Annotated in this window: 44 protein-coding genes (2 of these 44 only partly in view); 27 read left to right on the top strand and 17 right to left on the bottom strand. The window is 45.2% G+C overall.

Annotated features, from left to right (window positions below):
• The 4 genes from KO533_RS07215 to KO533_RS07200 form a co-directional block, all read right to left on the bottom strand.
• Positions 1-1,183, bottom strand: the 5' portion of a protein-coding gene (locus KO533_RS07215; RefSeq protein WP_219253457.1) for a GGDEF domain-containing protein. 557 nt of this gene lie to the left of the window's left edge; only the first 1,183 of its 1,740 coding nucleotides appear in the window; the start codon lies at positions 1,181-1,183; the stop codon falls past the left edge of the window.
• The gene (locus KO533_RS07210) at positions 1,170-2,573 is read right to left on the bottom strand and encodes an extracellular solute-binding protein (RefSeq protein ID WP_219253486.1); all 1,404 of its coding nucleotides are present in this window, start codon (positions 2,571-2,573) and stop codon (positions 1,170-1,172) included. Before KO533_RS07210 ends, KO533_RS07215 begins: the two co-directional genes overlap by 14 nt.
• Positions 2,574-2,822: 249 nt before the next feature.
• Complete coding sequence (locus tag KO533_RS07205; protein WP_219253456.1) at positions 2,823-3,284, bottom strand: CopG family transcriptional regulator; 462 nt, start codon at positions 3,282-3,284, stop codon at positions 2,823-2,825.
• Positions 3,244-4,050, bottom strand: coding sequence for an AAA family ATPase (locus tag KO533_RS07200; protein WP_219233950.1), 807 nt, complete (start codon positions 4,048-4,050; stop codon positions 3,244-3,246). The genes KO533_RS07205 and KO533_RS07200 overlap by 41 nt, the downstream gene beginning before the upstream one ends.
• 527 nt (positions 4,051-4,577) lie before the next feature.
• On the opposite strand from KO533_RS07200, the gene KO533_RS07195 reads away from it, so the two are divergent.
• The 5 genes from KO533_RS07195 to KO533_RS07175 all read left to right on the top strand — a co-directional run bounded on the left by KO533_RS07195 (position 4,578) and on the right by KO533_RS07175 (position 7,236).
• Complete coding sequence (locus KO533_RS07195; RefSeq protein WP_105251887.1) at positions 4,578-5,048, top strand: GNAT family N-acetyltransferase; 471 nt, start codon at positions 4,578-4,580, stop codon at positions 5,046-5,048.
• A gap of 151 nt (positions 5,049-5,199) precedes the next feature.
• Positions 5,200-5,409, top strand: a complete 210-nt coding sequence (locus tag KO533_RS07190) for a DUF3820 family protein (protein WP_006082494.1) — start codon at positions 5,200-5,202, stop codon at positions 5,407-5,409.
• 125 nt (positions 5,410-5,534) lie between these two features.
• A complete protein-coding gene (locus tag KO533_RS07185) occupies positions 5,535-5,837 on the top strand; it encodes a hypothetical protein (RefSeq protein WP_006082493.1) in 303 nt (100 codons plus the stop codon).
• 189 nt (positions 5,838-6,026) lie between these two features.
• Positions 6,027-6,545, top strand: coding sequence for a GNAT family N-acetyltransferase (locus KO533_RS07180; RefSeq protein ID WP_219253454.1), 519 nt, complete (start codon positions 6,027-6,029; stop codon positions 6,543-6,545).
• A 166-nt stretch (positions 6,546-6,711) separates the two neighbouring features.
• Positions 6,712-7,236 (top strand): GNAT family N-acetyltransferase, encoded by a 525-nt coding sequence (locus KO533_RS07175; RefSeq protein ID WP_198572655.1) that lies wholly within the window; start codon positions 6,712-6,714, stop codon positions 7,234-7,236.
• Between the two features lie 243 nt (positions 7,237-7,479).
• Here the strand turns inward: KO533_RS07175 and KO533_RS07170 are convergent, their stop codons facing one another.
• Positions 7,480-8,190, bottom strand: a complete 711-nt coding sequence (locus KO533_RS07170; protein WP_219253452.1) for a pirin family protein — start codon at positions 8,188-8,190, stop codon at positions 7,480-7,482.
• Between the two features lie 13 nt (positions 8,191-8,203).
• On the bottom strand, positions 8,204-8,647 hold the full coding sequence (locus tag KO533_RS07165; RefSeq protein WP_028761260.1) for a DoxX family protein: 444 nt from the start codon (positions 8,645-8,647) through the stop codon (positions 8,204-8,206).
• Positions 8,648-8,830: 183 nt separating this feature from the next.
• Here KO533_RS07165 and KO533_RS07160 point away from each other — a divergent pair, with 183 nt between their 5' ends.
• Positions 8,831-9,724 (top strand): LysR substrate-binding domain-containing protein, encoded by an 894-nt coding sequence (locus KO533_RS07160; RefSeq protein ID WP_168824535.1) that lies wholly within the window; start codon positions 8,831-8,833, stop codon positions 9,722-9,724.
• Between the two features lie 84 nt (positions 9,725-9,808).
• Here the strand turns inward: KO533_RS07160 and KO533_RS07155 are convergent, their stop codons facing one another.
• Both KO533_RS07155 and KO533_RS07150 read right to left on the bottom strand, forming a co-directional pair.
• Entirely contained in the window at positions 9,809-11,554 is a 1,746-nt protein-coding gene (locus tag KO533_RS07155) for a bifunctional metallophosphatase/5'-nucleotidase (RefSeq protein ID WP_173243688.1), read from the bottom strand.
• A 144-nt stretch (positions 11,555-11,698) separates the two neighbouring features.
• Positions 11,699-12,790, bottom strand: coding sequence for a hemolysin family protein (locus KO533_RS07150; protein ID WP_028761257.1), 1,092 nt, complete (start codon positions 12,788-12,790; stop codon positions 11,699-11,701).
• Positions 12,791-12,941: 151 nt separating this feature from the next.
• Here KO533_RS07150 and KO533_RS07145 point away from each other — a divergent pair, with 151 nt between their 5' ends.
• From KO533_RS07145 to der, 8 genes are all read left to right on the top strand, one after another.
• Positions 12,942-14,063 (top strand): bifunctional tRNA (adenosine(37)-C2)-methyltransferase TrmG/ribosomal RNA large subunit methyltransferase RlmN, encoded by a 1,122-nt coding sequence (locus KO533_RS07145; RefSeq protein ID WP_028761256.1) that lies wholly within the window; start codon positions 12,942-12,944, stop codon positions 14,061-14,063.
• A 32-nt stretch (positions 14,064-14,095) separates the two neighbouring features.
• Positions 14,096-14,884: a type IV pilus biogenesis/stability protein PilW gene (gene pilW / locus KO533_RS07140; protein WP_028761255.1), complete on the top strand. Its 789-nt coding sequence runs from the start codon at positions 14,096-14,098 to the stop codon at positions 14,882-14,884.
• Complete coding sequence (locus tag KO533_RS07135; RefSeq protein ID WP_219253450.1) at positions 14,881-15,951, top strand: RodZ domain-containing protein; 1,071 nt, start codon at positions 14,881-14,883, stop codon at positions 15,949-15,951. The genes pilW and KO533_RS07135 overlap by 4 nt, the downstream gene beginning before the upstream one ends.
• A gap of 48 nt (positions 15,952-15,999) precedes the next feature.
• Positions 16,000-17,115 carry a flavodoxin-dependent (E)-4-hydroxy-3-methylbut-2-enyl-diphosphate synthase gene (gene ispG / locus KO533_RS07130; protein ID WP_105251894.1) on the top strand — a complete coding sequence of 372 codons (1,116 nt, stop codon included), beginning with the start codon at positions 16,000-16,002 and terminating at the stop codon, positions 17,113-17,115.
• 144 nt (positions 17,116-17,259) lie between these two features.
• The gene (gene hisS, locus KO533_RS07125; RefSeq protein ID WP_028761252.1) at positions 17,260-18,537 is read left to right on the top strand and encodes a histidine--tRNA ligase; all 1,278 of its coding nucleotides are present in this window, start codon (positions 17,260-17,262) and stop codon (positions 18,535-18,537) included.
• 13 nt (positions 18,538-18,550) lie between these two features.
• Entirely contained in the window at positions 18,551-19,171 is a 621-nt protein-coding gene (locus KO533_RS07120; RefSeq protein ID WP_028761251.1) for a tetratricopeptide repeat protein, read from the top strand.
• Positions 19,172-19,182: 11 nt separating this feature from the next.
• Positions 19,183-20,370: an outer membrane protein assembly factor BamB gene (bamB, locus tag KO533_RS07115; protein ID WP_219253449.1), complete on the top strand. Its 1,188-nt coding sequence runs from the start codon at positions 19,183-19,185 to the stop codon at positions 20,368-20,370.
• Between the two features lie 79 nt (positions 20,371-20,449).
• Complete coding sequence (gene der, locus KO533_RS07110; RefSeq protein WP_105251897.1) at positions 20,450-21,916, top strand: ribosome biogenesis GTPase Der; 1,467 nt, start codon at positions 20,450-20,452, stop codon at positions 21,914-21,916.
• 82 nt (positions 21,917-21,998) lie between these two features.
• On the opposite strand, the gene xseA is transcribed toward der, so the two are convergent.
• Complete coding sequence (gene xseA / locus KO533_RS07105) at positions 21,999-23,345, bottom strand: exodeoxyribonuclease VII large subunit (protein ID WP_219253447.1); 1,347 nt, start codon at positions 23,343-23,345, stop codon at positions 21,999-22,001.
• A gap of 120 nt (positions 23,346-23,465) precedes the next feature.
• Here xseA and guaB point away from each other — a divergent pair, with 120 nt between their 5' ends.
• The 4 genes from guaB (at position 23,466) to tadA (ending at position 31,526) form a co-directional block, all read left to right on the top strand.
• Positions 23,466-24,932: an IMP dehydrogenase gene (guaB, locus tag KO533_RS07100; protein WP_006085677.1), complete on the top strand. Its 1,467-nt coding sequence runs from the start codon at positions 23,466-23,468 to the stop codon at positions 24,930-24,932.
• 118 nt (positions 24,933-25,050) lie between these two features.
• A complete protein-coding gene (gene guaA / locus KO533_RS07095) occupies positions 25,051-26,628 on the top strand; it encodes a glutamine-hydrolyzing GMP synthase (protein WP_028761248.1) in 1,578 nt (525 codons plus the stop codon).
• 373 nt (positions 26,629-27,001) lie between these two features.
• The gene (locus KO533_RS07090; protein WP_219253445.1) at positions 27,002-30,844 is read left to right on the top strand and encodes a hypothetical protein; all 3,843 of its coding nucleotides are present in this window, start codon (positions 27,002-27,004) and stop codon (positions 30,842-30,844) included.
• 181 nt (positions 30,845-31,025) lie between these two features.
• Entirely contained in the window at positions 31,026-31,526 is a 501-nt protein-coding gene (gene tadA / locus KO533_RS07085) for a tRNA adenosine(34) deaminase TadA (RefSeq protein WP_251073371.1), read from the top strand.
• Positions 31,527-31,995: 469 nt separating this feature from the next.
• On the opposite strand, the gene mltF is transcribed toward tadA, so the two are convergent.
• Entirely contained in the window at positions 31,996-33,426 is a 1,431-nt protein-coding gene (mltF, locus tag KO533_RS07080) for a membrane-bound lytic murein transglycosylase MltF (protein ID WP_028761246.1), read from the bottom strand.
• Positions 33,427-33,705: 279 nt separating this feature from the next.
• Between mltF and purL the strand changes: the two genes are divergently transcribed.
• The 4 genes from purL (at position 33,706) to cydX (ending at position 41,706) form a co-directional block, all read left to right on the top strand.
• The gene (purL, locus tag KO533_RS07075) at positions 33,706-37,587 is read left to right on the top strand and encodes a phosphoribosylformylglycinamidine synthase (RefSeq protein ID WP_219253482.1); all 3,882 of its coding nucleotides are present in this window, start codon (positions 33,706-33,708) and stop codon (positions 37,585-37,587) included.
• Positions 37,588-38,858: 1,271 nt separating this feature from the next.
• Positions 38,859-40,415, top strand: coding sequence for a cytochrome ubiquinol oxidase subunit I (locus tag KO533_RS07070; RefSeq protein WP_028761244.1), 1,557 nt, complete (start codon positions 38,859-38,861; stop codon positions 40,413-40,415).
• A gap of 15 nt (positions 40,416-40,430) precedes the next feature.
• Entirely contained in the window at positions 40,431-41,570 is a 1,140-nt protein-coding gene (gene cydB, locus KO533_RS07065) for a cytochrome d ubiquinol oxidase subunit II (RefSeq protein ID WP_028761243.1), read from the top strand.
• A gap of 19 nt (positions 41,571-41,589) precedes the next feature.
• A complete protein-coding gene (cydX, locus tag KO533_RS07060) occupies positions 41,590-41,706 on the top strand; it encodes a cytochrome bd-I oxidase subunit CydX (protein ID WP_011788717.1) in 117 nt (38 codons plus the stop codon).
• A 625-nt stretch (positions 41,707-42,331) separates the two neighbouring features.
• Here the strand turns inward: cydX and KO533_RS07055 are convergent.
• Complete coding sequence (locus tag KO533_RS07055) at positions 42,332-44,335, bottom strand: methyl-accepting chemotaxis protein (protein WP_219253443.1); 2,004 nt, start codon at positions 44,333-44,335, stop codon at positions 42,332-42,334.
• Between the two features lie 260 nt (positions 44,336-44,595).
• Between KO533_RS07055 and KO533_RS07050 the strand changes: the two genes are divergently transcribed.
• A complete protein-coding gene (locus KO533_RS07050; protein ID WP_105251903.1) occupies positions 44,596-44,841 on the top strand; it encodes a DUF465 domain-containing protein in 246 nt (81 codons plus the stop codon).
• On the opposite strand, the gene KO533_RS07045 is transcribed toward KO533_RS07050, so the two are convergent.
• Both KO533_RS07045 and KO533_RS07040 read right to left on the bottom strand, forming a co-directional pair.
• On the bottom strand, positions 44,826-47,906 hold the full coding sequence (locus tag KO533_RS07045) for an efflux RND transporter permease subunit (RefSeq protein ID WP_219253440.1): 3,081 nt from the start codon (positions 47,904-47,906) through the stop codon (positions 44,826-44,828). The genes KO533_RS07050 and KO533_RS07045 overlap by 16 nt on opposite strands.
• Positions 47,907-47,908: 2 nt before the next feature.
• Positions 47,909-49,015 carry an efflux RND transporter periplasmic adaptor subunit gene (locus KO533_RS07040; protein WP_219253438.1) on the bottom strand — a complete coding sequence of 369 codons (1,107 nt, stop codon included), beginning with the start codon at positions 49,013-49,015 and terminating at the stop codon, positions 47,909-47,911.
• A gap of 139 nt (positions 49,016-49,154) precedes the next feature.
• Here KO533_RS07040 and KO533_RS07035 point away from each other — a divergent pair, with 139 nt between their 5' ends.
• Together KO533_RS07035 and KO533_RS07030 are read left to right on the top strand one after the other, a co-directional pair.
• Positions 49,155-49,784 (top strand): TetR/AcrR family transcriptional regulator, encoded by a 630-nt coding sequence (locus tag KO533_RS07035; protein ID WP_131523683.1) that lies wholly within the window; start codon positions 49,155-49,157, stop codon positions 49,782-49,784.
• A gap of 120 nt (positions 49,785-49,904) precedes the next feature.
• Positions 49,905-50,849: a DUF6268 family outer membrane beta-barrel protein gene (locus KO533_RS07030; RefSeq protein ID WP_131523684.1), complete on the top strand. Its 945-nt coding sequence runs from the start codon at positions 49,905-49,907 to the stop codon at positions 50,847-50,849.
• A gap of 12 nt (positions 50,850-50,861) precedes the next feature.
• On the opposite strand, the gene KO533_RS07025 is transcribed toward KO533_RS07030, so the two are convergent.
• The 3 genes from KO533_RS07025 to KO533_RS07015 all read right to left on the bottom strand — a co-directional run bounded on the left by KO533_RS07025 (position 50,862) and on the right by KO533_RS07015 (position 54,782).
• A complete protein-coding gene (locus KO533_RS07025; RefSeq protein WP_219253436.1) occupies positions 50,862-51,422 on the bottom strand; it encodes a chalcone isomerase family protein in 561 nt (186 codons plus the stop codon).
• Between the two features lie 302 nt (positions 51,423-51,724).
• Entirely contained in the window at positions 51,725-52,204 is a 480-nt protein-coding gene (locus tag KO533_RS07020) for a DUF2947 domain-containing protein (RefSeq protein ID WP_028761235.1), read from the bottom strand.
• A 118-nt stretch (positions 52,205-52,322) separates the two neighbouring features.
• A complete protein-coding gene (locus KO533_RS07015; RefSeq protein ID WP_219253433.1) occupies positions 52,323-54,782 on the bottom strand; it encodes a 6-hydroxymethylpterin diphosphokinase MptE-like protein in 2,460 nt (819 codons plus the stop codon).
• A 406-nt stretch (positions 54,783-55,188) separates the two neighbouring features.
• Here KO533_RS07015 and pseB point away from each other — a divergent pair, with 406 nt between their 5' ends.
• Together pseB and pseC are read left to right on the top strand one after the other, a co-directional pair.
• Positions 55,189-56,190: a UDP-N-acetylglucosamine 4,6-dehydratase (inverting) gene (gene pseB / locus KO533_RS07010; protein ID WP_219253431.1), complete on the top strand. Its 1,002-nt coding sequence runs from the start codon at positions 55,189-55,191 to the stop codon at positions 56,188-56,190.
• Positions 56,187-57,332 carry a UDP-4-amino-4,6-dideoxy-N-acetyl-beta-L-altrosamine transaminase gene (gene pseC, locus KO533_RS07005; RefSeq protein WP_219253429.1) on the top strand — a complete coding sequence of 382 codons (1,146 nt, stop codon included), beginning with the start codon at positions 56,187-56,189 and terminating at the stop codon, positions 57,330-57,332. Before pseB ends, pseC begins: the two co-directional genes overlap by 4 nt.
• A 6-nt stretch (positions 57,333-57,338) precedes the next feature.
• Here pseC and KO533_RS07000 read toward each other — a convergent pair whose 3' ends face one another.
• Positions 57,339-57,671, bottom strand: the 3' portion of a protein-coding gene (locus KO533_RS07000; protein ID WP_105251913.1) for a class I SAM-dependent methyltransferase. It continues 258 nt past the right edge of the window; 333 of the gene's 591 nt are visible here — the last part of the coding sequence; its start codon lies beyond the right edge, outside the window; it ends in the stop codon at positions 57,339-57,341.

Below are 57,671 nucleotides of genomic sequence, written 5' to 3'. Positions count from 1 at the left end.
ATGTCTCTAAGGAGCTCACCATTTGCTGGAGCTCTAAGTTATCAGTGACAGGCATTCTGGCGTCGAGTTTTTCATTGGCAATAGCATTCATTGCATCTCGAGTCGCCATGACAGGCTTGATGATTCCCTTAGTGATAAAGTGCCAACTGGTGAGCCAGATGAAGAAGCAATATAAGATGCCACTGCAGAAAATCAATACGATAAATGCGGTGCTATCGTTTTTAAGTTCGCGGCCTGTTTGCTGAATTTCATTTTCAACTTGGTTAACGAGATCCTGCGTATAGGTCGCAACGATTTGTGCGGCATCAGCTTGGTATTCTAAATGCGCATTGGCGATATGAGTGCTTCTAATCGCTTTGCGAGAAAGTTCAAAGAGGTTGTCTTCACCGACCATGGTCTGTTTTATTTGTGATAACAAATTCAAATATAAGTTTTTATCGCCACCGATACTATCAAGCATAGCCTCCATGCTTAACAGCAGTCGCATAGCATCTCTTTGGGTTTGGTTTAGTTCAACTAGATTGTCGATGATATTCACTTGAGTTAACTGGGTAAATAAGTGTTCTCCTAGATGACTAAATAAAGATAGCTGCTGATTGGTATTGATATTTAAAGCAATCTGGTCAACGTTTCTCAGCTTAAGCTGACGTTCAGAGTCCGTATTAATATGCTGAAATTGGGTTTGCATTTCATCGCTAAATCCCGACGCCATTGACGTTAAGTTGGCTTGAATATTGGCTGCCTGTGAATTGGCTTGTAAGGCAGTATCGGTTAACGTGTTGAGTAATGGCAGTTGTTGTAAGTAATACAGTTGAGTATCTAAGGCGTGATTTAATTCTTGCTTATTGACAGTAGAAGTTTCTATTGAGGCCAGTAGTCGTGAGTCATTGATAAGTAATTCCCATTGTGTAGAAAGTTCACCTAACAGGCTAGTTCTTTGTTTTTCATCATAATAGTTATTCAAGCGTGCAGTAATGATTTGTAGTTTTTCACTGTTTTTTGCCAGTTGCAGCGCAGTGGTGACTTTTACCACATCTACCCCGACTAAGTGTTCAATTTCTGATTTGAGTTGCTGTGACAGTAATATGGCGACAACACCATTTAATAGCGCCATGCCCACTATGATATAGAAGGCTGAGGTTATTTTTTGTTTCAAACTTTTCAGTGGTTTAGTGCTTGGCATTATTTTCTTTGTCAATAGCAGGTACCTCTCCATAGGTATTTTGGAGGTGTTTTATCTCTGCACTTAATTTAATGAAAATATCTTCACTGTTAGCGGGTCTGCGGCTTGCGCTAAAACAGGCGTGGCTGAGTTCAGGGTAAATTTGTCCCATGGCAGTACTGGTGAAATGCCCAAAGGATAAGACCTTAGTAGACCAAAACATATTGGCTATGTGGCTTGCCTCAAATGCGCCTGCTATGCCTCTTAAAGATTCATCTTTAAATTCTGGGGCTGTTACTACATCCATACGACAGGGATTACCACCCCCCATAGCATAGGCATGTTGTGCCTCATAGGTGCCCATATATTTGAGCAGCCAATAGGCAGCTTGAGGGTTTTTGCTGTCGTAGCTAACGGCAAAGGCATAAGCGCCATTGTAGGGATAACCGCCAGGCACTTGGCTTACGGCTAGACGCGCGCCGAGAATGTTCTGTTCAACTTTAAAGGATTTATACCACAGATTATTGTAGGCAAAAGGCCACATTGCCGCTTGACCTGTTGCAATAGCATTAGCTGCTTCATTGAAAGCAAACTGCTCGTTAGCGGGAACGGCATAGGGCATTAATTTGCGATATTGCTTGGCCGCTTCAATGGCTTCATGGTTGATGGTGGGCACTTCAAAATGGGAGATCTGTTTCTGGCTGTTATAGACGGGCTGCATCCAAGTGCCACCTAAGCTCCAAATCATGCTAGAGAATTCATCGTTAATATGGGGTTTATCACCCGACATTAGCGCTAGTCCGTAAAAGTCATGAGTCAGTATTTTATCCGCCAATGTAGTGCCTGCTTTACGAGTGAAGAACTGAGCTTGATCTCGTAACTCTGTTAAGGTTTTTGCTGGTGCGAGTGGATAGCCAAACTGACGCAGAAACTGAGCTTTTTCAGTTTTATTATCAAAGAGATCTGCTCGATAATGATTTCCCATAACATAATTGTTATAGGGAATAGCATGGATTTCACCTTGATAGGACAAGATGTTAAGTAGCGATGGGTAATAGGGTTCTAGGTATTTCTCCATGGCCTTTTCGCCATCGGGATCGTACAGTTTAGCGAGTTCAATTAAGGGCACTGTATAACCATTGGCAGCCCATTCTTTAGCCCAGCCCGCTTCCATTGTGAGTAAATCGTATTTGCCTGAACCTTGAAGTAAATTCTGGGTCTGTAAGTTAAACATATCCTCTAATTCAGTACTGACCACCTGCACTTTTACGCCGGTTTTTGCGGTGAATTTAGGTAACATTTCTTGGGTTAAATAGTCGGTCCAAAATCCTTTTTCAGCGACCAAAGTGATGGGGGTTTTGTTTGTTAGCGGCGGGATTTGTGCCAATGAAAATTCTGCGTAACAGGGCATCATTATCGCTGCGGTTAAACAAAGAAAAATAAATCCGATCTGTTTTAACAAAAATAACACCTTAATGTTACGTATTGACTCTGAGTTAATATCATTAATTCAGCATTATGTATATTTAAGGATAGGTGGGATCAGAACTTATGCCGCGATTTTATGATGGTTTTTATTGTGTTTTTTACTTTTTGAGTAAAAAGCCGGTAACTCGATCTTAGCTAAGTTACCGGAAAAGGGTGGGAGTAGTGCGAATCGTTAACGGTTTTGGCGTTGTTCTCGTAATTGCCTCAAGGCAATAGGTAGGTCGAAGTGTTGTTCAATCAAGAGTCGAAGCAGTTTTGATTTGGATATAGTGCTTTCTTCTGCCAGTGTAGCAAGATGGGTTATAGCCGCTTCACTGAGGGAAAATGTTGCTTTGCGATAGTGTGTTTTAGTTTCTACTTTTGCCGGAAATAATACGTCTGTTTCTAGGCTTTGGTTGTGCAAGCTCAACACATTGGAATGGCTCTGGGCCATGTGAGTTGTGATGTGATTTGCCTGTGAGCCTGTGTTTTTTGTGACAGTTGCATCTGCTTTATGATCTAGATTGCTTTTTATCTTATTCAGACTTTGTCCCATTGCGTACAAGTTTGCCGCCTCAATAAACTCATCTAACGAAAGCGAGTGCTGTAAGCTGCTAGATGACATAGCGTTTTTCTTGAGATCGCTGAGTCCCATTTTGCCCCCTTCGTTGAGTGGTCGTGTGAGTGGATTGAGTTTGATGGGTCAAATGATGATGCATTTGACTCACCCCCTGAGCGTGTATCGCGGGATGTAGGAGATTGGCTAAGCTGGCAGCACAATCGACTTGGAATAGTTCGCAGGCGATAGTGCGAATTTCTTCGGCTGCTTTTCCTGTGGGCTCGATTTCAATTACCGATAATCCTGATTCTTCACTGTCATCATAAACATTGCGACAGTAAGTTATCGCGTCAAGGACATGGATATCATAGGTTTTACAGACTTCTTTGGCCTCTAAAATTCGGTTAGCTTGATTGGGTAGACTTGGACATTGGGTGATCACAAAAGAAGCCCGTAACTTGGGATTAATCATCTTACACGTCGCGACGATATCGTCCATGTGACATACGGTTTTTAAATCGCGGCGCTTAGGTCTTAAGGGCATTAAAATGTAAGAGGCGACTGACATGGTTGCTCGTAGCGCTAGGTTATCTTGCCCACCGCAGTCGACTATGACTACATCATAGTGTTGCTCAAGACTGAGTAAGTCATTACGGATCTTACCGTAAAGTTGCACGCAATTGATGCTGGCAAGTTGCGGATTGTTGTTTCTTGCATGGATCCAATCAGAGGTAGTGCGCTGGGGATCGCAGTCCACCATAATGACCGAGGCGCTACATTCTGTAGTTAGAAATACAGCTATATTTTGGGCCAAGCAACTTTTACCGCTGCCGCCTTTTTCTCCACCGATTAAGACTATCATGACGCATTCCTTAATTCTTTTGATGACCCTTGTGCAGCGAGTTGATGTGTTTGGAGCTATCCGCATTGATGTCCGAAATCGAATGTAAACCTAATGTTAATCTCGGTCAATTGGCTGATTTTTTGACGTTTTTTAATTAAATTGTCGTAGGCGTTTTTCTGTCAGTATCTGGTCATATGCCGTTAATTTGACAAAAAAGATGAGACGAGGGATTTATAAAAATGTTTTTTTATCTTATTGGTTTTACATTGTTTTATGTGTTATCCGTCAGCTAAAAGGTTTGTTTGTGGTGATCGGTAACTGTGCATAGGACTTAGGGTGTAGTTTTTTATTTCTTCCTTGGTACAAATGTTAATTTTATATTTCTAAATGTTATTAACTGATCTGAGTAAATTATCAGCTTCTCAGTCGAAAGTGGTCTTGTTTGGTGAGGCACTTGTCATCAAACTGCCAAATGCTGGCTTTATCATCTCTATAGACTGACGTCTAAATCGCTTGAAATTTCAACCATGGAGAAGGGATGCCAAATGGATATCAAAACTATTATGCCTATTAAGTTTGAACTCGTTGAAACTGCACCGTTATTTCATGAACTACTTAATCTGCGGGCCACAGTTGGCCTCCCTTCTATTGGCGTTGAACTTGCGGATGTACAGGCATTGTTCTGGGTCTCTATTCGATTAAGTGACAAGACTGAATTGGAACATGCAGGCGCTGGGGCCGCTAAGTCTAATCTATTGGCAACGGCGTGTGTTTATGGCAACAAGCCCGGGCATTTGATGATTGAAGATTTTATTGTCTTACCCGAATACCAATCCTACGGGCTAGCAAAGATAATACTTGAGCGGGTGATGGCCTTTGTTGATGACCATGCGAGTGCGGGAACTTGTGTCAGTATGACCGCCCATGGTGAGCATGAGCGCTTATGTAGTGAATATGGTTTTCAGTATGCACCCTGCGCTAATTTAGGGCCTAATTTGTTAAAAATTATCGCTTAATATTCATGTGAGAATGCCTTTTAGGTGTTCGCTAGCGCGTATTTAAGCCCTTGGGTATATAGTTACTTTTACGTAGTTAACGGCGACATTCGTTCGCTTATGTTGTAGCATCCGTAGGATTATCGTGACGTTCTGTATGAGATAACAACCTATGGATCAGCAACTCCTTATTGATGCTGTTAATCAAAAAATGCCCTTTGGTAAGTACGCTGGACGTAAGTTGCTCGAACTACCCGAACCTTATTTGGTGTGGTTCCATAAGCAAGGTTTTCCTCAGGGGAAACTTGGTGAGCAATTAGCGCTAATGTACGAAATCAAACTTAATGGCTTAGAAGGCATGCTAAAACCTCTGTTGAAATGAGTTCCCTTCTTTTAAGAAAAATACTGCTTTTGCGATAAGTGTTGTATTTCGTGATAGAGATTAGCGATTTATTGTTTTTAGCGTGCTTTAATGCAGCATATTAGCAAAACAAAAGGAACGCAGGCATGATGGCAAAATGGGTAAAATTAGCGGCAGTAGCGACTTTAGCGTTAGGCATGTCAAGTGCTTGGGCTCAGGGTGTCACCCACGAAGGTACTGTTGTTGATACTATGAACGGTGGTGGTTACACCTACGTACAGATTAAAGAAGCTGATACCACTTTTTGGGCCGCGGGTCCTCAAACTGAAGTGAGCAAAGGCGATAAAGTGGCTGTGGTTGAGCAAATGTGGATGAACGAATTCACCAGCAAAACCTTGAACCGCACCTTTGATAAACTGTTATTTGTTGGCCAAATCGATAAGAAATAGTCAGCAGTATCGAGTGCGCTAACCTGAGCGCCTCTGTAATTCAACGGCTTCGATACTTTCGAGGCCGTTTTTGTTTTTAGCGTTCAATGCCGCTAAATCTGAGTTTGTGACTATCTCGATGGGGACAAAGGCGGCAAAATAGCGGCTATTTTTCTAGCCGTTATTACTCAGCAGGGGATCACTCAAGTTATGGCGTTTGAACAGTTCGAGATCCAGCCTTATCAGTCATGTTATGCACGTGAAGTGAGTGAGTTATTTCACCTTTGCGTGCACAGCATTACCCATGTTCGTTATGCGCAGGCGCAGCTTATGGCTTGGTCTGCGGCGCCAAGATCGGCTAAACATTGGGATTTACGGTTACGTCGCTCGAAGGCGTGGGTGGTTTTAGCCATAGATGAAGCGACTGCTTCTTCAGTTTGTTGCGGTTTTATCAATGTCGAAACCCATTTCCCCCGTCAAGGTTACTTAGATAGCTTATATATACATCCAGATTATCAAGGTAAGGGATTAGGTGAGCGCGCTTATCTTGTTTTAGAAGCTTGGGCTAAGGCACAAGGCTATGTGCGCTTGAGCTTGGACGCATCTTATCTCTCTAAAGGGTTGTTTACTCGGATGGGATTTATTCAAATACAGCGCAGTTATCAGCAAAAACTTGGGCAAGTGATCCCAGGTTTCTATATGGAAAAGAATATAGGAAAGAATATTTAACGTGCGTTTACTATGGTTTCAGCTAGAAAGTGATGTAAGGTATTCCACAGTAAAACATTAGCTTAACGCCGTTTAGTGACACTATTTAACTAAATCAGCACTGTTTAGCTTAAATTAGAATTCGGTTAATCTAAGTCAATTAATGATTCAAGATGGAGGGCTGAGAATGAAGATTCGACTATTTACGCCATCGGATGTCTCGCAGCTGGCGGCAATCTTTGAGGCGAGTGTAATGCAAGGTTCTGGCGAGTTTTACTCGTTTGCCGAGCGCTCTGCTTGGGCTTATATCGAAGGTGAGATCCGCAGTGAGAACTATTGGCTTGAACGCTTACAGGGAACCACTATTTGGGTTGCCGAAACCGATAATATGCTGGTGGGTTTTATCAATCTTAAGATAGGCGCCGACAGCGATGTTGAAGCCGCTGCTGAAGTGGAATGTTTGTTTGTTCATCCAGAATATGCCCGTTCTGGGGTGGCTACCTCTTTGTATTTTGCGTTGTTTGAAGAAGTTAAAATCTTAGCGCTGAAACGATTAACAGTTGAAGCATCCTATCTCGCGCGACCTTTTTTTGAGAAACAGGGATTTCGCAGTATTCGTCGTAATGAACATAAGCGTTTTTTGAATGCGACGGATAAAGCACAGGGCCAAGCTCAAGTGTTGGTTAACTTCAGCATGACGCTCGCCCTCTAACTCAGCTTATCAAGGGCTGTTCTGGTAGCTAAACGAGGCCGTTAGCACGGCTTTATCACATCGCCATAGAAGCGCCAATAAAAAACACTGCCAAAGATGACTTGTGGCAGTGCTTCTCGGTGAGTGCTTATCAAGCTGGCATCTAATCACTTACTCAATTGTTTGCTTGGTAGTTTGCTAATAACTAATAACTAATAACCAATAACCAATAACTAGTGAAGCTGAATTATTTAATCGCTTGTATTACGCATTAGGCGATAAATCGAACACTAATGCGGTAACTGGGCCGCCTGTTGCAGTAAAGTCGACACTTGCGAGTTGTGTCAGATGTGCGCCGTCCCCAGCCATGAGTGTTGTGCCATTGATATCCAACGTACCTTCAATCAATTGAACAAACAGATGACGATTTGCTTGAGCGGCGTTTCTGTCCATCGTCATTTTTTCGCCTTCACTCAACACTAAACGATATAGGGTCGCATCTTGTTGCACTTTGAGCGTGCCATTTTCACCGTTTGGTGTCACTACAGCCGTCAGTGGCGAGCTTTGCTCAAATGCTTTTTGCTGATAGCCCGCATCTATGCCTAAAGTATCTGGGCGGATCCAAATCTGTAAAAAGTGCAGCGGCTCGGTTTTAGAGGCATTAAACTCGCTGTGGTAAATGCCTTTACCTGCGGACATCAATTGAAACTCTCCTGCGGGTAAGGTTTTGATATTGCCGAAGCTATCCTTGTGAGCGATAGTGCCGGATATCACGTAACTGATGATCTCCATGTCTTTATGACCATGGGTATCAAAACCTGCGCCGGGTGCCACTCTGTCATCGTTGATGACTCTTAGGGATGATATCCCCATGTGCTCTGGGTCATAGTAGCTAGAGAAAGAGAAGGTATGTTGACTCTTTAGCCAGCCTAAATCTGCTTGACCGCGATCTTGTGCTTTTCTTAATGTGATCATCTTGCTTTCCCCTTTATTTGATGCGGTTAGCGAATAGGTTATCTACAGCGAATTTGCCAGCACCTGATACCGTCAATGAGACTGTGGCTGCTAATAGGGCGAGACCAAATTCGTAACCGTTATTGGCAAGGAACAGACCGTTGCCTATATGTACCGAGAAAATCGCCACAACCATAGTGAATGACAAGACGAGGGCCGTTGGGCGAGTCAGCAGGCCAAGCAATAGGAACAGGCCGCCGAAGAATTCACTTGAACCTGCCATCAATGCCATTAAGTAACCTGGCGTCAAACCAATGGATGCCATCCATTGTCCAGTGCCTTCTAAGCCGTAACCGCCAAACCAGCCAAACAGTTTTTGTGAACCATGGGCGATTAAGATGATCCCGATAGGAATGCGCAGTGCCAGTGGGGCAAAACTCGGGGCTGATTTCAGTGTTTTTGTGATCAGTGCTTTCATGGGATATTCCTCATTTCAAATTATTTAACGAATAGTTAAGGGTATTGTTCATTCAGTCTTAAGTCAGTTTGGCTGCAGTTCCGAAGAACTTCGCCATTGCTAAGCAGTGTAGACTTGACCTTTGGCAAAGAAAATCGGAACATTTTCAATGTCCATTTCAAATAATTTGAATATAAGGTTTATATGTTGCCATCTATTAGTCTCGATGGATTAATCGTGCTCGATGCCATTGATAAAAAAGGCAGTTTTTCCGCTGCTGCCGAGTCTTTGTTTCGGGTGCCGTCGGCACTGACCTACACAGTGCAGAAACTGGAAAGCGATTTAGGCACAAAATTATTTGAACGTAAGGGCCAGCGCGCCGAGCTGACCTTAGTCGGTCAACTTGTGCTGCGCCAAGGCCGAGAAATCCTTGCGGCAACATCAAGGCTCGAAGAGGCGGTGCGTCAACTCGAGACAGGCTGGGAGTCTTCATTGACCTTAGCCATAGATACAGTGGTGCCGGATTTACCCCTGCTGCAGTTGATTGGTGAGTTTACTGAGTTGGGTAAGCAAGTGACTGTGAATATCAGCGAAGAGTCCTTAGGTGGCGGCTGGGATGCGCTCTATTCTGGTCGTGCCGATATCGCTATCGGCGTAACAGGGGAGTTGCCCAAAGGCCAATATCATGTGGTTGAAATTGGGGAGTTGGAGTTTGTATTTGCTTTAAATCCCGCGCACCCATTGGCGCAACATGCAGGTCCAATTCCGACCGAGGCATTGCTGCAATTTCCTTCTATTGTGGTAGCAGATAGTTCGACTGCCCTAGCACAGCGATCAAGTGGTTTATTTGATAGTCGCCAAGTGATCCGTGTGCCGAATATGCAGACCAAAATTAAGGCGCAGCAATTGGGATTAGGTGTGGGTTACATTCCAAAGCACTTGATCTTAGATGCGTTGGCGGCGGGAAGCCTAGTGGCTTGTCATGTGGAAATGCCGCGCCCAACGCAAGCTGTGTTTATGGCATGGCGTAAATATGCTGAAGGCAAGGCGCAGGATTGGTTTACTGCGCGTTTACCGCAATGTGATTGGCAATTTTAAGCTCAGGTTTGTTTAGTGCTTTGTAAGTTGCCACTCACTTTGCTCCTCACAGCATTAATGTTTACGCCATGAGGAGCATAGCGCCTAACCTATACGTTGGCTGTGGCTGGTGTAATGCACATGCTGTGACAATAAATCAGACAGATTCGGTGAGCGATTCAAGAATCGAATAAAGGCCTGTGGCAAAGTCAGTGACTCCATCGACTCCTGCCAGCGGGCTTGCAGCAATGGAGAATAACCTTCTTTACCTGCGGCGGTATAAGATGTTGAAACTCCTACGTAAAGTGACTCAGGTTCAACGGGATACCATAGTGATTGGCTGTCTTGCTGCATCATCTCTAGTCTGAATAAACGCTCACCCAGTGGGCGTCGCCCATCGTAGTAATACCGTAGGCCGTAAGTGTAGGGGAAGCTGCCTGCACCTGTGCCACGGACACTGTTGTTGGTTGCCGCGTTAATCGCCGATTCGAGCGCTTGATAGAGAAACTGACCTTGAATTTCATACTTAACTAATGGTAATTCGAAGGGGAGTAATTGCCCCATCACATCGGCTAGTGTCAATTGTCCTTGGGCCACCGATTGGCGCACACCGCCAGCATTATGCAGAGCAAAGTTCACTCTTGGGTCGACCAGTTTGGCTTCTTGGAACATGCTGCGACTCACCCAAGGTGCTATTTCACTGCCGTGGGGCAGGGCTTTAGAGGGTAAGCGGGTATGGACTAAGTTCTTCGGCACCAGTGCTAACACTTTGTTTTCCATCTCTGCGATAGCGGGTTTGTAGATATCTCGGATCACGCCATCGATATCGGCATCGGCATCATCCCAAAAGATATTCGGATGCTGATTAAGCTGCTGGCGCACAGCTTGGTAATCTTGGTTATCGACTGCCGTGTTAGCACTTAAGATAAAGTGTTGATCTAGCATGAAGTAGTTGCCGCCTGTTAAGCTCAGCATTTTACCTTCAGCGTCAAATACTACCTCGGCCAAGCCGACGACTTCGGCATACTTACCCGCATGCACTATGGGCGTGTTATTGATGACTTCACCGTAGGGCAGGTTGCTCAAACCTAAGGCGCGAAAATCCCCCTGTAGCGTATGCGTGTGACCGCCGACGATAAGGCTAATACCATCGACTTCGGCCGCGAGGCGTTTATCCTGATCTAAGCCTAAGTGACTGAGCACGATAATATGCTTAATACCTTGATTTTTAAGGTGCTCAACCGTGCGCGCGGTAGTGGCGATAGCATCGACAAAATGGGTGTCGGGATCGGGACGAGCGATCTCTTTCATCTGATCTAAGGTAATACCGACAATGGCTAAGGTCTTATCGTGGAAGGGCTTAAGCAGGTATTTCGCGCGTTGTTGCTCATGATCATAATCCAAGATATTAGGCAAACCTCGCAGACAACTGGGTTTGTTGAGATCTTCTTGGCTTAAATCCATATTGCCCGCAAGCAATGGGAAATCAATTTGCTTGGCAAACTCGGCAAGTCTGGCGTTCCCTTCATCGATATCGTGGTTGCCAATGACCATAGCATCAGGAGCTAACAGATTGAGTAAGTGGGCGTTGGCCTTACCTTTAAAATGGCTGAAATATAGCGTGCCCTGGAAGCTGTCACCACCATGCAGGAAAATAAAAGGCGTATTGGTTTGTGCAGCGGTGTGACGCGCTTTTGTGATGTGATGGCCGATGCGGGCATAACCACCGCTATGGCTGGTCACATCTAGCTTATGTTGGCCTATGTTAAGGCTAAATTGGACGCGGCAGGGTTCAAAATTCGAATGGGTGTCATTAATGTGCGCGAGTGAGAGTGTGTAGCTCTGTGTCATAACTTACCTCTATTACGGCGGGTGAGTATATACCCAAGCAACCTGAAAATGCGAGTTTCAGAGGGTTCTGAGTTATCCGCATTCTAAAAGAATAAAGGGAGCTAGGCTCCCTTTATATTAACAAGCACTAAACTTGGTTAGCCTTCAGCCAGATTTGGCTTCGTCATCATCGGATGCGGCTTCAAAATCACCGTCATCGGATAGGCGAATGCCTTTTTGCTTCATGCGCTTAGTCCAAAGTTTACGTGCCAATTGCTGCATATCGGTCGCTGGGTCGTTTAGATCGACAATCTCTAATCCTAACATAGATTCGATAATATCTTCTTGAGTTACGATACCTTGGCTACTGCCGTACTCGTCGACCACCATCGCAATTTGGGTGTTACGTTTAATCATACGCTCAAAAAGTGGCAGAATTTTTGCGGTTTCAGGCACCACAAATAAACTCCGTTTAAGTTCACCAATCGGTGCTTCTGGCGTGTAACGCTCTGCTAGCAATACATCGGTGCGGGTAATGTAACCAATCACATCATCATGATCTTGGTCGTAAACTGGAATTCGAGTAAAAGGCTTGTCGCGGTATTGGCGCACAAACTCATTTTGGGTGAGATCTATGGGCAAAGAAAACATCACAGTACGTGGAGTCATGATAGCCGTGACTGGCATATCTCGCACCTTCAGCATTTGTGTCAAAATTTTTGACTCTTGCTCATCAAGCTCACCGGATTCATGGCCAATTTTGGCCATAGCACTCATTTCTTGGCGTATGTAGTGGCCTTCATCACCTTTGCCCATTAGGCGAGTGACTTGCTGTGACATCCAGATCAGCGGTTTAGTGGTACGCTTCATCCACAGCACGGCAACAGAAACACTTGGTGCGAGGCGACGCCAATGGTTTGCACCCAATGATTTAGGAATGATTTCTGAGAAAAACAGGATAATAAATGTTAATACGCCCGAGAAAACACCTAACATATCGTCACCAAATACTTTAGCCGCTTGCGCACCTGCAACGGCGGCACCGACGGTATGAGCGATAGTATTTAGGGTAAGGATTGACACCAAAGGGGCTTCGACATTCTCTTTCAATCTACGCAAGCGCGCGGCTGCGGCACTGTCAGTTTGTTCGAGTGATGCGATATAACTTGGGGTAACCGATAACAGAACAGCTTCGAACACACTGCACAGAAAAGAAACAGCAACAGCGACAAGCACTATAATGATGAGGGTTAACATATAGGTGGAATTACAACTCCGTATTTTAGGCCAATATTAGCCCTTGGAGATTCTATCATAGGTGAATTGAGTTACTGGCTAAAATTTATTTGCGTCTGTATAATTCGCCGCCCTGTTGCAGGATCCGGTTTTTGGTGTTGAGGTTAGCTATATGAGTGAAAAGAAGATCAATTTATTAGACCTTGATCGTAAGGCGATGCGCGCATTATTTGCGGAAATGGGTGAAAAACCCTTTCGTGCCGATCAGCTCATGAAATGGCTATATCATTTCGGTGTCAGTGACTTCGAAGAGATGACCAACATCAACAAAGTGTTACGTCAAAAGTTGGCGGCCCGCTGCGAGATCGTTGCACCAGAAATTTCGAGTTTCCAAAAATCGACCGATGGTACGATAAAATTTGCAATTAATGTTGGCCAAGGCCAAGAAGTGGAAACGGTTTATATTCCTGAGGATGATCGTGCGACCTTGTGTGTATCTTCACAGGTTGGCTGTGCGCTGGAATGTACTTTCTGCTCGACGGGTCAGCAAGGTTTTAACCGTAACTTAACGGTTTCTGAAATCGTCGGCCAAATCTGGCGCGTGTCGCACTTTTTAGGATTTGCAAAAGACACGGGCGAGCGTCCGATCACTAACGTCGTGATGATGGGCATGGGTGAGCCATTACTCAATTTAGCCAATGTGATCCCTGCGATGGACATCATGCTCGATGATTTTGGTTTTAGTTTATCAAAGCGCCGCGTGACCTTATCAACATCAGGCGTAGTGCCAGCGTTAGACAAACTGGGCGATGCCATCGATGTGGCACTTGCTGTCAGTATTCATGCACCGAATGATGAGTTGCGTGACATTCTGGTCCCGATCAATAAAAAGTATCCGCTGGATGAGTTTTTAGCGGGTATTCGTCGCTATATTGCTAAATCAAATGCTAACCGCGGCCGCGTGACGGTTGAATATGTGATGCTAGATCATATCAACGACAGCACAGACCAAGCCCATGAGTTAGCTAAGTTAATGAAAGATACACCCTGTAAGGTGAATCTGATCCCATTTAATCCGTATCCAGGCTCGCCTTATGGCCGCTCATCTAATTCACGTATCGACCGTTTTTCTAAGGTTCTTATGGAATACGGTTTTACTGTCATCGTACGTAAAACCCGTGGAGATGACATCGATGCCGCTTGTGGTCAGTTAGCTGGCGATATTCGCGACAGAACGAAACGTTTAGCGAAAAAACGCATGCAAGAAAACCAGATTTCAGTCACAATGAATTAACTCTTTGTTTGCACAGATTTATAGGCTTGCCCATGAAGCATGGATTGCCAAGGTTTTCGTTGATTTTAAGCCTGTCGTTATTGATGACAGGATGCGTCACTGAGCGTACTTATACTGGGACAGATATTCCTGTTTCGGAACGAAAGTTAGACAAAGTCGCCGCCGCAAGAGAGCGGATGCAGCTCGGTTTAACCTATTTAAATCGAGGTAGCACGGAACAAGCCAAATACAATCTTGATAAAGCATTAGAATATGCTCCAGAGCTCGAAGATGTGCATACCGCTCTGGCTTATTACTATCAAACCGTGGGCGATTTAGTGCGTACCGAAGAGTCGTACATGAATGCCATTAGTACTAAGGACGCCTCTGGCGATTCCATGAATAATTTCGGGGTGTTTTTGTGCCAACAAAAGCAATACAACAAAGCTGAAAAAATGTTTTTGGCCGCAATTGAAATGCCCAAATATACGCGCACTGCCTCAAGCTATGAGAACTTAGGTCTTTGTAGTCGCGAAGCAGGACAAGCAGAAAAGGCACGACAGTATTTTCAGATGGCGTTAAAGTATGACCCGAGACGCTCGGTGTCATTACTGGAGTTGGCAGAGTTAGAAGTCGATCAAGGTGATTTTATTCAGGCGCGAAACCAATTAGCGCGCTATCACCAAGTGGCTGAGCAAACTCCAGAAAGTTTAGCGCTCGGGATCAAAATAGAGCAGGCAGTGAATGATGATGCCGCTGTGAAGAGATTTGGTATTTTATTGCTTGCCAAATTCCCAGCATCACCTCAGGCCAAGCAATACAGAGTTAATTTGCATCAATGAAAGATCATGAAACCAATGCGCCAGTTGAGTCGGTAGCACCGCAATCAGTCGCGCTAGATGTCACGCTTGGTACTTTATTAAAAGCCGCCCGCGAAAAAATGGGCCTTAGTATTCAAGATGCCGCTGTAAAGCTGCATCTACGTCCTCGTATTATTGAAGATATTGAAGCTGACAATTTTACCAATATTGCCTCATCGACTTATGTACGTGGCTATGTGAAAAACTACGCGCGTATGGTCAGTGCCGATGCGGCTTTGATTGAAGCTTGTCTTGTGCAGCAAGTGCCAGTTGTGACTGAGCCTGCAATGCAAAGTTTTTCACGCAAAACCACATATCAAGCTCGCGATACACGTTTAACTTGGCTGAGTATTTTTATCGTCATAGTGTTACTCGGTTCGTTAGTCGTCTGGTGGATGCAAAAAACCACCTTGCTAAGCACTATTGATGTGTCGCAACCCACGGCTGAAGAGGTCGCAGCGGCGAATCAGACGCTGCCAGGTGATGTGTTATTGACCGAAACGGATGCCAGTCCTCGTTTGACTGAGATTGCCGCAAACGGCTCAATGTCTATCGATGGTCCAATTAAAGATACGGATGCAAGCACTATTGATGTCAGCACAGGACCAACGGACAATAATTATCCTCAGACCGTTGATACGAGTAATGAAGATGGCGGTTCAGCAATCGCAGCCACTACGACAATGCCATCGGTTCCGCAAACGACAGCTCCTGTAGTCCAACAGCCTGTTAGTGCAACGCCTTCACCGACCACAACATCACCGACCACTGCCACTACAGCAAGTACTTTGGTTGCTGTTGCAGGACAATCGATTATAGATGTCCAGTTGACGGGTGATTGCTGGATAAACATTGTTGATGCTAAAGGTAAAGCGTTAGTCGATGGTGTTAAAGGCGCTGGCGCAACAGTGCAAGTGAGCGGTGTGCCACCGTTTAAAGTCATTTTAGGTGCACCCCATGTAGCGACCTTAAGCTTAGATGGTCAAATTGTTAGCCTAGCGGATTTCCCCAAGGGACGAGTCGCGCGTTTAACCTTGCCTAAAGCCTAACGACCGCGTAATGATCTGCAGCACGTACCGAAATAGAGCGTATTAAGCATGTATAATGAAACTCCCATAAAAAGACGTCCTTCCACCCGCATTTATGTGGGTAATGTACCGATTGGTGATGGGGCGCCGATTGCTGTTCAGTCAATGACCAATACTAAGACTACAGATGTTGAAGCGACAATCGCTCAAATTCGTGCCTTAGAGAAAGTCGGTGCCGATATAGTGCGTATCTCTGTACCCACTATGGATGCGGCTGAAGCCTTTAAACTCATTAAGCAAGCGGTCAATGTTCCTTTAGTGGCCGACATTCATTTTGATTATCGCATTGCTTTAAAAGTTGCCGAGTACGGTGTCGATTGCCTTCGAATCAATCCGGGTAATATAGGCAATGAAGAGCGTATTCGTAGCGTGGTGGAATGTGCCCGTGACCATAATATTCCTATCCGTATTGGTGTGAATGGTGGTTCATTAGAAAAAGATCTAATGGACAAGTATAAAGAACCCACACCTGAAGCCTTGCTTGAATCAGCTATGCGCCATGTGGATATTCTGGACAGATTGAACTTTGACCAGTTTAAGGTCAGCGTTAAAGCCTCCGATGTATTTTTAGCGGTCGAATCTTACCGTTTATTAGCAAAACAAATTCGTCAACCCCTGCATTTAGGCATTACAGAAGCCGGTGGCGCGCGCGCGGGTTCAGTGAAATCGGCCGTAGGCTTAGGTATGTTATTGGCCGAAGGCATAGGCGATACCCTACGAATTTCCTTGGCCGCTGATCCGGTCGAAGAAATCAAAGTCGGTTTTGACATTTTAAAGTCGCTGCGTATTCGTAGCCGTGGCATCAACTTCATTGCCTGTCCATCTTGTTCTCGTCAAGAGTTCGATGTGATCAGTACAGTCAATGAGTTAGAGCGTCGCCTCGAAGACGTGACTACCGCCATGGATGTGTCTATTATCGGCTGCGTAGTTAACGGCCCAGGTGAAGCCTTAGTGTCGCACATCGGTTTAACCGGTGGGCACAATAAGAGCGGTTACTATGATGAGGGTGAACGTCAAAAAGAACGTTTTGACAACGACAACATTGTCGATTCCCTTGAAGCGAAAATTCGCGCAAAAGCCAGTCAAATGGCGAACCGTATTCAAATCAAAGACACAACTGAGTAATATGTACCCGCATTTGGGCATAGATTACGCCTAATGATGTTGAGCTAGGCCCCGAAACCGACGGGGTCGTTTTACGTTTTACGCTCAAAAGCCTATAATGCGTGACATTTTTATTAATTTAGCGAAATCGGACGAGTCGATACAGTGGCAAAACAGATCCAAGCGATTCGCGGAATGAATGACATTCTGCCAACTCAAAGTCCTCTATGGCAAAAAGTGGAAGCGGTACTACGTTCGAGCGTCAGTGCTTACGGTTACAGCGAAATCCGCACTCCAATAGTGGAAAATACCGATCTTTTTAAACGCTCTATCGGTGAAGTGACTGATATTGTTGAAAAAGAAATGTATACCTTTGCAGATAATAACGGTGACAGCTTAACGCTGCGCCCAGAAGGTACCGCGTCGACAGTGCGTGCAGGTAACGAAAACGGTCTGCTATATAACCAAGAGCAACGTCTTTGGTATATGGGTCCTATGTTCCGCCACGAACGTCCACAAAAAGGCCGTTATCGTCAGTTTAACCAATTTGGCGTTGAAGTGTATGGCATTGGCTCGGCTGATATTGATGCTGAAGTCCTAATGCTATCGGCACGTCTGTGGGAAAAACTCGGGATTAGCGAGCACGTCTCATTAGAGCTAAATACCTTAGGTGATCCTGCTGAGCGCGCTGTTTATCGTGATGCCTTGATTGCGTTTTTAGAGCTGCATAAAGATGCGCTCGATGAAGACAGTAAGCGTCGCATGTACAGCAATCCGCTGCGAGTATTGGATTCAAAAGATCAAAATGTCCAAGCCATATTGGTTGATGCACCTGAGTTAATGGATTTTCTCGGTGAAGAATCGAAGACACATTTTTCACAATTGCGTGAACTACTTGATGCTGTGGGTATCAAATACACCATTAATCCGCGTCTAGTACGTGGTTTAGATTACTATAATCGCACTGTATTTGAATGGGTTACATCTAGTTTAGGCTCACAAGGTACTGTACTTGCGGGTGGTCGCTACGATGGTTTAGTCGCCCAGTTAGGTGGTAAAGATACTCCAGCGGTCGGTTTTGCTATGGGCTTAGAGCGCATTGTCTTGCTGCTTGAAACCTTAGAGCTGACCAAAGATATTCCGCCAGAAGTGGATGTGTATGTCACGGCCATGGGTGATAGCTGTCTGGTTGAAGCCATCAAGGTCGCGCAGGAATTACGTAACGCACTGCCAAACCTTAAAGTGATGAGTCACTGTGGCGGCGGTAACGTGAAGAAACAAATGAAGCGTGCCGACAAAAGCGGTGCGAGTGTGGCACTACTGATAGGTGAAGATGAACTTGCCGAAGGTATGGTTACGGTTAAACATTTACGCAATGACATCGAACAACAACGGGTAGCTCGAAGTGCCTTAGGCGCATTTTTGGCTGAACTGATCAAATAAAGGGGACGTGCGCGTGGAAATTTATAGCACAGAAGAACAACAAGTTGATGCTATCAAGCAGTTCTGGAAAGATTACGGAAATTCAATTTTAATCGGTGCCGTAGTGGGTTTAGGCGGCTTATATGCGTGGAATTATTATTCTGACGTTAAAGTGGCGCAAGCGGAAGAAGCTTCAAAAGCGTTCCAAAATTTGACCACTAAATCTGCCGATGAAGCCGCTATGCTTGCGGGTGTCGCCGAGTTTTCTAAAAATCACGATCAAAAGGGCTATCAAGCCTTGTTAGAACTGATCGTGGCCAAAACTGCGGTAGAAGCGAAGGATTATCCAAAAGCGATTGATGCTTTGAACAAGGTGATTACGGCTAAACCCGGTGCTGGTTTAGATGTGATTGCGACTTTGCGTTTAGCACGTGTACAAGCAGAGCAAGGTCAAATTGATGCAGCTCTAGCGACCTTAGATCAAGTAACAGATAAAGCTTTCTTCGCTCAGCGCGATGAGTTGAAAGGTGATTTCTTAGTACGTCAAGGTGATGTTGAGAAGGCAAAAACAGCTTATCAAGCTGCCATGGACAATGGTGGTGTGGTGACAAGCCCTGCGCTTAAAATCAAACTTGATAGCCTAAATCAGGCATAAGGGATCCCTTGATGAAGTCTTGGTGCAAAAACCTGCTAGCCGCTGGATTAAGTCTGGCCATGTTATCCGCCTGTTCGTCGAGCGATGTCGAAGAAGAACCGGTAAGTGAGTTAACTGCTATTCAGGCGACAGTGTTTCCTGAAGTGAGTTGGAGCACCTCTGTCGGCGATGGTGTTGGAGATTATTATTCTCGCCTCGCCCCCGCCGTTAGTTATGGAAAAATTTTTGCAGCTGACCGTTATGGTGAAGTGGTTGCCTTCGATGAGGCCACTGGCGAGCGCGTTTGGACTAAAGATTTCAGCGAAGAGTTTCGTGATAACGCTTTAGCGAAAAATAAAGGTGCGCGTATTGCTGCTGGTGTGACTGCTGCGCGTAATAAAGTCTTTTTAGGCGGTGAAAGTGGGCTGCTTGCTGCATTGAACGCTGAAGATGGCCAAGTGTTATGGCATGTCGTTGCGGGCGGTGAATTACTGTCTGCTCCCACTGTGGCCGATGACGTCGTGGTGGTCAGTACCAGCTCTGGTTCACTCGAAGCGTTTAACGTCGATACTGGCGCTAAACTGTGGGTGTATGAAATGCAATTGCCGAATCTGACCCTGCGCGGTACAGGTTCTGCAGCTTACGAAGCGGGTGGTTTCTTCATCGGTACCGCCGATGGCAAAGTGGCTGTTGTGATTAAAAATAATGGTCAAGCTGCGTGGGAACAGGCTATTTACAATCCAACGGGCGGTAACGAGTTTACGCGTATGGCCGACGTGGATATGACCCCCTTGATCCTTGGCGACAATTTATATGCGGTGAGCTACAACGGTAACTTAGTGTCGATGGAACTGCGCACGGGTCGAGTTGTGTGGACACGTAAGTATTCTAGCTTTAACGAGTTAGCATCAGCGGGCCTAAGCTTGTACTTAGTTGACGATCACAGCCGTATCTACTCAGTTGATAAACGTAACGGTTTGGAACTGTGGAGTAATTCTGAGTTAGCTAACCGCACTCTGACATCTCCTGCTGTGTATAAAGACTATTTAGTTGTGGGTGATTTCGAAGGTTATTTACACTTCATCGATCGCAGTACAGGGACGATTGTGGGTCGTGTCCAAGTGGACAGCTCAGGATTATACAGCCAGCCGTTAGTGGTGGATGATAAAATCTATGTTCAAGGTCGCAGCGGAAAGTTGGCTGTTGTAACACTTCCATAGTTAAAAGTGTTATCCTTGCTGAGCCCCTGGAAGTGTGTTCCGGGGGCTTTTTATTGAAAAGTTTTTTAGAGGCAAAATCATGATCCCTGTAGTGGCCCTTGTTGGTCGGCCGAACGTCGGTAAATCCACCCTATTTAATCGTCTTACGCGCACGCGTGATGCGCTGGTTGCTGACTTTCCTGGCCTAACACGTGACCGTAAATATGGTCGAGCATTCTTATCCGGCTATGAGTTCATTGTGGTCGATACCGGCGGTATCGATGGCACTGAAGAAGGGATCGAGACGAAAATGGCTGAGCAATCCCTTGCTGCCATTGAAGAAGCCGATGTCGTTCTATTTATGACCGATGCGCGCGCGGGTTTAACCGCTGCGGATCTGTCGATTGCCCAGCACTTACGTAGCCGTCAAAAAACCACCTTTGTGGTTGCTAACAAAGTTGACGGTATTGATGCCGATTCAGCTTGTGCCGAGTTTTGGTCTTTAGGTCTAGGTGAAGTTTACCAAATGGCGGCGTCCCAAGGACGTGGCGTGACCAATATGATCGAATACGCGCTGACCCCTTATGCCGAAGCGATGGGCATTGTGCGTCAAGGTGAAGACGAAGTTACTGAAGAGCGTGAATATACCGAAGAAGAAGCGGAAGCTGAGCAAAAGCGTCTGCAAGATTTGCCTATCAAGCTGGCGATCATAGGTAAACCTAACGTCGGTAAGTCAACCCTGACTAACCGTATTCTAGGTGAAGAACGTGTTGTGGTATTTGATGAACCCGGTACGACCCGTGACAGTATTTATATTCCAATGGAACGTGAAGGTCGCGAGTACGTGATTATCGATACCGCGGGTGTTCGTCGCCGTAGTAAAGTACATCAAGTCATTGAGAAATTCTCAGTGATCAAGACCTTGAAAGCGGTTGAAGATGCTAACGTGGTTTTGCTTATCATCGATGCCCGTGAAGGTATTGCCGAGCAAGATTTAGGTCTGTTAGGTTTCGCACTCAATGCGGGTCGCGCTTTGGTTATTGCCGTCAACAAGTGGGATGGTATCGACCAAGGCATTAAAGATCGCGTGAAGAGCGAGCTTGACCGTCGTCTTGGTTTTATCGACTTTGCCCGTATTCACTTTATTTCGGCGCTGCACGGTACTGGTGTTGGCCATTTATTTGAATCGATTGAAGAAGCTTACGACAGTGCTACACGCCGCGTCAGCACTTCTATGCTGACCCGTATTATGCAAATGTCGCAGGACGATCACCAGCCGCCATTAGTGAATGGCCGTCGTGTGAAGCTTAAATACGCTCACGCCGGTGGTTACAATCCGCCAATCGTGGTCATTCACGGTAACCAAGTGAGTAGACTGCCTGACTCGTACAAACGCTACATGATGAACTACTTCCGTCGTTCGTTGAAAGTGGTGGGTACGCCAATCCAGCTACGTTTCCAAGAGGGTGATAACCCATTTGAAAACAAGACTGAGAAGTTAACTATGAGCCAAGAGCGCCGTCGCAAACGCGCACAAAGCCATATCAAAGACAGAAAAACCAAATAGTGTTTTTTACCAGACACATTTGAAACAAAAGGAACCTTAGGGTTCCTTTTGTGTTTTAAGACTATTTCAGCGTCATGTAGATTTATTCGAGCGGCTTTATCTGAGTGACGGTTGAAATCACTTGTCCATGGCGCAAGCGGGTCTGCAAACTATCACCGATGGCCAGTTTATCAGCAGAGTCGACCACTTGATGGTGGATGTCAGTGGTAATGCTGTAACCACGGCTTAACGTGGCAAGCGGACTGACGGTTTCGAGTTGATGGGCCGCGTATTTTATCCGCTGTTCACTTTGGCTGAGTTTGTCCTGCAATGCATCCTGTAAGCGGCTCGCAAGATAGCTTAAGCGGTTACCCTCAATGGCGAGTTTATGCTTGGGAGATTGCTGTTCAAGGCGGCTTGCGAGCAACTGCTGACGGCGGCTGAGCAGATGCAAGCGATTCGACAGCGCGGACTCTAGTCGTAATTGCATCTCATCGAATCTTTGTTCGAACTGCTGCAAAGTCCGTTTAGGGTCTTGGCGTTGCAGTCTGTGCTCTAGCAAACTAAGTCGTCTTTCTTGTTTAAGCTGATAATGTTTCGCGCTTTGTTGCAGGCGCGATAAGGCTGTGGCGAGTTTTTGCGCCTTATTATCACTGTCTTGTGATAATAGCTCCGCGCCCGCAGAGGGTGTTGGGGCGCGGATATCAGCAACATAATCACTGATAGTCGTATCAACCTCGTGGCCGACGGCGCTGACAATGGGCAGGGCGCTGTTATAAATCGTGTGGGCGAGGGCTTCGCTGTTAAAACACCACAAATCCTCAAGCGAACCGCCGCCGCGGGTGAGCAGTAATACATCGACTTCTAAACGTTGGTTGGCGATATTGATTGCCTGACAAATACTCTGCGCCGCGGTTTCGCCCTGAACTTGGGTCGGATAGATAATGACTTCAATCGAAGGATCGCGCCTTGCCAATACATGTAAAACATCACGGATCGCCGCACCCGTAGGTGACGTAATAACGCCAATGCGTTGAATATTTTTGGGTAGCAATCTTTTGGTGTCGGCGGCGAATAATCCTTCGGCGGCGAGCTTCATCTTGAGTGCATCGAACTGCTGGGCGAGTAATCCATCCCCAGCGGGCAGCATGGACTCAATTAATAATTGATAGTCGCCTCTGGGTTCATAAACGCTGATCGCGCCTTTGACCAGCACTTGCTGACCATTGATGGGCTTAAAGCTGACCGTCTGGTTACGGCCCTTAAACATGGCGCAACGGATCTGTGAAGAGTGGTCTTTTAAGGTGAGATACCAATGACCTGAGCTGGGGGAGGAAAAGTTGGATATTTCGCCATTAAGCCAAATTTTACCCAGTTGTCCTTCGAGAATTTGTCTGACTTCACCATTGAGCCGCGAGACAGTATAAATGTTGTTTTTGGTGCCTTGCATCGAATAACTCAATAAAATGGGGATATTTACTATTTTCCATTTACCAGTGGCGATATGCAAGGTATAATCCCGCCGCAATATTTCACCTCTAAATCCTACTCAACTGGGGAGATGTTGCATATGCTACGTTTAATTAAAGAAGCGCTTACTTTTGACGATGTGTTGCTTGTTCCTGCGCATTCGACTGTACTCCCAAATACCGCCATTCTAAAAACTCGCCTGACCAATACCATTGAATTGAATATCCCACTTGTGTCTGCCGCTATGGACACAGTTACCGAAGCTCGTCTTGCGATCGCGATGGCGCAGGAAGGCGGCTTAGGCTTTATTCATAAAAACATGAGCATTGAAAAACAAGCCGAAGAAGTTCGTAAAGTAAAAATTTACGAAGCGGGCGTGGTTCAACAACCTGTGACTGTTACCCCATCAACGACCTTAGCCGATCTGAAAGTGTTAACACTGAAGAATGGTTTTGCGGGTTATCCCGTGGTCAACGAAGCCAACGAGCTGGTTGGTATCATCACTGGCCGTGACGTACGTTTCGTGACAGATTGGAGCAAAACGGTAGAAGAAGTGATGACGCCTAAAGCGCGTTTAGTCACTGTTGCCGAAGGCACTAAATTAGATGAAGTGCAAAAATTGATGCACTCACATCGTATCGAAAAAGTTCTTGTGGTTGATGATAACTATAAGCTGAAAGGCCTCATCACAGTTAAAGACTTCGAAAAAGCCGAACGTAAACCGAATGCCTGTAAAGATGAGTTAGGCCGTTTACGTGTTGGTGCCGCCGTAGGTGCGGGCGCTGGTAATGAAGAGCGTGTTGACGCTCTGGTTAAAGCCGGTGTTGACGTTTTACTTATCGATTCTTCCCACGGTCATTCCGAAGGCGTTTTACAACGCATTCGTGAAACTCGCGCTAAACATCCTGATTTGCAAATTATCGGTGGTAACGTTGCCACGGCAGAAGGTGCATTAGCCTTAGTCGAAGCGGGTGTTAACGCAGTTAAAGTGGGTATTGGCCCAGGTTCTATCTGTACGACTCGTATCGTGACAGGCGTGGGCGTACCGCAAATTACTGCTGTATCCGATGCCGCTGCAGCCATGAAGAGCCTAGGTATTCCTGTGATTGCCGATGGCGGCATTCGTTTCTCTGGCGATTTAGCCAAAGCATTAGCCGCGGGTGCATCTTGCATCATGGCGGGCTCAATGTTTGCGGGAACTGAGGAAGCACCGGGTGAAACTGAGTTATATCAAGGTCGTGCGTATAAATCCTACCGTGGTATGGGTTCATTAGGCGCTATGTCTCAAGGCTCTTCCGATCGCTATTTCCAATCGGACAATGCTGCCGATAAGTTAGTCCCCGAAGGTGTAGAAGCGCGTGTGCCTTATAAAGGTAAGTTGAAGGAAATCATCCATCAACATATGGGCGGCCTACGTTCTTGTATGGGATTAACGGGCTGCGCCACCATTCTAGAGCTGAATGAAAAAGCCCAATTTGTGAAAGTGACTTCAGCGGGCATGGGCGAGTCCCACGTGCACGATGTGACTATCACTAAAGAAGCGCCGAACTACCGTTCAGGTTCTTAATCGTTTGATAAGAGGGGCGGCGTAAGCCGCCTCTTTGTAAAACGTATGATCCAATACTTAAAGCTGGCAGTCGCTGCTTTGAGCAATGTTAAAACAATAGATGAGATAAAGGTTACCCATGAGCGATATTCATGAGCACAAGATACTGATCCTCGATTTTGGATCCCAGTACACTCAACTGATTGCCCGTCGTATCCGTGAAATCGGCGTTTACTGTGAATTATGGGCTTGGGACGTAACAGAAGCCCAAATCCGCGAATTTGCCCCGAACGGCATTATTCTTGCGGGCGGACCAGAAAGTGTCACGGCTGAAAACTCGCCGCGTGCGCCTGAATACGTCTTTACCGCAGGTGTGCCGGTACTGGGCATTTGCTACGGCATGCAGACTATGTCTGAGCAGCTGGGCGGTAAAGTGATCCAAGGTGTGGGCGAAGGTGAATTCGGCTACGCTCAAATTGAAATGCTGACAGATTCATTGCTATTCAAAGGCATCGAAGATGCGGTTAGCAGTGACGGCAAACCCTTACTCGACGTATGGATGAGCCACGGTGATAAAGTGTCGGCTATTCCTGAAGGGTTTGTGGCGGTCGCTAAAACGGACACTTGCCCATTTGCCGCTATGGCAAACGAAGAAAAGCAATTTTTCGGCGTACAGTTCCACCCTGAAGTGACCCACACTCGCCAAGGTATGCGCATGTTATCGCACTTTGCCTTAGACATTTGTGGCTGTGCAGCTAACTGGAAACCCTCCTCTATCATCGAAGATGCGATTGAGCGCTTGAAGAAGCAAATCGGTGATGATGAAGTGATTTTAGGATTATCGGGCGGTGTTGATTCTTCGGTTGTGGCCATGCTGCTACACCGTGCTATCGGCAAAAAACTGACCTGCGTATTCGTTGATAACGGTTTATTACGTTTGAACGAAGCCGAGCAAGTGATGGAAATGTTTGGCGATCATTTCGGCCTGAATATCATTCACGTTGATGCGGAAAACCGTTTCCTCGATGCGATGAAAGGCGAAGCCGATCCAGAAGCTAAGCGTAAGATCATCGGCCGCGTATTCGTGGAAATTTTCGATGAAGAATCGAAAAAATGCGCCAATGCCAAATGGTTAGCGCAAGGCACGATTTATCCAGACGTGATTGAATCTGCCGGTAGTGCCACAGGCAAAGCCCATGTGATTAAATCTCACCATAACGTTGGCGGTTTGCCAGCCGATATGGCGCTCGGTTTAGTCGAGCCTCTGCGTGAACTGTTCAAAGATGAAGTGCGTAAAATTGGTCTTGAGTTAGGCCTGCCATACAACATGCTTTATCGTCACCCGTTCCCAGGACCCGGTCTTGGTGTGCGCGTATTAGGTGAAGTGAAAAAAGAATACTGTGACTTGCTGCGCCGCGCCGATGCTATCTTCATTGAAGAACTGCATAAAGCCGACTTATACAATAAAGTCAGTCAAGCCTTTACTGTGTTCTTACCCGTTCGCTCAGTCGGCGTGATGGGCGATGGCCGTAAATATGACTGGGTTGTATCACTGCGCGCCGTGGAAACAATCGATTTTATGACAGCCCATTGGGCGCATCTGCCCTATGATTTCTTAGGTCGCGTATCAAACCGCATCATTAACGAAGTCGATGGCATTTCTCGCGTAGTTTACGATATTTCAGGTAAGCCACCTGCAACCATCGAATGGGAATAGCCCAAATATAAATAGCTAATAAAATACTATTTATGATTTATCTCAATGCCAGTCATTTTATTGACTGGCATTTTTATTGGGATGACGATATTTTTTCTAAAAAAAAACAAGGTGATCCAAAAATCTGAAGCAGTCAGTATTGCTTCGGACGCAAATTGCAGTCCTTTAACTGAGTAAAAATATAAGACAGCACTTTCTTTCCAATGCGGGATTGTGTACCACTATTTGAGTTAACACATCTATTGATAAGGTTTTTCTCCTTAAACTTCTTTTTAATCATTAGGCTAAGAGCTGTTATTATCGAATTCTTGATTATCCGATAAAATTATCTTGCTCTAGATAGAGTTAACAAGATGTTCAGCTGAGGATTACCGTGGCAATTTTTGATATTGAGAAAGACGAATTACTCCGACTCTCTGATACTCTGCTCGAAGAGTTGATTGCTCGCCTCGCCGAGGCTGAAATAGCGGCGCAGGGGCATAGCCCTGCGTATGTAAACTGGTCAGGTTCAATTAATGCTGCTGATGGTGGGATTGATATTCACGTTCAAGTCCCTGTCGAACAGCTGAGCGCAGGTTTTCTCGAAAGGCCGAACACCATTCTTCAGGCAAAAAAGCATTCGATGCCGAGGGCTGCAATTATCAAGGAAATGGTCACCGCAGGGAAACTGTCTTCGACCATCTCTGAACATGCTAAAAAAGGTGGGAGCTATATCATTGTCAGCTTAGGTGATGATTGCTCTCCTCTTATGAAGAGGGACCGCATCAAAGCTATGCGAGATGCCGTGGCGGATGATCCTAATAGTGACAATCTTTACTTGGACTTCTACGACCGTTCTAAACTGGCTCAATGGGTGCGGCAACATCCGTCAGTCATGCTCTGGACAAAAAGAAATCTCGGTCAGGGATATTCCGGTTGGCAGCCATACGGCGCATGGAGTAATCCACCCGAGGGGGCGCTGGACACCTTGATTTCAGCACCAGGGGTGACCGTCACTCTGCCGTCAGGCAGGGGGCAACAGCTCAGCATTAATGACGCCATTGCACCGATGCGAGATCTTATTCGCTCTACTAGGAAGGCGGTTCGCATCACTGGGTTATCTGGCGTTGGAAAGACCAGAATCGTACAGGCACTTTTCGATGAGACAGTCGGCACAGATGCGCTTGACCGGACTATCGCAGTCTATGTCGACACAGGTGAAAGTCCGGAGCCTTCTGCTACAGCAATGCTAGATAGGCTGATTGCAGAGGGGGAACGGGCTATTATGGTCCTTGATAATTGCCCTTCAGAATTGCACACCTTACTAGCCAGTAAAGTCTCTGCCAAAGGTACAAAGGTCAGCCTTATCACGGTTGAATATGACATCAGAGACGATAAGCCTCAGACCACTGAGGTCATCCATATAGAAGCAGTAGGGCCTGAGGTGGCTGAACAGCTTCTGCTGCGCCGTTTCCCTAAAATCGGCCAGAATAACGCCCGCCGAATTGCCGCGTTTGCTGATGGTAATTCGAGGGTATCTCTGGCTATTGCCGAGAGGGTTGAGGAAGGTGAGAGTTTAGCTCAGCTTTCTGATACTCAGTTGTTTGATCGCTTGTTTGAGCAGCGTAAAGGCCCTGATGATAACCTGCGTGAGCACGCTGAAATTCTGTCTCTGGTATATTCATTCTCGGTAGCAACTGTTGAGAAAGGCCAAAACGAACTTGAGGTATTGGGTTCGAACTTTGGGTATTCCTCAAGCCAGTTGTCTCGGTCAGTCAACAAGTTATCAAACCGCCATATAGTACAGAAGAGGGCTTATTGGAGAGCTATTTTGCCCCATGCCATTGCCAATAAGTTGGCTATGTCGGCACTGAATAATATCCCAGTTGCTCAACTCAGAGAAACCTTTGAAGCCCCTGAACGTCAACGCTTACTCATGTCTTTCGCACATAGGCTAGGGTTGTTGCACGATCATCCTGTGGCGAAAGAGATCGTTGAAACTTGGCTTCAACCCGATGGGTTGCTGGGGCGGATAACAGAATTAAACGATATATCGGCACGAATGCTGGATTATATCGCACCAGTAGCGCCTGAAGTTCTGCTCGACAGGATTGAAGCGGTACTTATCTCCTCTGATTTTGAAGGCATGAAACCGGGTTATAAATCTCGGCGAACGTCAATTATCAATCTTCTGCTATTGCTGGCGTATGAACCGAGCACCTTTGAACGGTGCATTAGATTGCTCATTCATCTGGCTGATTTAGAAGAGGAAAGTAATAATAACGCCTCGGTGCAAAACCAGATAACAAAGTTCTTCCAAGCATATCTCTCTGGCACCCACGCTACTTTAGAACAGCGCGTTGCGATCATGAATGAATGTCTTTCATCAAGTGTTACTGGACGTAGGTCGCTGGGTTTAAGGATGCTCTCTACTGCCTTAGAAGCGCGGTGGAGTGGGTCAGGGGGACATGAGTTTGGTGCTCGCCCAAGAGACTATGGATTTAAACCCAATCACGATCAGCTTGTGCAGTGGCGTAGCGCCTTTATCGACGTTGCTGTCAAACTGGGAACCTCTAGTGATTCGACTCTTGAAGATCTCGCAAGACAGACGCTGGCGAAAGCATTTAGAGGCATGTGGCGACAAGTTGCAATTAGGGAAAAACTCATTGATGCAGCGCGCAAGTTACATGCGCATTACCCTTGGGGTGAGGGGTGGAAAGCCGTCCGAACAACGATCTATTTCGACCATACTAAGCGCAAAGACGGGGATGATGTAGAGTCACTGCCAGACAACCTTGCCGCATTGGAGAGGGAGTTGGAGCCTCATGACTTGGTTTCGGAAATAATGACATATGTGCTCAGTAATGAGCACTACTATTGGGCGCTTGACGTTGATTTTGATCATGAAGACACCAACAAGCATAGCGAAGCTGAGAAGCGACTTGAAGCCAAGGCGCTTCAATTGGGTGAGGACTTCGCCGCATCAGAGCATGAGCTTGGCGAGTTGGGGTGTAACCTGTTCTCCAACGATTGGATGCCCTATCGCACCGCATTTGGGAGGGGCTTGGCGAAAGGGGCACATGATTTGCGGGTCAACTGGCAGCAACTCATTGATCAATTGGGACTACAACCCGAAGCTAATAGAGGATTTTCAGTCTTCGGCGGCTTCATTGAAGCTGTAAACTCCGTCGATTTAGCTCTAGCCCAAGATCTACTCGACCAGTGCGCACAACATCCTGAACTTCGACGAGTGTTAGTCGGCTTGCATCCCCGGCGGGAGTTTACTGAAATCGATTTAGATCGCTGTATAGCGTTGTTGGAAGATACTGACACAAGTTCCTGGATGTATGAGCCAATCTTATGGCGGGACGACTATGCTGATTTGCCAAGAGCCCGTGTCCTTGATCTTGCTCAGCGACTTCTGAGTAAGCCAAATGGTGATGTAGTAGTTTTAAAAGCTCTAACCATGAGACTGTATAGCGAAAAGGAAGTGGTGGACTCGCTTGGTCCAGACTTTCGACTAGTTGGCCTAAGGGCTGCGATACAGAGGTTTTCAAGCAGTGACCGCGATTCTGGTGGGTCTATGGATCATCATATGGCTCGGGTCGTCAGTACAGCTTTGCGTTTCGATGGTAACAAAGCCGAAAAGCTAGAGTGGTTGGATATGATTTTTTCTGTTGTTGATGAGAACTATGGCTACATTCATGACTTTGAAAAGTCTATTGAGACGACCGCCGCATTGATGTCAGAAGCATTCCTCGATCGTATTTTTGAGGGAACTGAAGAACAACAACGTTGGCGACTTTTTTTTATTAGCCGTGGTGGTTTGCGTCGGACTCCTCTCGCTAAAATTGATGTGAACGATTTGATTGAGTGGTGTCGTAGTCGAAACGAGACCAGAGTATGGGTTGCTGTCGCGAAGGGTGTCCGCCTTTGGTCAAAGGATGAAGGGACAATAACAATATCGGAATCAGCCATCAGGCTGTTGGAAGCGGCTCCTGATCCGGTTGCCATACTGGAGGTATTTGCTGAACGTGTTACTCCTTCATCTTGGTCTGGTAGCCGAGCAAATGCGATGCAACCTAGAGCGGATGCTATTAGAGGGTTACTTGAACATGGGAGCCCGAATATTGCGATGGCTGCTAAATCGGTGTCAGCAAAACTGGTTGAGTTGATCGAGCATGAGAAATTGCGTGAACAGCGGGAGGATGAGGAGCGTGAACAAAGGTTTGAATAAGGGCTACTCTACCCGAACTCTGCATGTCCAATCCCGAGAGAGATGAAAGCCCATTATCTACTCAGGCAACAATCGAGAGGGCTTAATCCTTATTCAGTGAAAGGCGCCAAGTGCGCCTTTTTTATTGGTTATAGGTATAATTGCCGTATTTTTACAGATGAGTGACAGCCTAGTGGACCAAATGAAGTTAGATGAACATTGGATGCAAGTCGCGATGCTGATGGCAGAAAAAGCCGAGGCCGAGGGCGAAGTGCCCGTGGGTGCGGTATTGGTCAAAGACGGTCAGCAGATTGCGACGGGTTACAATTTATCCATTAGCCAACACGATCCTAGCGCCCATGCGGAAATTTTATGTCTGCGGGAAGCGGGGCGTTTGGTCGAAAACTATCGTCTTTTAGATGCGACTTTATATGTCACCCTCGAGCCTTGCGCTATGTGTGCGGGCGCTATGGTGCATAGCAGAATTGCTCGTGTGGTATTTGGTGCTCGGGATGAGAAAACGGGTGCAGCGGGTACTGTGCTGAATTTGCTGCAACATCCGGCGTTTAATCACCAAGTTGAAGTCACATCTGGGGTGCTGGCCGATGCTTGTAGCGCGCAATTGAGTCGTTTTTTTAAACGTCGCAGGGAAGAGAAAAAAGCCCTGAAACAGGCTCAAAAGGCGCAGCAAGCTATTGGGTAAGTGCCGATTAACGTGACAGGATTAATCCTGAGACTGAATAAAAGTAAAGAAGAGTTTTTGACGATTTAAAATACGGCGATGACGAATTTTTAGCAAAGTACGACGACGCGCAACGGTATTGTTGATGGTTTTTCTTCTCATATTGACCCCATTAATTGTTATTATCGATGCCCTACAGAGATTTATCTTAGGTCATAACCCAAGACAGTAGCAGTTGCACAGGAGTGCAGCAATAGCACTGGTCAGATAAGCTGAACTAAGCGATGTTTTTCATCGCAAATTTGAGTTAGGTTGGCAAACCTTAATTCGGTTCTCCTGTTGTTTGATATCGCACCTTGTTGAAGACATCTACGTACATCTTGAGTTTTTATATTGATGTTCTTGTTACGTAAAACTCTGTACTTGATATATAAGAAGTGAGTTGTTGGATTGTCGTTTGGCCCATGCATCTGAGCGCTAACGAGTTAAGCTATTTAGGTTGATCAGGGCTTAACGTTCCCGCAGGAATCACGGGTTCTTCCACAGTAAGGTCGCTCGAGTCATCATCGGGGTCAGGTTGTTTCGACTGATTATCCACCCAGACTAACGTGTCATAGTAGCGACGGATGCTGTCGACGTAATGAACGGCTTCACTGCCTCGGGCGTAACCATAACGTGTTTTTTGATAATATTTACGCTTTTGCAGTAGCGGTAGTACCTTTTTTAAATCTCGCCAAGCATTGGGATTTAACTCCATCGATTCCGCAAGCTTACGTGCATCTTCAATATGGGCATATCCTATGTTGTAAGAGGCCAGCGCAAACCACATGCGTTGACTCTCGGGGATCGATTCTGGCAGGCGGTTGATCATATCGTTCAAATACGCCGCGCCGCCGCGAATACTTTCTTCGGCATCGAGTCGGTTGGTGATCCCAATCTCTTTGGCGGTTGGCTGAGTCAACATCATCATGCCACGCACTCCTGTGGCCGAGCGGGCATTAGGATTCCAATGTGATTCTTGATAGCTGGTTGCTGCCAGTTTACGCCAATCTAAATTGCCTGCATGGGTTTCAAATAATTGTCGATAACGCGGCAATACTGTCTCAATGGCACGGATAAATGCGCGAGTATCGATATAATCGAAGCGTTTTACATGACCAAAGTATTTCTCGTTGAGGTGATCCAGCGTGCCGGCAAGCTTCTCTTGGTGCCAAAAGGCCAGCAATTTACTCATAAGTTCATCACTGTGAGTGGGAGGTAACAGCCAGATCACATCGAGTTTTTCTTCTAGCACAGGGCCTGAGCGTAGGTCGGGCAGGTAGCGACGGTTGATCTGTACGCTGCTGGAGTCGGCGATAGTGTAGTCAATTTCTTTGTTGGCAATCATGGCCAACAACTCTTCACTGTCTTTGTCGGTAATTTGATCCCACACCAGCGTTGGATAATGCTTTTGCAACTGGGTCAAGGTCTCGACGAAGGAAGAGTCGGCGATAACGGTGATCTTGCCTTTTAAGTCACTGATGTCTTTTGGGGTTGGCATGCCTTCGCGATACACCAACACTTGATTCACCCGGTATAGCGGTGGACCTAAGCGGAACTGTTCTCGCCTTGTGGGCGTTTCTGTCATGCCTGCAGCAATAATATCGATTTCATTCTTTTTGAGGGCTTCGTACAACTCGATACGGTTTGTGTAGGGCACCATTTTTAAGGGCACATTTAAGTATTCGGCAAACAATACCGCCATATCGTAATCGAAACCGCTATCACCTTGGCCCGAGGTCATATAAATCTGTGGGCCGTAAAGTGTACCGACTCTTAGCTCAGTTAATTTTTTCGGCACGAATTCTGTTTCGTCCACGGTCACCTGCTGACAGGCAGTCAGTAGGAAACCTAAGATAAGAGCGAACAGAAATCGAGTCATTAAATGTACTTATAGTAAATAAAATCAATATTATAGATAGCGAGTTAACAGTGGGGCATTAGTGGTGAACTGGCTGACATTGGTGGGATTATATCCGTTTGTCTGCGATTTCGAAAAAAAATCATTCTGGGGAAAAGTACAGCCGACACAATACTGGGCTTTTTATATCACAGGAAACACTGTTTTGCGTAAGGTCGCAGGTGATTTGTGACAGACATTTCCTTATAATAGCGCCACCTCTGACCCCTGCAATAATAAATAATAAGGTGAATAGACGTGATGGAGATCATCCGCGGAGCCCCTGCACTCTCGACGTTTAGGGTGCAAAAGCTGATGGAGGCCTGCGAAAACGCGGCGCTTCCGGTACGCCAAATCTATGCTGAGTATGTCCATTTAGCGGATTTGAGCGAGTTGCTCGACACAAATGAACGCCAGCAACTTGAAAAAATTCTCACCTATGGACCTGCGATAGAAGCTCATATCCCCCAAGGTTCACTCCTGTTTGTCACTCCTCGCCCCGGTACTATTTCTCCTTGGTCTTCAAAAGCCACTGACATCGCGCACAATTGTGGCCTTGGTAAAGTGAAGCGTTTGGAGCGAGGCGTTGCGTATTATGTCGAGTCAGATGCACTGACAGCGCCTCAGCAACAAGCTTTAAATGCGTTGCTGCACGATCGCATGGTTGAAATTATCCTCGATGATTTTGCTAAAGCCGATGTGTTGTTCAAACGCACTGAGCCTGCGCCGTTTAAGAGCGTCAATATTCTTGCCGAAGGTCGCCGCGCACTTGAAGTGGCTAACACTGAATTGGGGCTTGCCTTAGCCGAAGATGAAATCGATTATTTAGTCGAGAACTTCGTCCGTTTAGGCCGTAATCCCCATGACATCGAATTGATGATGTTTGCTCAGGCGAACTCTGAGCATTGTCGTCATAAGATTTTTAACGCAGATTGGACCATTGACGGTGAAGTTCAGCCTAAGTCACTGTTCAAGATGATCAAGAACACCTTTGAAACCACGCCTGATCACGTGTTATCTGCCTATAAAGATAACGCTGCTGTGATGGAAGGTTCGGTTGCGGGTCGTTTCTTCCCCGATCCTGATGGGGTATACAACTACCACACTGAACCTATGCACATCCTGATGAAAGTGGAAACCCACAACCATCCAACCGCCATCAGCCCTTATCCTGGCGCTGCAACCGGTTCGGGTGGTGAAATCCGTGATGAAGGCGCGACGGGTCGTGGTTCTAAACCTAAAGCGGGTTTAACAGGCTTTAGTGTATCCAATTTAAAAATCCCAGGTTTTGTTCAACCATGGGAAGGTAACTATGGCAAGCCAGAGCGTATCGTCAGTGCGCTGGACATCATGACCGAAGGTCCTCTTGGCGGCGCGGCATTTAACAACGAGTTTGGTCGTCCGGCATTGGTCGGTTATTTCCGTACCTATGAGCAGGAAGTCAGCAGCCATAACGGCGTTGAAGTCCGTGGTTACCACAAACCGATTATGTTAGCGGGTGGTTTAGGTAACATTCGTGAAGAACATGTACAGAAGGGCGAAATCACCGTTGGCGCTAAGCTGATTGTGCTGGGTGGGCCTGCGATGAACATAGGTCTGGGCGGCGGTGCTGCTTCGTCTATGGCATCGGGTCAATCGAGTGAAGACTTAGATTTTGCTTCTGTGCAACGTGAAAACCCAGAAATGGAACGTCGTTGTCAGGAAGTGATTGACCGCTGTTGGCAGCTTGGCGATAAAAACCCGATCCAATTTATCCACGATGTAGGCGCGGGCGGTTTGTCGAACGCTTTCCCTGAACTCGTGAATGACGGCGAGCGCGGCGGTTTGTTTAATCTGCGTAATGTGCCTTCGGATGAGCCTGGCATGAGTCCGCTGGAAATCTGGTGTAACGAATCACAAGAACGTTATGTGCTGTCAATTGCCCCTGAAAACCTCGCGCTATTTACTGCCATCTGTGAGCGTGAGCGCGCACCGTTTGCGGTGGTGGGTGAAGCGACGGCGGAAAAACATTTAACGCTTAGCGACAGCCATTTCGACAATAATCCTATCGATTTACCGCTCGAAGTCTTATTAGGCAAAGCGCCTAAGATGAGCCGCGATGTGGTATCGGCCAAAGCCGTATCGCCAGCGCTCGAACAAAACAAGATTGATGTTAAAGAAGCGGTTAAACGCGTACTGAGCTTGCCTACAGTTGCGGATAAAACCTTCCTTATCACTATTGGCGATCGCACCGTCACGGGTTTAGTGAACCGTGACCAAATGGTGGGTCCATGGCAAGTGCCTGTGGCCGATTGCGCGGTGACTGCGGCAAGCTTTGATACCTACGCCGGTGAAGCTATGTCACTGGGTGAACGTACACCGCTAGCACTGCTTGATTTTGGCGCCTCTGCCCGTATGGCTGTGGCTGAGTCAATCATGAATATCGCCGGTGCCGATATCGGTTCATTTAAGCGTATCAAGCTTTCTGCCAACTGGATGTCTGCCGCGGGTCACCCTGGTGAAGATGCGGGTCTTTATGAAGCGGTGAAAGCCGTAGGTGAAGAACTGTGTCCAGAGCTGAGCCTGACCATTCCGGTCGGTAAAGACTCTATGTCGATGAAGACCGCATGGCAACAAGATGGCGCGGATAAAACCGTGACGTCGCCTATGTCATTGGTCATCACTGCCTTTGGTGTGGTGCAAGATATTCGCAATACAGTGACGCCAGAGCTACGCACAGATAAAGGCGAAACGTCTTTACTGTTAGTGGATTTAGGTGCGGGCAAAAATCGTTTAGGCGGTTCTTGTTTAGCCCAAGTGTTTGGTGAGCTGGGTGATATTGCGCCGGATCTTGACGATGCTGCACTGCTGCGTGGTTTCTTCGAAACGATGCAAAATCTAGTCGCTAAAAAATCGGTTATCGCTTACCACGACCGTAGCGACGGTGGTTTATTCACTACCTTAGTGGAAATGGCTTTTGCCGGTAATACAGGTTTAGACATAGATGTAGAGGACTTGCAGGGCACTGATTTAGAACGACTCTTTAATGAGGAGCTCGGCGCTGTGCTGCAAGTGAGCCGTGACAATGCTGCGAAAATTGCCGCTCAGTTCGCTATCGCTGGCGTGCCTTGCCATGTGATCGGAACTCTAGCCGACGATCAACGCATCACCATTAAAGATGGCGCGCGTGAAATCTTCAGTGATACCCGTGTAGCGCTGCGCACTGTGTGGTCAGAAACCACGTATCGTATGCAAGCTCTGCGTGATAACCCAGCGTGCGCACTTGAAGAGTTCAAACTTAAGCAAGACGAAACCGATTTAGGCTTAACCGTTAACTTAAGTTTTGATCCAAGCACTGATGTTGCCGCGCCTTATATTCTTAAGGGCGCTGCGCCTAAGATGGCGATTTTGCGTGAGCAGGGCGTTAACTCCCACGTAGAAATGGCAGCTGCTTTTGATCGTGCGGGCTTTGAAAGCCGCGACGTACACATGTCTGACATTTTATCTGGCCGTATCAGTCTAGAGAATTTCCAAGGCCTAGTGGCCTGTGGTGGCTTCTCCTATGGTGATGTATTAGGTGCGGGTGAAGGTTGGGCTAAGTCGATTCTGTTTAATGAGCGAGCTCGCGATGAGTTTTCTCGTTTCTTTGAACGTGACTCAAGCTTTGCCCTTGGCGTGTGTAATGGCTGTCAAATGCTGTCAAACCTGAAAGAAATCATTCCAGGAAGCGAGCATTGGCCACGTTTTGTGCGTAACCGCTCAGAGCGTTTTGAAGCGCGTTTCAGCTTAGTTGAAGTGCAACAGAGCCCGTCGTTATTCTTCCAAGGTATGGCAGGTTCACGTATGCCCATTGCTGTATCCCACGGTGAAGGTTTGGCTGAGTTTGCTAGCCCTGAAGCGCTGGCGATTGCCGAAGCGTCAGGCACGATTGCGCTGCGTTTTGTCAATGGTAAAGGTGATATCGCGACTCAGTATCCACAAAACCCGAACGGCTCGCCAAATGGCTTGACTGGGATTTGTACCACAGATGGCCGCGTAACCTTGATGATGCCGCACCCCGAACGTGTGTTCAGAACAGTGGCTAACTCTTGGCATCCAGATGCTTGGGGTGAAGATAGCCCTTGGATGCGTATGTTCCGTAATGCACGAGTGACCTTAGGTTAAGCGTTTAAAGTCAACGGCTTTTGCCTTTGTTGAGGGGTAAAAGCAGGTTAATGAAAGCGTAAAAAAGGAGCGATAATTTCGCTCCTTTTTTTATATATAAAATGCATTTTATGGAAGTGATTGTATTTCAAATTATTAACGCTTATTGCAAATAATCTAATGGACTAAAGTGGCAAAATAGCCACTTTAATCGGTAAATACCTATTAATAGGTATGTTGCGCATTTGATACAGGGCGTGGTGTTTTATTGGGTTCTGGAGTTGTTGGGGGATGCTAGGGTCTTAATATAGAAAAAGCCCCCAATCTCAGGGAGATGGGGGCCCGTTTTGCGCTAACAAAACTTCACATAAATACAATCAATTTCACGAGTAATTCTGGGGATTATTTCAGCTCATTAGCTGTATAAAGTTCAACAAAAACACGCTTGTAGCTGTTAACCAGACGTTCAAATAATTTAGTCATATCGATATCTCCACACCAAAAGTTAGTACCTATGTGCGCGAAGTTGGTCTTGGCTGGGCTACGACACCAGTTCTACCAAATTGTCTCCTTAACACAGGACATATATTAAACAACTTAGGTTAGCTTCTCAAACGAGAAAAAATACAAATATTCATTATTAAAACTAATGCATTTTAGAGTGTGTTATTGTGATTTTTTATATTTATATGTATTTATATTTGATTTTAAAGGTTTTAAATTATGGAACACTTAAATTTGTGACAATATTTTTTAGTTAATTTGTTGCAACATTATTTATTTGTTGGTTTTTTGATGATTAGAGCTTATTTTTGCTGCCTAGTTAGTGAAAGCATGACTTTATATCAATTAATGGTTGCTCACTACTCTTGTTTTTATCGATTGTCAATCCTCTCTGGTGGGGAAGTGTGTGCCTCACCGCAAAACCCACCTAAACCCCTGAGTTTGATTGATTTGCATCAAAGCGAGGTGGTATAAAATAGCCACAAATGAAAATGAATAAATATCTTAACTATCTGATATTTATATCGATGAAATCATTTGATTGAGTGAGTGGTAGGGTGTCGGTCTCAGTTACTTGTGATAGTGTGACTCGCGTCTCAATATGCAACAGATATTGGTACTTTTTAGCCCTTGCTGCTTCGAACTAATGCAAAAGATTAAATTTAACGGTTTATACTGTTGTCGCAGATATAAACACAAAATGAAAACTCACTATCCTACAAAGGCACTTGCTGTGATTGACGCGGGTTATGTCATAGCAATTGGACGCACCAAGTAAGGAGTCACCGATGATTGTTGAAGAGGTTGTTGAGCTATCGCGGTTGCAGTTTGCGCTGACAGCCATGTATCACTTCCTATTTGTTCCCTTGACTTTGGGGTTGGCATTTTTGCTGGCTATCATGGAATCACTGTATGTGATGACTGATAAACAAATTTATAAAGATATGACTAAGTTCTGGGGTAAGTTATTTGGTATTAACTTTGCCTTGGGGGTTACCACAGGTTTGGCAATGGAATTCCAGTTTGGTACTAACTGGTCTTACTATTCGCATTACGTAGGGGACATCTTTGGTGCGCCTCTGGCTATTGAAGGTTTAATGGCCTTCTTCCTTGAATCTACCTTCGTGGGTATGTTCTTCTTCGGTTGGGATCGTTTCACTAAGCGTCAGCATTTAGTCGTGACTTGGTTAGTGGCCTTTGGTTCTAACATGTCGGCATTGTGGATCCTAGTGGCAAACGGTTGGATGCAAAACCCTGTGGGTTCAGTGTTCAACTACGAAACCATGCGTATGGAAATGACCAGCTTCGCTGAGGTTGTGTTTAACCCTGTCGCGCAGGTTAAGTTTGTTCACACCGTCGCTTCGGGTTATGTGGCGGGTGCCATGTTTGTACTGGCGATCAGTGCTTATTACATCCTCAAGAAACGTGACTTACCTTTTGCCCGTCGCTCATTCGCGATTGCGGCAAGCTTTGGTATGGCGGCGATTCTGTCGGTTATCGTGTTAGGTGACGAATCTGGCTATAAAGTGGGTGAAGCACAGCGCGTTAAGTTAGCAGCGATTGAAGCTGAGTGGCATACAGAGCCTGCTCCAGCAGCCTTTACTGCTGTCGGTTTTCCGAATCAAGAAACCATGAAAACAGATTTTGCAGTCAAAATTCCTTATGCGATGGGTATAGTGGCAACACGCTCGTTGGATGAAGAAGTGACTGGTATTCATGACTTGATTGCTGAGCATGAAGTGCGTATCCGTAACGGTATGAAAGCCTATGCCATGCTAGTGAAACTGCGTGCGGGTGAAGAAACGCCTGAACTACGTGCTGCTTTTGAAGAAGCGAAAGTCGACTTAGGCTACGGTTTCTTACTAAAACGCTACACAGACAAAGTGGTCGATGCGACTGAAGAGCAAATTAAAGCAGCAGCTAAAGATTCTATCCCGAACGTAGCACCGATTTTCTGGAGCTTCCGTGTGATGGTAGGTCTAGGCTTTATCATGTTGTTCGTATTTGCTGCGGCATTCTGGCAAAGCACACGTCATCAAATCGCCGAGAAAAAATGGGTACTTAAAGCTGCACTTTATAGCTTGCCATTGCCTTGGATCGCGATTGAGTGTGGTTGGTTTGTGGCTGAGTATGGTCGTCAACCTTGGACGATTTCTGAGGTACTACCGACCTTTATGTCTGCGTCAAGCTTAACGACTGGCGACTTATGGTTCAGTATCCTTTCTATCACCTTGTTCTACACTGTACTGCTGGTGATTGAGATGTTCTTGATGTTTAAGTTTGCCCGCATTGGTCCGAGCAGTTTGAAAACTGGTCGTTATCATTTCGAGAACCTAGAAGCCTAAGCAGAGGATTTCATTATGTTTGATTATGAAATATTAAGAGTTATCTGGTGGGCTCTGATCGGCGTACTGTTCATCGGATTTGCGGTTACTGATGGTTTTGACATGGGTGTCGGTGCGTTACTGCCAATTATAGGCAAAGACGATACTGAACGCCGTATCATGGTTAACACTATTGCTCCCCATTGGGACGGCAACCAAGTGTGGTTAATCACAGCAGGCGGTGCGTTATTTGCCGCTTGGCCTATGGTGTATGCAGTGTCTTTCTCTGGCTTCTATGTCGCCATGATGTTAGTGCTGTTTGCCCTCTACATGCGTCCAGTCGGATTCGATTATCGTTCTAAAATCGAAAATCCAAAGTGGCGTAAGTCATGGGATTGGGCCTTGTTTGCCGGTGGTTTTGTACCTCCGCTGATCATAGGCGTGGCCTTTGGTAACTTGTTACAAGGTGTGCCTTTTGAATTCGACGAGTTCCTACGTGCGACTTATCACGGTGGTCTGTTCGGCCTGTTGAATCCTTTCGGTTTGCTGGCAGGTCTTGTGAGCGTGAGCATGTTTATGATGCAAGGCGCTTCTTGGCTACAAATGAAGACTGACAGTGAGCTGCGTGTTCGTGCTGCGAAAGCCACGCAATTCTTCGCATTGTTAGTGGCTGTGTTGTTTGCTGCTGCGGGTGTGTGGTTAGCCAATGGTATTGATGGTTATGTAGTGACTTCAGTACTGGACCATAATGCAGTTTCTAACCCAGCCATGAAAACCGTCGCAATTGAAGCGGGTGCTTGGCTTGCCAACTATGACAAATACCCCATCACTATGCTGTTCCCTATCTTAGGTGTGGCATTGCCTCTGCTAGTGATTTTGGTTAGCCGCTTTAACCGTTCAGGTTTTGCGTTCCTATTCAGCTCACTCACAGTGGCTATGGTGATTTTGACTTGCGGTGCAGCAATGTTCCCATTCGTCATGCCATCATCACTTAACCCTAACGTCAGTTTGACTATGTGGGATGCAACAGCCAGTAAAATGACCTTAGGTGTTATGACTGCTGCTGCAGCGATTTTCGTACCTATAGTGTTGAGCTACACTGTCTGGACTTACTACAAGATGTTTGGCCGTATCGGCCGTAAGCATATTGAAGATAACAAAGCCTCACTCTATTAGGCATTAAGGAGCATCTGCTATGTGGTATTTTACGTGGATATTAGGGGTTTTGTTGGCCTGTTCTTTCGGGATTATCAATGCCCTGTGGCTTGAGAATACAGAGAACATGGACAGATCGGCAGAAGATGCCGAGTAGCGTCTAAACTCGATTTAAAAACCTCGCATCAGCGGGGTTTTTTATTGGGATTTTTTGATGGGCTGAGGTTATTTTAATTTGAGGCAGAGCTAGGCTATCGTATTAGGCCAAGCAGTTAACTTCGCTGCAGAGTGTTGATGTAACTGCAGCGGATAGGCCTGATATCATTGTTTTTTGATTGTGCTCTCTGCAGATGCTTGCTCTGCATGGTTTAAGATATTTTCTCCATTACTCTTTTACGTCAGGCTCCTAAATCAAAGTCCCAAATCCCATTTCTTAAATGTGGCTCCTATCGTTTTGATGTACTGCTGTTATAAAAAATGCCGCCCAGTTAGGGCGGCATTTAACGTTTGATAAAGCACTAACTCTGTATCTAACCTGAACTCGGGATAACGAGTGTCGAAAAATCTAAATTTAACAAATAAAATCAATTGCATAAAATTATTCGTTTAAAGCGAAAAATCTATTTCCTGACTGAATGCGCAGATTTTTGCGCATATCAAGGCGCTCTGTCGTACGCCATAGCGAGCTATGGTTAGACAGAGCAACGCAGAGAGGCCCGAAAAGATGCCTATTCAGCGGCTCTGCTTATCCCGAGCTCAGGTTATCTAAGTCCGTATTTGAGTTAGGCCTTAAACTGGCTTATTTGGCGTTTTAAGGCGGCGGCTAAGGAAGACAGTTCATTGGCAGAATGCACTGTTTCAGTGGCACGGTGCTCGCCTTCGTTAGCGAGTTCGCTGATCTGATGCAAATTGTGGGTTATCTCTTGTGCAACACTGCTTTGCTGCTCAGTAGCCGAGGCAATATTGCGTGAGCTAATCGCGAGTTCGCCAATCCTACGGGTGATTTCCTTCAGTTGTTCACCCGTTGCTTCCCCCTGTGCTGCAGATTCCATTCCTAATTGATGACTTTGGCTCATTTGTTCTGTGGTGCTTTTCACTTGAGTTTGCAGCTTTTCAATTGTTTGGCCAATTTCTACAATGGATGACTGGGTCCGCTGGGCGAGAGTCCTCACCTCATCGGCAACGACAGCAAAGCCTCGACCTTGATCGCCTGCGCGCGCCGCTTCAATCGCTGCATTTAATGCGAGTAAATTAGTTTGCTCGGCAATGCTGTTAATGACTTCGGTCACCTTGCTGATCGCTTCACTTTCATGGCTGACTTTTTCAACCGATTGATGACTGTTGCTGAGTTGCTGACTGAGTTTGAGTAAATCCTGCACCACTTTCGTCTGTTGGTTTTGACCTTCTTTGGCTGCGGCATCCACTTGCTGGCTTTGAACTGCGCCATCTTGGGCATGATTAGCCACATCACGGATCGAGGTCGACATTTCTTCGATGGCAGTTGCGATTTGATCCGTTTGTAGCATTAGGGCTTGAGCTTCTTCACCATTTTGCTTCGCGATACTCTGTGCCTTGGAGGCCTGTTGCTCTAGACTCATGACTGAATCCTGCAATGCAATAATCAATTGCCTGAGCTCTGAGGACATAGTTGATACGCTGGTCGTAATTCGATCCACTTCGTTTTGACTCTGTGGTTCTGATGGCGCTAAGTGATGGCTAAAATCGCCACTGCCTAAATTTTCCATATGCACTTGGAGGGCATGCAAAGGTTTGAGTGCGCGAATTAAGACAACTGATAATAGCGCTGTGATCAGCGCGATCCCTGTGACAGCAACGACGGCGTTGATGGTGAGCAATTGCATACTTTCTTCATTAAGCTCATTTGCCTTGACTTGACCCACTAGCACCCAATTCCAGCCCGTTACGGTTTGGCTATAAGCAAACATGGGCTCATTTTTACTATTGCTGTAATGGGATTCCGCATCATTTTGGGTGGCATACGCAACACTTAAGCCATCAAGCATACTTTCGGTGATGATGTCACCTGCATTGAACTTAGGATGGGCGACTAACACATTGTCTGCTTTGCGGACTAATAGAAAATGGCCACTTTCTTCTAAGGTGATTCTGTTAACTGCTTCTTGTAATTGTTTTAAGGAACTGGTGATGTCGAAACCAATATATAAGATACCAATGACTTTGCCCTGTGTGTCTTTCACTGGACGATAGACTGTCATGTAGTCTTTGCCGAAAAGTTTGGCATAACCTTCGTATTCATTACCGCTGATCAGCACTTGATAGCCTGGATGTGTTTTGCCAAGGGAAGTACCTAGTGCACGGCTGCCATCGGCTTTTTTGAGCGAAGTCGAAACTCGCATAAAGTCATCGCCATCACGCACAAATACTGTAGCGGTACCGCCAGTTAGATTAGCAAAACGATCGACTTTACTTTTTGATGAGTTCACTTGTTCTTGTTCATGCATTAGGGCTGGAGAGCCTACTCCCATCACATTGACAGTTTTATTTTGCAGACTAAATTGTCCAGGATACATTTCCTTAAAAACATCGGCGTTGCGTCTCGCAAGCTGCAGAAGACTATCGTACTGCAGCTCTAACATGTCTGAAACTGCACGCATTTCAGATTTCATGGCACTGATACCTTTATCTTCTAATACATTTGAAGCGGCTTTATAGGAGACGGTACTCAATACGCCAAAGATGAGAAGAGTGAGAATAAACGCGAGGGCGCCAATTTGTTTTGCAATAGGCCAATTTTTATAATTCATCGTAAGATCCTATAGGTAACGGTTACATCAATGTAGCCTAAGTTTTACTTTGTAGTCTTGATGTGGGTCTAAAACTTCTGCAATTTTAAACTCATTTCGTTGATATTTTTGCAGTTTTAGACTTGGACTCATCGGCTTATTTTGCAGAAATGTTAGTAGATAACATGTTCAAGTACTGGCTGTATTTTGAGGGTATAGACTAAGCTGCTTAAGGTAAATGGAGTTTATAGTGTTAGAACCACATTATAGGAGAAGTGTATATGCTAGGTGAGAATCATGCGTTGGTTTATGAGTTTCCTGATTTTGTCGATCAAATTAAGCATTTAAAAGTCAATAATACTGCCTTCGCGACCATGGCTAGTCGTTACCATGAGCTCGATAATAAAATTAGGGCGCTGGAGTTAACAAAAGTGCCCACCGCCGATGAGCACTTTTTAGCGTTAAAATTAGAGCGATTAAACCTTAAAGATAAACTGTACCAATATCTAGTTCATGATGCGATTTGAGCTTGAATCGCGGATGGGGTGTTCGCCGTACGGGTTTTCATCAGCAGCAAATACATGGTTGGAACCCATACCAGAGAAAGTAAAGTCGTCAGCAGGGTGCCGCCCGCGATAGCAATGGCAAAGGGAGGCCAAAACCCGCCGCCAGCAATGATGAGCGGAATAAAACCGCCCACGGTGGTAATGGTTGTTGAGCTGATATGACGGCCACAGCTGCTGACGGTAGACACTATGGTTTCCATATCGCCGAGCCGAGCGCTCGGCATATCTTCTAGTTCGGCCAAGATCACAATCGCAGCATTAATGGCAAGTCCCATTAATCCAAGTAGTCCTATGATGACCGGGAATCCAAAGGGATAACCAAATACAAACACGGCTAATAGGCCTAGTCCTGCCGATTGTATCGCGCTCAATAGAATAATCGCCGTGAGCCTAAAGGAGTTGAACGACAACACCACAGTGGCTAATAACAAGGTGACGACCAACATCATATTGGACAGTAAATTACCGACTGCTTCGTTACGCTTAGCGCTTTCCCCACCGATTTCAATGCGATAACCCGATGGCAACGGTAATTGAGCCACTTTATCTTTAACATCATTAAGCACTTGAGCAGGTAATACCCCACTGACGATATAGGCTTCTATGGTATTAACCCTTTGGCCGTTGCGCCTTGGAATGGCGCCGCGGCTCACTTGCACTTCGTTGTGGGCGAGGGCGGATAATGCAACAGACTCACCCGAAGGTGTCATTAATTGAATTTCAGAAAGGCGGCTCACCTGCTCGCGACTGTCATCAGCAAGGCGAACTCGTACGGGTAAGGATTCTGTTTGCTCAAGCACGCTACCACCGATAACGCCTGTGGTTGACATTTGGATCTGTTTGGCAATGTCCGTCAGGCTTAACCCACTCATTAGACTGGCATCTTCATTTACCTGTAGCCACAGCTTAGGTGCACCGGCACTTAAGGTTGCACGTGTGTGAAGTACGTCCGGCGTTTGCGCGAGAATATTACGAACGTCGTCGCCCAATGATCGCAAAGTATCTAGATTCGGGCCGAAGATCATTAGCTCCACTGGCGCATTAAAGGGCGGGCCTTGCTCGAGTTTTCGTACTAGTACTTGCGCTTCGGGGAAAGCGCTATCAAATTGCTGTTGTAATTCGGGGATTAACTCATTGGCACGCTCAAAGTCAGTCACTTTTACCATGGCCTGTGCATAGTTAGTCGCCCCTTGTTGGCGCTGCGTCAGGTTGTAATAAAATGAGGGCGTATTACCGCCGACCACCCAATCGACTTGAGTGATCCCTGTGACTGCGTGGAGTTTTTTATCCATCAACTGCACTTGGTTCAAGGTGTTTTCTAAACTCACATGGGGCGCAAGATAAATTTCAATTTGGAACATGTCCCTGTCCGATGGCGGAAAGAATTGCTCTGTCATCTTACCCGAGGCGAAAAACCCTAATACTGGTGTAATGCCGATAAGCAGCGCGCTGACGATAGGGCGTTTAAGGGCAATTCTCAGGCTCGCTTGAAAATATTGGCTCACTAGCGGGAGGTTGATCCCGTGTTGATACCAGACATCCTGTTTACCTTCATGACTAAAACGTCCCGCGAGCCCTGCAATTAACGTATGGGAAATCACGTAAGAGCCCAGCAGCGCAAACATCACTGACATGGCAATGCCACCGACGAATTCCCCCGCAGCACCGGGCATGAGTACTATGGGCGCAAAAGCCAAAATAGTGGTGATAGTCGATCCCGCTAAGGGCAGCCAAAGGTGGTGTAAGGTTTCGCTCACTGCGGCTAAACGGCTCATTCCTTGTTGACGCCTTTGCGATATGGCATCGACAATCACTATCGCATTGTCCACCATGATCCCAAGGGCGACGACGAGTCCTGTCACCGACATTTGATGTATCGGCAGGCCGATATATTTCATGCAGGCCAAGGTAAACAGCGCTGTGAGCGGCAATGAAATCGCCACTATGATGGCGTTTCTTAAGCCTAGGGTGAGGAGTAATACCAGCAAGATGATGACAAATCCTTGCAGCAGGTTAACCACTAGCCCGCCAAGTCGTTCGCTGGTGTAACTGTTTTGCTCAAATAGCCATTGGATCTGGATATTGGCGGGGACGTCGCGATTGAGTTCGTCAACGACGTTATTGACTTGCGCTTGCCAAAGATCAACACGGGTATTATCGATCATTCGTACTGCAACCATTACGCCTTGTTCACCATCGACTAACGCTATGCTATCCGCTGGGGTTTGAGCTTGGCGAGTCACTGTTGCTATGTCGCCGAGGCGAATAATTTGCCCTTGGCTATCAATTTTAAGCGGCACTTGGCGAATACGGGTTAAAGAATCAAGCTCGCCGGAGACTTCAACTAAGGCACGAAATTCACGGTTGTTGATTTCACCCGCAGCAATTTTACTGTCGGCGCCGCTGAGAATATGGGCGATGGACGCAGGAGAGAGCTGTAACTGGCTCATCTTGTTACCATCAAGCTGCACTAGCATTTCTTCGGTTGGGGCGCCGTAAAGTTTGACAAAATCCGTGCCCGATAACAGCCTGAGCCGACTCTGTAATTCTTTTGCGTAGCGGTTTAGCATGTCGACTTGTACGGGCGTATTACTATTCCATACTAAACTTAAGATGGCGGTGTAGGCATAACCAATTTGATCATCGAGTGTGGGAGATTGTATGCCCTCAGGTAAATTAATTTTCGCATCGGCCAATAAATCCCGCGCTCGAGACCATACAGGAGCCGTTTCTTTAACTGTGTCTTTCAATTCTAACTGTATAACTGAAATCCCTGGTCGAGAGGTCGATTGGATCAACTTAATTTCTTCCAAACGCCTGAGCTGGTTTTCAATGACTTCAGTCACTAAGGCTTCTACCCGTTCGGCTGAGGCGCCAGGATAAGGGGTGATCACTGAGGCGAAACGGTTAGTTATGTGGGGATCTTCAGTACGCGGCAGGCTCGATATCGCACCAAAGCCTGCGACAAGTAATAGTGCAATAACGAGGCTGACTAAGCGGCCGTTTTCAACAAAGGCTTTAATCATAATTACCTCGTGGCTGCAGCAATGGGAGATACAGTTTGGCCTACGACCAGCTTATGCAGCCCTTGGCTGACATAGATTTCATTAGGCTGAATCGCGCCTTGAATGTAGGCCATGTCTTGGGTGGTGTAGAGGATTTCCACATCGCGGCGCTCTATGATGGATTGCTGTTCATAGTTTGCGATGACATAGAGATTCCATAATCCGCGAATACCATCCGTCAGTGCGGAAATGGGTACCCAATAGCCCGGTTGCGGGATTTGCTGTTGTTGATGCAGATACGCAATTTCACCGTTAATCACACGGGCATCTTGGGGTAGGCTGATCCTAAGTTGTAGGGTACGACTGACGGGATTGACTTCAGCGCTAATACCGGCAATTTCAGCAGGAAAGGTTTGATCTCGTACACTAACTTGCACTTGCTGTTTGGTGTGAAATTGCTCTGCTAGCGCAACAGGAACACCAATATAAGCTTCAGGATTGATGTTACCCACTAAGGTGAAGATAGGACTGCCCGCGGCAATCACTTCGCCAAGATTATGTAGCCTTTGGCTTATGGTGCCGTCAAAGGGCGCCACTAAGATGGATTTATCGATCTTAAGTTGATTGGCATGCTGTGAGGCAAATAGGCGGTTTTTCGCTGCGGCTAAGCTATTTAATTGTGAGCGGTTTTCATCTAATAGCTGCTCAGAGACATAGCCCGATTTTTTCAATTCTTGATTACGTTTTAGAGTGCTGGTGGCCAGATCAACATCGGCTTGGATTTGTGCCAGACTTGCTTGGATCTCTTGACGCTCGGCTTCGAGTAGTCGGGTATCGAGAACGGCAAGTATTTGTCCTTGCTTAACTTTACTCCCAGAATCGACCAGTAAATTGTTTAACTTTCCTGCTAGTTCAAAGCCTACACCTGTGGTGTTACCTGCACGGATAGTGCCAGTGAAGGTCTGAAAGTGTTCATAACTTGGGGTCTGGATCAACGCTTGGCTTGTGACTGTGGGTAGCGTGGCTGTCGTAGCGTGTTCGGTGACTTCCTTTTGACAGGCGGATAATGTGGCTAAAGCAAACACGCAGACGCTAAGAGTACGCCAAGAAAGTCGGGCAGTTCGATCCATTTTAAAGGCTTCCGCTGTAAGTTAAACGTTAATACTATGTAACTAGACTTTCCAGTCTAGTTGTACGAAACTAGACTGTCTAGTCTATTTTGTGCTTAACTAATGCCAATTAATTATGTCTATCTATTTGAGAGTTGATATGACGCATTCCTCTGAGACGCAATTACCTTTGAGCCGTAGTGAACAAAAACGTCAGCAAGTCCTTGTGGCTGCTATTGATTTGTTTTGTCGTCAAGGTTTCCCTCATACCAGTATGGATGAGGTTGCAAAGCTTGCGGGCGTGTCGAAACAAACCGTATATTCCCATTACGGCAGCAAAGATGAATTATTTGTTGCGGCAATTGAATCTAAGTGTGTTGGCCATAATCTTAATGATGATTTGTTAAGTGATCCCACTAAGCCGGAATCGGCATTAACCCAATTTGCTTTGCAATTTGGGGAAATGATCGTCAGTCCTGAAGCTATTACCGTATTCAAAGCCTGTGTGGCGCAATCCGAAAGTCATCCTGAAGTGTCGCGATTGTTCTTTGACGCGGGCCCTAAACACATAGTGGGCTTATTGGCGGATTATTTAGTCGCTGTAGAAGCGTTAGGGCAATATCGATTTGGTAATGCTCACCATAGTGCAGTGCGTTTATGTTTAATGCTGTTTGGTGAGCTAAAACTTAAATTAGAATTGGGGTTAGCGGCCGATGAGCTTTTTGACGACAGGAATCATTATATATTGGGTTGTGCTGACATGTTCTTGAGGGCGCATCGGGTAGAGTAAAGGCTTGTTTGTTTCAAAGGTATTAGTTTGTATCTTCATTTTGAAAGTGTGAACCTTTTTATTCAATAGCGCGTATTATGCACAAAAATTTATCCATTATTTTAAATGCAAGGAGCTAGCGTGGCTAATCGAAAACTCGCACCATTAAGCGTAAAACAGCGGTTGCTGAAAGGCAGTTTGTTATTGTTACCGTTAATGAGCTGTGCCGCTATTGCAGCGGATAAACCTTCGCAGGAATACAAACCTTTTAGATTAAGTGTCACGCAGATCAGCACCCAAAGCGCCGAGGTAGCTAATGGCAATACTGAGCTACAAAGGGACAGCTTATTACTGAATGCTGGGATGAATGTATCACTGGATAAGCAATGGTCGCTAGGCTTTCGTGTGGGCTATGACCGACTTGATTATGACTGGCGTAACATCACGCTTACTGGCGCAAACAATGTCGCACCGCTGTTTGGCACCGACGGACAGAATTGGAATCATATTAATCGTTACCGTGCCGGAGTGTCGTTAAATTATCGCATGGATAAACATTGGGCCTTCTTTTTAGCGCCGCAGATCCAATATGCCTACGCCGATACTGCATCGGCTAGCCAAGCTCAGAGTTACGGTATTGTGGCATCGGCCATGTATGCATTTGATTCGGGAAACATGATTGGCTTTGGGGTCGCGTATCTTAATGATATCGATGAAGTTCGCACTGTGCCTTATCTTGCCATGCGTTGGCAGATAGATGAACATTGGACACTGGCTAATCCATTCCAAGCCGGTTTTAGTGGTCCAGCAGGACTAGAGCTCAGTTATCAATTCAATCCTGATTGGAATATTGGTTTGGGTAGTTCACGTCGTACTGAGCGATTCCTTATTGAGGATGATGATATTGCTGTAGAAACGAACGAATGGGTGAGCTATCTGCGTGGCGGTTGGCGAGCAACGCCTGCTTTAACCGTAAATCTCTATGCTGGTTATTACTTTGATGGTGAGTTAGAAGTGACAAATCAAGCCGCGCTTGAAATGGATAACCAAGGCGCAGCGGCCTTGGATATCGAATTCAAATTCTAACGTTAATGTTAGTTATTTGTCCAGCATGGCCTCTTTGAGGCTTTTCTGGGCAGGCTTATCACCTAGCCAAATTTTTAACAGTGCTTGACGGAACATTTCACCTTCGATGGTGGCTTGTTCCTGACCATTTTTATAGGCTGTCACGCCACGGGCTTTATTGGCGACTAAGGTAAATTGGTCACCTTCTTTAATTTCTTCCTTAAACAGCGCCATAAAGGTATCTATTTGCGGTTGAATATCGGCGGTGTTTTCTGCAGTCGCTTGCTCAAAACCTTCAGTGATCGCATCGCGCATTTTTTCTGAGGTGATCATGCCAGAGGTAATGTTAAGGCGTATCGCTGCAACTGGTGCATCAATAACCGCTGCAGTGCTACTCAATGCTGCTGGCAAATACAAACTGCCTACATATAAATCCATAAAGAACTTACTGCGAACGCCCGCGCCATTGAGGTGTAATGTTTGGCTATCTAATGTCACTGTCTCGGCGACTTGCACTCCTGAGACTTCTTTTGCCATTAATGTGTGGGGTAATAACAGCGCGCTTGCTAGGGTCAGAGTGGAGAGTAACTTCATAATACACCTCATTTTTCTATTTTAATTATTGGGTTTTAAGCGGATTTTCATGAGTATTTACAGCAAAAAGTTGACCCCAACTTCTCAAATACTCGGCACCGAAAATGGATGTTAATCTAAAGAAGAGGGGAGTGATAGGCTAATTGTGCTTACGCATCATTCAAACATGGTTAAATATGGCATACTCATCATTAAATATGAGCATGCCAACAAGATGACTCATCGCGCTAAATTATCGGCGTAAACGTGTTGGCGTAAAACTATCGATGGGGAAATCATCAGCGTTAAGCAACCTGTGTAAATTATCCGCGAGTGCCTAGCTTGTACTGACCACTCTGTTCGAACATCACCGCTTGTTTCTGTTTTGGCGAGATCAAAATGGGACCGTCGTCAAAGAAAAGAAAACACTTCCAATTGCGGACGAACACATCCCAACGAGTTTCAATAATCTGATATTTTTCATAGCAAAAATACACCGGCGTCTCATCGGGCCATTGTATAAACTCAGCTAACATGGTGGGTAAACTGCTATCTTCACTATCCCAAGCGCTCTGCCAATGATCTGTTTCCACCCAAGCATCAGCCTTCGCCGCCCAATCTCCCTTAGTAAATTGCTCCGCACGACTACTCTTGTTGCTGATCCATTGATTCCAGATTTCCATCGCACTTTTATCTGTTAACGGCAGGATATGCGCCTTGTCCTCGTCGGTGACAGGCAAGTCTTTGTGGTTGAAAATCCACTTACGGCGGTAAGTTTCTAAAGGTATATAGGTATGAGCCAAACAAAATCTCCTAGGATATGCAGATGAGCAATGCTGAAACGAGGCTAATTATACGGTCTAGCGAGGTAATAGTGAAATCACCGAACACGAATATGCGAGTTCGGTGATCTTGAGCCTGTTATTGTGAGACGTTCATTAGTCTTGTGAGTTCAGATAAGTAATCACGTGCCACTTGATTATCGGGATCGGCATTAATTGCATTAGAAAATGCAGTGTGCGAAGCTTCTACTTGATTGATTTCAAACATGAATAATCCAAGTTTTATCCATGTTTGTGTATCCGATGGATACTTCTCTAAGTAATCTAGGTAGACATTAACTGAGTCTTGAATCTTGCCTTGGAGTTTTAAAATATGCGCATACTGAGGCATGTACTCATCACTATAAGCCAAAATTTTGACTAGAGTTGCTGTTGCAAGCTCAAGGTTACTTAGTTTGAGCGCCAGTAAAATAATATGCTTTAACTCCATCTCAGTACAAAGTTCTTCAGGCAGAGCAAGTAAAGCATCTAATGCCTGTTGTGGCTGTTGTTCAAGGCTGAGTTGGAATGATAAGGCGAGGTGATACAGCCTTTTAGCTTCATTGTCAGATTCAATTAAGGGGAATAAGTTTTGGACTGTAAGTGATAATCCATAACTATTTTCATTCGAGTTTAGTCCCATAATTTTTTTATAGACGCGTTCCATTCCAGAGGCTTTATTTAGCGTATCGATATAAGCTTTTCGTACTTGAGTGATATCTTCTTCAAATTTATCTTTTAATTGTGAAAAAATAAAATTTTCATGCGAGTCAGATAATGCAACTTTATGGTTTTTGCACCATAAGAAAACTCTACCAGGTTGATGATTTTCTAGCCAGACAGGGGCGAGTGGAGCTAATGAGCTAGAATCAATTTCTAATATTCTAAAAACTATTTTTTTGTAAGATTTTATTACTAGTTTAAGAATGTTATGGCAGGTCGTATTAAATGCATCATAGTAATTTATAGTCATTTTATTAATGTGTGATTGAGTCCAATTTTCTGTTTCTCTTGTAGTTAGAAACTTTGAAAACTCAAGATATCCATAGGTTTTAATTAATCTTGTTAGCTCTGGGTACTTTGAGTTTATACTTTTTTCAATCTTATTGACTTCATCAAGTATGACATCAGAGTTCAATGAGTTTAAATTGAGTTTTTTAGATAGTGCTAACGCTTTCTTTGTTAGCTTTAGTAGCTTGGTGAGATCGTCTTTAGCTTTTTTACATTCATCTAATGTTTGTTCTAAGTCAATTTTTTTATTTTTGGTGTCGCACTTTTCTAGGCAAGAAATTATTTTACTACCAAGTTCATCAAGAATAATATTTTTAGTAGAAATATGAGAAATGCCTTCGATTTTTGCAGCATTTTTTGACAAATTTATAAAGTCAACATTAGGATATTTTTTAGCCTCAGATGCTAGTGACTCCATCGCATGGACAAGCTGTATTGGAGTTTCAGCTTGGTAGCCTGCATAGGTTTCGACCCATTTATTATTATGTCCTAAATTAGGGCCTAGATTAGCTTCAACTGTTCCGTTTGCATGAGTGTATCCAGATCTTGAGTAACAATAATCAACACCACTTAATAGTATTTTTTTGAACCCCATCTCAACAGCTAGGCGAATCGAACTATTAGTAACTGTCGGCCCGACAGTAATGATGTTGTCGTGATCCTTTTTGCCACTCCATGGATATCGTTGACCTAGATATATACTTTGTCCTTGCCATTGTGAAAGTACTTTTGGACTAACGTGGTAAGAGTTTACTAGAAGTGTGTTTTCACTTAATGCAAAAATTTCTCGACTAACATCAAAGCTAAACTCTTGTGGATCAACGCAAGTGATAATATCAACTGAAATAGAGTGTTTAGCTAGCTTACCTGCAATACGCGACACTGCAATAATGAAAAGATTGTCACTGTTCTTTATTATCCAATCAATATGCTCATCAAGTGAGGGGCCGCCAGCAACAACCAAGCAAGTCTTCCCTTCAAATTTGTTTCTAAGAAGCTTTGCAGGTGTGTGATTGTCTGGGATATTCTCTAGTTGAGTCTGAAAGAATATTTTTTGGGTGAATAAAATCCTATGATTAAAATATTCATCTTGGACTTTGTTTTCTATTCTGCTAAATAGTGAGTTATAGGATTCTAGGTGTTGGGATGTGACACCAAGAGAAGCATAAATCTCATACTCTCCTTTAGCGAGATATATTTTTATATCCTCTTGTTCTAACTGCTCTAGAAAATCAGTTTCATTTACTATCTTAAAGTTTTTTTGCTTAGTTGACGGGATATCTATAATTAATAATGGTAGCACTTCATCCAATTCGATAAATATAAATTTAGACCCTAAAGCGATTTCCTGTTCTAATGCATAACTTGCTAGCAGTCCTGAGTCCATTCCAATAATAATATTAAGCTTATCTTTAATCGAAAATGCCTTTTTAAACTTATTGTTATAAATTGTTTTTGAGTCAAGATTTTCAAAAGTATGGCGATTTATGCTAGGTAAATAGTATTCATTAAATCGACTTATTGCGAAACTATTCAATATTTTGTTCATTAGTTATACATTCCTATTGGTCGGCAAGTAAGTCAATACGAGCTCTTATCTTATATGCCAAGGCAAAAAATTGCTCAGGTAGAAAACAGCAATAAATGCGCCATGTTATTTTTTTGACAGTTTATATTGACATTTAGCCCTCAGGTGTTGATTGACTAGTTAGAAAGGGCTGACTTGATGCAATAAAGTCGAAATTAGCCTATAAAATCATGTAAATTTTACGAGTAACTACCTATACTAATAGAGCTTTATAGGTGAGTAAACTACGTTCTAGTAATGATTTTATGCCATGTTGGCTTGTTTTTTGCTTTGATTTAATTGCTTTAGCAGTAAATCGTCAATTGTATAGGTTGCTACGGTTACATTATCAAGATGGAAAGCTAAATTGAGCCACTGGGGAGGCCCTATGTTTGATAACAAAACAATTTTAATTACAGGTGGCACTGGGTCATTTGGGCAGAAATACACAAAAACAATTTTAGAAAGGTATAAGCCCAAACGGTTGATCATTTTTTCCAGAGATGAATTGAAGCAGTTTGAAATGCAGCAGATATTTAATGCTCCCTGTATGCGTTATTTCATTGGAGATGTGCGTGATGCCGACCGCTTAATGCAAGCATTGCAAGATGTCGATTATGTTATCCATGCAGCAGCATTAAAACAGGTACCTGCTGCAGAGTATAATCCTATGGAATGTATCAAGACAAACATTTATGGTGCAGAGAATGTTATTAAGGCAGCTATTGCCAATAAAGTAAAAAAGGTGATCGCCTTATCGACAGATAAAGCTGCGAGTCCAATTAATCTTTATGGTGCGACAAAGTTGGCTTCTGATAAGTTATTTGTTGCAGCCAATAACATCGTAGGTCCTGGGAAAACACGCTTTGCTGCCGTCAGATATGGAAATGTCGTAGGTTCTCGTGGTTCCGTCGTTCCTTATTTTAAGCAGTTGATTGCTAATGGTGCTTCATCTCTTCCTATTACCCATCCCGATATGACTCGCTTTTGGATTACACTCCAAGATGGTGTTGATTTTGTTCTTAAAAATTTCTCTAGAATGCAAGGTGGAGAAATTTTTGTACCTAAGATCCCTTCAATACGAATTTCCGATTTAGCGGATGCTTATGGTAATGGATTACCACATGAGATCATAGGTATTCGTCCTGGTGAAAAAATGCATGAAGTTATGTGTCCAGGTGATGATTCTCATCATACGATAGAATTCTATGATCATTTTGTTATCACACCATCAATTAAATTTTTTGGTCGTGAAAGTGATTTTACAGTTAATGCTTTAAATGAAGTTGGCACTTTAGTTAATTCTGGCTTCGAATATAACTCTGGTAGTAATGTTCATTTTTTAACAGTCGAAGAAATATTAAAACTAGATGAGGAGTCATGTTCATGATTCCATATGGAAGGCATGATATTGTTGCCGATGATATTGCTGCCGTTGTTGAAGTATTACAATCCGATTTTTTAACTCAAGGTCCTAAAGTTCCTGAGTTTGAAAAGGCCATTTGTGATTACACGGGAGCCGCATTCTCTGTTGTCGTTAATAGTGCAACTTCTGCTTTACATATTGCTTGTCTTGCCTTGGGTGTTGGTCCTGGAGATCTAGTATGGACATCACCGATTACCTTTGTAGCATCGGCAAATTGCGCTTTGTATTGCGGTGCTGAAATTGACTTCGTCGATGTTGACTCAGAAACAGGTAACATGTGTCCTGTAGCCCTTGCCAATAAATTACGTAATGCTGAGCGTTTGCCTAAAGTTATTATTCCTGTTCATTTAGCAGGCCATAGCTGCGATATGCAAGCAATTGGCGATTTAGCTAAGCAGTATGCTGTGAGTGTTTTAGAGGATGCTTCCCATGCTATAGGAGGAAGCTATCAAGACCAGAAGATAGGCGCATGTCAGTATTCCGATATTTGTGTATTTAGTTTTCATCCGGTAAAAATAATCACGAGTGCAGAGGGAGGAGTTGTGACTACTCAACAATCTGACTTAGCTAAACGTATGGTTCAACTTCGTAGCCATGGGATTGTTAGAGATCATACTGTTATGCTTAGGCCGGATGAAGGTGACTGGTATTATGAACAGCATGAGTTGGGGTTTAACTATCGCATGACCGAGTTACAGGCAGCGCTCGGCGTGTCGCAAATGAAGCGACTCGATGCCTTTGTGTTAAAAAGAAATGAATTAACAGCCCTGTATCGTAAACAACTCATAGGCCTACCTTTTAGTTGGGTAGAGCCTTTACCTAATACTCAAAGTGCTAGACATCTACAAATTATCCGCCTACATGATACCTCTGCAAGAAAGCAGATATTCAATGATATGCGAGCTGCAGGTATACAAGTACATGTGCACTATTTTCCTGTACACCTTCAGCTATTTTATCTTCAAAAAGGTTTCCAACGAGGAGATTTTCCATCTGCGGAGCACTTTTATGAGCAGATTTTGAGCTTGCCCTTATACCCTGGACTAGAACTCGATGAACTGAACTTAGTGATAACCCAACTCAAGCTTCAGTTATCAAAGCAATGATAGTTTTTATTTACGTGCAGTTAACCAGTAATAAGACTCGATTCTGCCATCAGTAAAGTTTTCATCAGTGACTTTCCCGATTGATTGAATGGTTAATCCTGCACGCTCAATTAACTGACGTATCTCATTATCATCGTAATAGCTCTTCACTGTATCAACAGTTTTTCTGCACTCTTCTTTTGCATTGAAAGAAATGATTAGACTTGCACCAGGCTTAAGAACATGGCTAATTGCTTGTAGAGTAAATTCAGGTTGCTTCAAATAATGCATCAGCCCCCAACAAAGAATCATATCAAAGTGTTGGGCCGAGAAGGGGGTTAACACATCCGGTACCGAACC

Source organism: Shewanella sp. NKUCC05_KAH, from assembly GCF_019345585.1.
Taxonomy (GTDB): Bacteria; Pseudomonadota; Gammaproteobacteria; order Enterobacterales; family Shewanellaceae; genus Shewanella; species Shewanella oncorhynchi.
Note: the sequence above shows the minus strand (reverse complement) of the source record. Positions and strands in the feature narration are given on the sequence as shown.

Coding starts and splice junctions, on each gene's coding strand:
- KO533_RS07210 (WP_219253486.1), bottom strand. CDS start 2,573: ATGCCCTGTTACGCAGAATTTTCATTGGCACAAATCCCGCCGCTAACA.
- KO533_RS07205 (WP_219253456.1), bottom strand. CDS start 3,284: ATGGGACTCAGCGATCTCAAGAAAAACGCTATGTCATCTAGCAGCTTA.
- KO533_RS07200 (WP_219233950.1), bottom strand. CDS start 4,050: ATGATAGTCTTAATCGGTGGAGAAAAAGGCGGCAGCGGTAAAAGTTGC.
- KO533_RS07195 (WP_105251887.1), top strand. CDS start 4,578: ATGGATATCAAAACTATTATGCCTATTAAGTTTGAACTCGTTGAAACT.
- KO533_RS07190 (WP_006082494.1), top strand. CDS start 5,200: ATGGATCAGCAACTCCTTATTGATGCTGTTAATCAAAAAATGCCCTTT.
- KO533_RS07185 (WP_006082493.1), top strand. CDS start 5,535: ATGATGGCAAAATGGGTAAAATTAGCGGCAGTAGCGACTTTAGCGTTA.
- KO533_RS07180 (WP_219253454.1), top strand. CDS start 6,027: ATGGCGTTTGAACAGTTCGAGATCCAGCCTTATCAGTCATGTTATGCA.
- KO533_RS07175 (WP_198572655.1), top strand. CDS start 6,712: ATGAAGATTCGACTATTTACGCCATCGGATGTCTCGCAGCTGGCGGCA.
- KO533_RS07170 (WP_219253452.1), bottom strand. CDS start 8,190: ATGATCACATTAAGAAAAGCACAAGATCGCGGTCAAGCAGATTTAGGC.
- KO533_RS07165 (WP_028761260.1), bottom strand. CDS start 8,647: ATGAAAGCACTGATCACAAAAACACTGAAATCAGCCCCGAGTTTTGCC.
- KO533_RS07160 (WP_168824535.1), top strand. CDS start 8,831: ATGTTGCCATCTATTAGTCTCGATGGATTAATCGTGCTCGATGCCATT.
- KO533_RS07155 (WP_173243688.1), bottom strand. CDS start 11,554: ATGACACAGAGCTACACACTCTCACTCGCGCACATTAATGACACCCAT.
- KO533_RS07150 (WP_028761257.1), bottom strand. CDS start 12,790: ATGTTAACCCTCATCATTATAGTGCTTGTCGCTGTTGCTGTTTCTTTT.
- KO533_RS07145 (WP_028761256.1), top strand. CDS start 12,942: ATGAGTGAAAAGAAGATCAATTTATTAGACCTTGATCGTAAGGCGATG.
- pilW (WP_028761255.1), top strand. CDS start 14,096: ATGAAGCATGGATTGCCAAGGTTTTCGTTGATTTTAAGCCTGTCGTTA.
- KO533_RS07135 (WP_219253450.1), top strand. CDS start 14,881: ATGAAAGATCATGAAACCAATGCGCCAGTTGAGTCGGTAGCACCGCAA.
- ispG (WP_105251894.1), top strand. CDS start 16,000: ATGTATAATGAAACTCCCATAAAAAGACGTCCTTCCACCCGCATTTAT.
- bamB (WP_219253449.1), top strand. CDS start 19,183: ATGAAGTCTTGGTGCAAAAACCTGCTAGCCGCTGGATTAAGTCTGGCC.
- der (WP_105251897.1), top strand. CDS start 20,450: ATGATCCCTGTAGTGGCCCTTGTTGGTCGGCCGAACGTCGGTAAATCC.
- xseA (WP_219253447.1), bottom strand. CDS start 23,345: ATGCAAGGCACCAAAAACAACATTTATACTGTCTCGCGGCTCAATGGT.
- guaB (WP_006085677.1), top strand. CDS start 23,466: ATGCTACGTTTAATTAAAGAAGCGCTTACTTTTGACGATGTGTTGCTT.
- guaA (WP_028761248.1), top strand. CDS start 25,051: ATGAGCGATATTCATGAGCACAAGATACTGATCCTCGATTTTGGATCC.
- tadA (WP_251073371.1), top strand. CDS start 31,026: ATGAAGTTAGATGAACATTGGATGCAAGTCGCGATGCTGATGGCAGAA.
- mltF (WP_028761246.1), bottom strand. CDS start 33,426: ATGACTCGATTTCTGTTCGCTCTTATCTTAGGTTTCCTACTGACTGCC.
- purL (WP_219253482.1), top strand. CDS start 33,706: ATGGAGATCATCCGCGGAGCCCCTGCACTCTCGACGTTTAGGGTGCAA.
- KO533_RS07070 (WP_028761244.1), top strand. CDS start 38,859: ATGATTGTTGAAGAGGTTGTTGAGCTATCGCGGTTGCAGTTTGCGCTG.
- cydB (WP_028761243.1), top strand. CDS start 40,431: ATGTTTGATTATGAAATATTAAGAGTTATCTGGTGGGCTCTGATCGGC.
- cydX (WP_011788717.1), top strand. CDS start 41,590: ATGTGGTATTTTACGTGGATATTAGGGGTTTTGTTGGCCTGTTCTTTC.
- KO533_RS07055 (WP_219253443.1), bottom strand. CDS start 44,335: ATGAATTATAAAAATTGGCCTATTGCAAAACAAATTGGCGCCCTCGCG.
- KO533_RS07050 (WP_105251903.1), top strand. CDS start 44,596: ATGCTAGGTGAGAATCATGCGTTGGTTTATGAGTTTCCTGATTTTGTC.
- KO533_RS07045 (WP_219253440.1), bottom strand. CDS start 47,906: ATGATTAAAGCCTTTGTTGAAAACGGCCGCTTAGTCAGCCTCGTTATT.
- KO533_RS07040 (WP_219253438.1), bottom strand. CDS start 49,015: ATGGATCGAACTGCCCGACTTTCTTGGCGTACTCTTAGCGTCTGCGTG.
- KO533_RS07035 (WP_131523683.1), top strand. CDS start 49,155: ATGACGCATTCCTCTGAGACGCAATTACCTTTGAGCCGTAGTGAACAA.
- KO533_RS07025 (WP_219253436.1), bottom strand. CDS start 51,422: ATGAAGTTACTCTCCACTCTGACCCTAGCAAGCGCGCTGTTATTACCC.
- KO533_RS07015 (WP_219253433.1), bottom strand. CDS start 54,782: ATGAACAAAATATTGAATAGTTTCGCAATAAGTCGATTTAATGAATAC.
- pseB (WP_219253431.1), top strand. CDS start 55,189: ATGTTTGATAACAAAACAATTTTAATTACAGGTGGCACTGGGTCATTT.
- pseC (WP_219253429.1), top strand. CDS start 56,187: ATGATTCCATATGGAAGGCATGATATTGTTGCCGATGATATTGCTGCC.